The organism is Thioclava sp. GXIMD4215 (genome assembly GCF_045291555.1).
GTDB lineage: Bacteria > Pseudomonadota > Alphaproteobacteria > Rhodobacterales > Rhodobacteraceae > Thioclava > Thioclava litoralis.
Map to the genome: position 1 here is coordinate 1,750,578 of NZ_CP149515.1, position 57,671 is coordinate 1,808,248.

General features: G+C 62.2%; 51 protein-coding genes and 1 riboswitch (2 of these 52 cut by a window edge). Of the genes, 24 read left to right on the forward strand and 27 right to left on the reverse strand.

What is annotated here, in order from left to right:
- A protein-coding gene (locus WDB86_RS08690; RefSeq protein ID WP_406737033.1) for an acyl-CoA dehydrogenase family protein crosses the window boundary here: on the reverse strand, positions 1-1,615 show its 5' portion. It extends 110 nt beyond the left edge of the window; only the first 1,615 of its 1,725 coding nucleotides appear in the window; the start codon lies at positions 1,613-1,615; its stop codon lies off the left edge, out of view.
- Positions 1,616-1,750: 135 nt separating this feature from the next.
- On the opposite strand from WDB86_RS08690, the gene WDB86_RS08695 reads away from it, so the two are divergent.
- A complete protein-coding gene (locus WDB86_RS08695; protein ID WP_406720197.1) occupies positions 1,751-2,713 on the forward strand; it encodes an L-threonylcarbamoyladenylate synthase in 963 nt (320 codons plus the stop codon).
- Positions 2,714-2,752: 39 nt separating this feature from the next.
- Here WDB86_RS08695 and WDB86_RS08700 read toward each other — a convergent pair whose 3' ends face one another.
- Positions 2,753-3,313, reverse strand: coding sequence for a YqgE/AlgH family protein (locus tag WDB86_RS08700; protein WP_339108864.1), 561 nt, complete (start codon positions 3,311-3,313; stop codon positions 2,753-2,755).
- Between the two features lie 190 nt (positions 3,314-3,503).
- On the opposite strand from WDB86_RS08700, the gene WDB86_RS08705 reads away from it, so the two are divergent.
- A complete protein-coding gene (locus WDB86_RS08705; protein ID WP_406735698.1) occupies positions 3,504-4,421 on the forward strand; it encodes a protein-disulfide reductase DsbD domain-containing protein in 918 nt (305 codons plus the stop codon).
- Here WDB86_RS08705 and WDB86_RS08710 read toward each other — a convergent pair whose 3' ends face one another.
- The 3 genes from WDB86_RS08710 to WDB86_RS08720 all read right to left on the reverse strand — a co-directional run bounded on the left by WDB86_RS08710 (position 4,422) and on the right by WDB86_RS08720 (position 10,126).
- Positions 4,422-7,727, reverse strand: coding sequence for an efflux RND transporter permease subunit (locus WDB86_RS08710; RefSeq protein WP_339108862.1), 3,306 nt, complete (start codon positions 7,725-7,727; stop codon positions 4,422-4,424).
- 1 nt (position 7,728) lies between these two features.
- The gene (locus tag WDB86_RS08715; RefSeq protein WP_339108861.1) at positions 7,729-9,171 is read right to left on the reverse strand and encodes an HlyD family efflux transporter periplasmic adaptor subunit; all 1,443 of its coding nucleotides are present in this window, start codon (positions 9,169-9,171) and stop codon (positions 7,729-7,731) included.
- A 100-nt stretch (positions 9,172-9,271) separates the two neighbouring features.
- Entirely contained in the window at positions 9,272-10,126 is an 855-nt protein-coding gene (locus tag WDB86_RS08720; RefSeq protein ID WP_406735699.1) for a uracil-DNA glycosylase family protein, read from the reverse strand.
- A gap of 146 nt (positions 10,127-10,272) precedes the next feature.
- Between WDB86_RS08720 and WDB86_RS08725 the strand changes: the two genes are divergently transcribed.
- A complete protein-coding gene (locus tag WDB86_RS08725) occupies positions 10,273-11,118 on the forward strand; it encodes a prephenate dehydratase (RefSeq protein WP_406735700.1) in 846 nt (281 codons plus the stop codon).
- A gap of 206 nt (positions 11,119-11,324) precedes the next feature.
- On the opposite strand, the gene WDB86_RS08730 is transcribed toward WDB86_RS08725, so the two are convergent.
- Both WDB86_RS08730 and nudC read right to left on the reverse strand, forming a co-directional pair.
- Entirely contained in the window at positions 11,325-11,798 is a 474-nt protein-coding gene (locus WDB86_RS08730; RefSeq protein ID WP_339108858.1) for an SRPBCC family protein, read from the reverse strand.
- A gap of 69 nt (positions 11,799-11,867) precedes the next feature.
- Positions 11,868-12,827 carry an NAD(+) diphosphatase gene (nudC, locus tag WDB86_RS08735; RefSeq protein ID WP_406735701.1) on the reverse strand — a complete coding sequence of 320 codons (960 nt, stop codon included), beginning with the start codon at positions 12,825-12,827 and terminating at the stop codon, positions 11,868-11,870.
- Between the two features lie 196 nt (positions 12,828-13,023).
- Between nudC and WDB86_RS08740 the strand changes: the two genes are divergently transcribed.
- A complete protein-coding gene (locus WDB86_RS08740; RefSeq protein WP_406735702.1) occupies positions 13,024-14,958 on the forward strand; it encodes a bifunctional 2',3'-cyclic-nucleotide 2'-phosphodiesterase/3'-nucleotidase in 1,935 nt (644 codons plus the stop codon).
- A 39-nt stretch (positions 14,959-14,997) separates the two neighbouring features.
- Here WDB86_RS08740 and WDB86_RS08745 read toward each other — a convergent pair whose 3' ends face one another.
- The 4 genes from WDB86_RS08745 to serB form a co-directional block, all read right to left on the reverse strand.
- A complete protein-coding gene (locus tag WDB86_RS08745) occupies positions 14,998-15,354 on the reverse strand; it encodes a hypothetical protein (RefSeq protein WP_339108855.1) in 357 nt (118 codons plus the stop codon).
- A gap of 12 nt (positions 15,355-15,366) precedes the next feature.
- On the reverse strand, positions 15,367-16,143 hold the full coding sequence (locus WDB86_RS08750; RefSeq protein WP_406735703.1) for a DUF6478 family protein: 777 nt from the start codon (positions 16,141-16,143) through the stop codon (positions 15,367-15,369).
- Positions 16,144-16,324: 181 nt separating this feature from the next.
- Positions 16,325-16,975 carry a hypothetical protein gene (locus WDB86_RS08755; protein WP_406720191.1) on the reverse strand — a complete coding sequence of 217 codons (651 nt, stop codon included), beginning with the start codon at positions 16,973-16,975 and terminating at the stop codon, positions 16,325-16,327.
- A gap of 116 nt (positions 16,976-17,091) precedes the next feature.
- Entirely contained in the window at positions 17,092-17,964 is an 873-nt protein-coding gene (serB, locus tag WDB86_RS08760) for a phosphoserine phosphatase SerB (RefSeq protein ID WP_406735704.1), read from the reverse strand.
- 599 nt (positions 17,965-18,563) lie between these two features.
- Between serB and WDB86_RS08765 the strand changes: the two genes are divergently transcribed.
- From WDB86_RS08765 to WDB86_RS08780, 4 genes are all read left to right on the forward strand, one after another.
- Complete coding sequence (locus WDB86_RS08765; protein ID WP_339108851.1) at positions 18,564-19,709, forward strand: phosphoserine transaminase; 1,146 nt, start codon at positions 18,564-18,566, stop codon at positions 19,707-19,709.
- 84 nt (positions 19,710-19,793) lie between these two features.
- A complete protein-coding gene (serA, locus tag WDB86_RS08770) occupies positions 19,794-21,389 on the forward strand; it encodes a phosphoglycerate dehydrogenase (protein WP_339108850.1) in 1,596 nt (531 codons plus the stop codon).
- Positions 21,390-21,461: 72 nt separating this feature from the next.
- Positions 21,462-22,214, forward strand: coding sequence for a metallophosphoesterase (locus WDB86_RS08775; RefSeq protein WP_406735705.1), 753 nt, complete (start codon positions 21,462-21,464; stop codon positions 22,212-22,214).
- A 285-nt stretch (positions 22,215-22,499) separates the two neighbouring features.
- Positions 22,500-24,716 (forward strand): response regulator, encoded by a 2,217-nt coding sequence (locus WDB86_RS08780; protein ID WP_406735706.1) that lies wholly within the window; start codon positions 22,500-22,502, stop codon positions 24,714-24,716.
- Here WDB86_RS08780 and recQ read toward each other — a convergent pair.
- On the reverse strand, positions 24,713-26,770 hold the full coding sequence (gene recQ / locus WDB86_RS08785) for a DNA helicase RecQ (protein WP_406720188.1): 2,058 nt from the start codon (positions 26,768-26,770) through the stop codon (positions 24,713-24,715). The genes WDB86_RS08780 and recQ overlap by 4 nt on opposite strands.
- A 4-nt stretch (positions 26,771-26,774) precedes the next feature.
- A complete protein-coding gene (locus WDB86_RS08790; protein WP_339108846.1) occupies positions 26,775-27,068 on the reverse strand; it encodes a YggT family protein in 294 nt (97 codons plus the stop codon).
- A gap of 173 nt (positions 27,069-27,241) precedes the next feature.
- On the opposite strand from WDB86_RS08790, the gene WDB86_RS08795 reads away from it, so the two are divergent.
- The 7 genes from WDB86_RS08795 to dxs all read left to right on the forward strand — a co-directional run bounded on the left by WDB86_RS08795 (position 27,242) and on the right by dxs (position 34,596).
- Positions 27,242-28,591, forward strand: coding sequence for an MFS transporter (locus WDB86_RS08795; RefSeq protein ID WP_406735707.1), 1,350 nt, complete (start codon positions 27,242-27,244; stop codon positions 28,589-28,591).
- Between the two features lie 41 nt (positions 28,592-28,632).
- A complete protein-coding gene (gene mepA, locus WDB86_RS08800) occupies positions 28,633-29,529 on the forward strand; it encodes a penicillin-insensitive murein endopeptidase (RefSeq protein ID WP_406737034.1) in 897 nt (298 codons plus the stop codon).
- Complete coding sequence (locus WDB86_RS08805; RefSeq protein ID WP_406735708.1) at positions 29,526-30,416, forward strand: esterase-like activity of phytase family protein; 891 nt, start codon at positions 29,526-29,528, stop codon at positions 30,414-30,416. The genes mepA and WDB86_RS08805 overlap by 4 nt, the downstream gene beginning before the upstream one ends.
- A 108-nt stretch (positions 30,417-30,524) precedes the next feature.
- Positions 30,525-31,145: a queuosine precursor transporter gene (locus tag WDB86_RS08810; RefSeq protein WP_406720185.1), complete on the forward strand. Its 621-nt coding sequence runs from the start codon at positions 30,525-30,527 to the stop codon at positions 31,143-31,145.
- A 387-nt stretch (positions 31,146-31,532) separates the two neighbouring features.
- On the forward strand, positions 31,533-31,781 hold the full coding sequence (locus WDB86_RS08815) for an exodeoxyribonuclease VII small subunit (RefSeq protein WP_339108843.1): 249 nt from the start codon (positions 31,533-31,535) through the stop codon (positions 31,779-31,781).
- Entirely contained in the window at positions 31,782-32,648 is an 867-nt protein-coding gene (locus WDB86_RS08820) for a polyprenyl synthetase family protein (protein WP_406735709.1), read from the forward strand.
- Positions 32,649-32,667: 19 nt separating this feature from the next.
- The gene (gene dxs, locus WDB86_RS08825) at positions 32,668-34,596 is read left to right on the forward strand and encodes a 1-deoxy-D-xylulose-5-phosphate synthase (RefSeq protein WP_406735710.1); all 1,929 of its coding nucleotides are present in this window, start codon (positions 32,668-32,670) and stop codon (positions 34,594-34,596) included.
- Between the two features lie 35 nt (positions 34,597-34,631).
- Here the strand turns inward: dxs and WDB86_RS08830 are convergent, their stop codons facing one another.
- From WDB86_RS08830 to mbfA, 4 genes are all read right to left on the reverse strand, one after another.
- Positions 34,632-35,249: an HAD family hydrolase gene (locus tag WDB86_RS08830; RefSeq protein ID WP_406735711.1), complete on the reverse strand. Its 618-nt coding sequence runs from the start codon at positions 35,247-35,249 to the stop codon at positions 34,632-34,634.
- Positions 35,246-36,076 (reverse strand): S-formylglutathione hydrolase, encoded by an 831-nt coding sequence (fghA, locus tag WDB86_RS08835; protein ID WP_406735712.1) that lies wholly within the window; start codon positions 36,074-36,076, stop codon positions 35,246-35,248. The genes WDB86_RS08830 and fghA overlap by 4 nt, the downstream gene beginning before the upstream one ends.
- A gap of 11 nt (positions 36,077-36,087) precedes the next feature.
- Positions 36,088-37,002, reverse strand: a complete 915-nt coding sequence (locus WDB86_RS08840; RefSeq protein WP_406735713.1) for an AEC family transporter — start codon at positions 37,000-37,002, stop codon at positions 36,088-36,090.
- 63 nt (positions 37,003-37,065) lie between these two features.
- Entirely contained in the window at positions 37,066-38,043 is a 978-nt protein-coding gene (gene mbfA / locus WDB86_RS08845) for an iron exporter MbfA (RefSeq protein ID WP_339108837.1), read from the reverse strand.
- A 151-nt stretch (positions 38,044-38,194) separates the two neighbouring features.
- Between mbfA and WDB86_RS08850 the strand changes: the two genes are divergently transcribed.
- The gene (locus WDB86_RS08850; RefSeq protein WP_406735714.1) at positions 38,195-38,863 is read left to right on the forward strand and encodes a hypothetical protein; all 669 of its coding nucleotides are present in this window, start codon (positions 38,195-38,197) and stop codon (positions 38,861-38,863) included.
- 13 nt (positions 38,864-38,876) lie between these two features.
- Here the strand turns inward: WDB86_RS08850 and WDB86_RS08855 are convergent, their stop codons facing one another.
- On the reverse strand, positions 38,877-39,800 hold the full coding sequence (locus WDB86_RS08855; protein ID WP_406735715.1) for a rhodanese-related sulfurtransferase: 924 nt from the start codon (positions 39,798-39,800) through the stop codon (positions 38,877-38,879).
- Positions 39,801-39,935: 135 nt separating this feature from the next.
- On the opposite strand from WDB86_RS08855, the gene pncA reads away from it, so the two are divergent.
- The 3 genes from pncA to WDB86_RS08870 all read left to right on the forward strand — a co-directional run bounded on the left by pncA (position 39,936) and on the right by WDB86_RS08870 (position 42,645).
- On the forward strand, positions 39,936-40,529 hold the full coding sequence (gene pncA, locus WDB86_RS08860; protein WP_406735716.1) for a bifunctional nicotinamidase/pyrazinamidase: 594 nt from the start codon (positions 39,936-39,938) through the stop codon (positions 40,527-40,529).
- A 67-nt stretch (positions 40,530-40,596) separates the two neighbouring features.
- Positions 40,597-41,904, forward strand: a complete 1,308-nt coding sequence (pncB, locus tag WDB86_RS08865) for a nicotinate phosphoribosyltransferase (protein ID WP_339108832.1) — start codon at positions 40,597-40,599, stop codon at positions 41,902-41,904.
- A 76-nt stretch (positions 41,905-41,980) separates the two neighbouring features.
- A riboswitch (FMN riboswitch) is annotated at positions 41,981-42,123 on the forward strand.
- 75 nt (positions 42,124-42,198) lie between these two features.
- The gene (locus WDB86_RS08870) at positions 42,199-42,645 is read left to right on the forward strand and encodes a 6,7-dimethyl-8-ribityllumazine synthase (protein ID WP_339108831.1); all 447 of its coding nucleotides are present in this window, start codon (positions 42,199-42,201) and stop codon (positions 42,643-42,645) included.
- A 110-nt stretch (positions 42,646-42,755) separates the two neighbouring features.
- Here WDB86_RS08870 and WDB86_RS08875 read toward each other — a convergent pair whose 3' ends face one another.
- From WDB86_RS08875 to arfB, 4 genes are read right to left on the reverse strand one after another with little or no spacing between them, the layout of a single operon-like run.
- A complete protein-coding gene (locus WDB86_RS08875; RefSeq protein WP_339108830.1) occupies positions 42,756-44,243 on the reverse strand; it encodes an inorganic phosphate transporter in 1,488 nt (495 codons plus the stop codon).
- Between the two features lie 59 nt (positions 44,244-44,302).
- Positions 44,303-44,764, reverse strand: coding sequence for an NUDIX domain-containing protein (locus WDB86_RS08880; RefSeq protein WP_339108829.1), 462 nt, complete (start codon positions 44,762-44,764; stop codon positions 44,303-44,305).
- Positions 44,765-44,807: 43 nt separating this feature from the next.
- A complete protein-coding gene (locus WDB86_RS08885) occupies positions 44,808-45,236 on the reverse strand; it encodes a hypothetical protein (protein WP_406735717.1) in 429 nt (142 codons plus the stop codon).
- Complete coding sequence (arfB, locus tag WDB86_RS08890) at positions 45,229-45,651, reverse strand: alternative ribosome rescue aminoacyl-tRNA hydrolase ArfB (RefSeq protein ID WP_406737035.1); 423 nt, start codon at positions 45,649-45,651, stop codon at positions 45,229-45,231. Before arfB ends, WDB86_RS08885 begins: the two co-directional genes overlap by 8 nt.
- Before the next feature lie 181 nt (positions 45,652-45,832).
- Between arfB and WDB86_RS08895 the strand changes: the two genes are divergently transcribed.
- The 4 genes from WDB86_RS08895 (at position 45,833) to WDB86_RS08910 (ending at position 50,535) form a co-directional block, all read left to right on the forward strand.
- Entirely contained in the window at positions 45,833-46,543 is a 711-nt protein-coding gene (locus tag WDB86_RS08895; protein WP_339108826.1) for a type 1 glutamine amidotransferase, read from the forward strand.
- Entirely contained in the window at positions 46,540-47,892 is a 1,353-nt protein-coding gene (locus WDB86_RS08900; protein ID WP_339108825.1) for a glutamine synthetase family protein, read from the forward strand. Before WDB86_RS08895 ends, WDB86_RS08900 begins: the two co-directional genes overlap by 4 nt.
- 11 nt (positions 47,893-47,903) lie before the next feature.
- Positions 47,904-49,208, forward strand: coding sequence for an NAD(P)/FAD-dependent oxidoreductase (locus WDB86_RS08905; RefSeq protein ID WP_406735718.1), 1,305 nt, complete (start codon positions 47,904-47,906; stop codon positions 49,206-49,208).
- Positions 49,209-49,350: 142 nt separating this feature from the next.
- Positions 49,351-50,535, forward strand: coding sequence for a DegT/DnrJ/EryC1/StrS family aminotransferase (locus WDB86_RS08910; RefSeq protein WP_406735719.1), 1,185 nt, complete (start codon positions 49,351-49,353; stop codon positions 50,533-50,535).
- Between the two features lie 61 nt (positions 50,536-50,596).
- Here WDB86_RS08910 and WDB86_RS08915 read toward each other — a convergent pair whose 3' ends face one another.
- Complete coding sequence (locus tag WDB86_RS08915; protein WP_406735720.1) at positions 50,597-52,036, reverse strand: aldehyde dehydrogenase family protein; 1,440 nt, start codon at positions 52,034-52,036, stop codon at positions 50,597-50,599.
- Between the two features lie 184 nt (positions 52,037-52,220).
- Between WDB86_RS08915 and WDB86_RS08920 the strand changes: the two genes are divergently transcribed.
- A complete protein-coding gene (locus tag WDB86_RS08920; protein ID WP_406720171.1) occupies positions 52,221-52,877 on the forward strand; it encodes a peroxiredoxin in 657 nt (218 codons plus the stop codon).
- 60 nt (positions 52,878-52,937) lie between these two features.
- Here the strand turns inward: WDB86_RS08920 and WDB86_RS08925 are convergent, their stop codons facing one another.
- From WDB86_RS08925 to pnp, 4 genes are all read right to left on the reverse strand, one after another.
- Positions 52,938-53,774, reverse strand: a complete 837-nt coding sequence (locus WDB86_RS08925; protein ID WP_406735721.1) for a glycosyltransferase family 2 protein — start codon at positions 53,772-53,774, stop codon at positions 52,938-52,940.
- Positions 53,767-54,552 (reverse strand): hypothetical protein, encoded by a 786-nt coding sequence (locus WDB86_RS08930; RefSeq protein WP_406735722.1) that lies wholly within the window; start codon positions 54,550-54,552, stop codon positions 53,767-53,769. Before WDB86_RS08930 ends, WDB86_RS08925 begins: the two co-directional genes overlap by 8 nt.
- Positions 54,553-54,571: 19 nt before the next feature.
- The gene (locus WDB86_RS08935) at positions 54,572-55,573 is read right to left on the reverse strand and encodes a rhamnan synthesis F family protein (protein ID WP_406720170.1); all 1,002 of its coding nucleotides are present in this window, start codon (positions 55,571-55,573) and stop codon (positions 54,572-54,574) included.
- A 228-nt stretch (positions 55,574-55,801) separates the two neighbouring features.
- On the reverse strand, positions 55,802-57,671 hold the 3' portion of the coding sequence (pnp, locus tag WDB86_RS08940) for a polyribonucleotide nucleotidyltransferase (RefSeq protein WP_339108817.1). The gene runs 275 nt beyond the window's last position; only the last 1,870 of its 2,145 coding nucleotides appear in the window; its start codon lies off the right edge, out of view; the stop codon is at positions 55,802-55,804.

Genomic DNA, 57,671 nt, shown 5'->3' on the forward strand with positions numbered 1-57,671 from the left:
GAGCCAGACGGGCCGGATCGGCCAGAACAGCCTCAAGATGCGCCCCCGCCCCCAGCACGAGGGCAAGCGCCTGCAACATATCATGCGCACATGCGGCCCGCATCTCGGGCGGTTGGCCAACCAGCCAGTCGACAGCCTCGGCCACGGCCTCGGCCGCTTCCCAGACCGGCTCGGCCAGATCGGGATGGTCCGGGCGTGCCCGTGCGGCCAGATCCTGCACCTCCTGCAACAGAAGGCCGGCCATCTGCCCCTCATCGCGCATCTTGCGCCCCACCAGATCCAGCGCCTGAATGCCGTTGGTGCCTTCATAGATCGCACTGACCCGCACATCACGGAAAAACTGCGCAGCCCCGGTTTCCTCGACATAGCCCATGCCGCCATGAACCTGTATTCCCGCATCAGCCGCCCGCATGCCGGTTTCAGTGCCATAGGCCTTCACGATCGGGGTCAGGAATGCAGCGCGCGCCATCCAGTCCGCAGGGGCAACGGGCTCTCCCCTAGCCGTCTCACGTGCAAGGGCACCGCTTTCGGACAGGCGCGCCATATCCAGCGCCACCCCCGCCTTCAGGGCCAGCGCCCGTGCGGCAAACAACTCGGCGCGCGCCTCTGCCAGCAGCCTGCGGATATCGGGGAAGGCGATAAGCGGCTGCCCCTGCACCCGCTCGGCAGCAAAGGCCGCCGCTTTCTGCACCGCCGCCTCGGCCACCCCGATCCCCTCGACCCCGACCGACAGGCGGGCATTGTTCATCATGGTAAACATGGCTGCCAGCCCCTGCCCCGCCCCGCCCACGATCCAGCCCTTGGCCGCATCGAAAACCATGACGCAGGTCGGAGACCCGTGCAGCCCCATCTTATGTTCCAGTCCCGCGACATGCAGGCGGTTGGCCTCGCCTGAAGCCCCCTGTTCGGCGGGCAGGTATTTCGGCACCAGAAACAGGCTGATCCCCTTGGTGCCCGCAGGCGCATCGGGCAGGCGGGCCAGAACCAGATGACAGACATTCTCGACCAGATCGCTATCGCCCCAGGAGATAAAGATCTTCTGGCCGGTGATCTCGTAGCTGCCATCGGCGCAGGGCATCGCCCTTGTGCGCATATCGCCCAGATCGGAGCCCGCTTGTGGCTCTGTCAGATTCATCGTCCCCGACCATGTGCCAGACACGAGCTTTGGCAGATACAGCGCCTTCTGGGCCTCGCTGCCATGATGGTGCAGGGCTTCGATCTGGCCCTGTGTCAGCATCAGTTTCAGATGTAGCGCCATATTGGCACCGGCCATCATGTCATTGACCGCCAGTCCCAGCGCATTCGGCAACCCCATACCGCCATACTCCTGCGGGGCCGACAGCGCGATCCAGCCCCCTTCCGCCAAAGCGGCATAGGCTTCGGCAAAACCGCGCGAGGTTTTCACCTGCCCGTCGATAAGATGCGCCGGATCGAGATCTCCGGCGCGGTTGCTGGCCGCAAGCACCGTATCCGACAGCTTCGCTGCCTCGCTCAGGATCGACGTGACAAGATCGCCGGAAAGATCCCCGAAAGGCCCGGCCCCGTAAAGCGCCGGAAAAGATGTCAGGTGATTTAGGATAAAGGCGATATCTCGGGCCGCCGCGCAGTAGGTCATCATTCCTCCCTCTCCTGCAACAAACGCAGCCCGCTTGGCATTTGAGGCGGACCGGCTTATGCACAGGACAACACAAAGCGAAGGTTATCGCCTTCCCCCTCCTCAGCAATCAAGACGCTACGTCAGATACATCCGATGCCCCTCACGACCGAATTGCTTGCCCCAACCACCGAAGGCTATGCCCGCGCCGCCCAATATCTTGGCACCGGCGCGCTTGTGGCCTTTGCCACAGAGACCGTCTACGGGCTGGGCGGCGACGCCCGGAACAGCGCGGCAGTCGCGGCGATCTACACCGCCAAGGGACGGCCAAGGTTCAACCCGCTGATTGTCCATGTGCATTCGGTCGAAATGGCCGAGCGCTATGTCACGATCCCCGATGCCGCGCGCCCGCTGATCGCGCGCTACTGGCCGGGGCCGCTTACGCTGGTCTTGCCGCTGCGCCCCGATGCGGGCATCTCCGATCTGGTAACAGCCGGACTGGAGACACTGGCGATCCGCATGCCCGCCCATCCGGTCGCACGCAAGCTTTTACAAGCATTTGACGGCCCCGTGGCAGCCCCCTCGGCCAATCCGTCAGGCCGAATCAGCCCGACAACCGCCGCCCATGTGATGGACGGGCTGTCCGGCAAAATCGCGGCTGTGCTGGATGGCGGGCCCTGCGATGTGGGAGTGGAATCGACCATTCTCTCGCTCGATCCTCTGGCCCTCCTGCGCCCGGGCGGACTGGCTCTGGAAGAGATCGAGGCCTGTCTTGGCCGTGCCCTTCCCACGGGCGGCGATAGTGACAAACCCAATGCGCCGGGCCAGCTGAAATCGCATTACGCGCCGGGGGCTGCGGTGCGGCTGAATGCCCGTGCGCGCCAGAGCGGGGAAATCTGGATCGGCTTCGGCCCCGATTGTGCGGGGGCCGAGTTCAACCTATCGGAAAAAGGCGATACAACCGAGGCCGCAACCCGCCTGTTCGGCCTGTTACGGCAGGCCGACAGGCTGGCGCAGGAAAAAGGCGCCAACTGCATTGCCGTGGCGCCGGTGCCGGTGACGGGGCTCGGGCTGGCGGTCAATGACCGTCTGGACAGGGCCGCTGCGCCGCGTCCCTGACCTGCGGCCCCAAACCAAACCCCGTGTCAGCTCCCCTTATCAGGCATGCCCCGCGGTTGCGGATAAGGTGCGCGGATCGATCCCCATCGTATTAAGCGCGCGCACCCATTTATTGGCGTAATCGCCCGACAGGGCCAGATCGGCATCGCCATCGGCAATCAACCAGCCGTTATCAAGGATTTCCTGCTCGAGCTGGCCCGGCCCCCAACCGGCATAGCCAAGCGCCAGAACGGCGCGATCCGGCCCGTTTCCGGCGGCGATATCTTCAAGGATATCCCGCGTTGCGGTCATGGCCAGTTCGTCACTGACTTCCATCATCGGACCACCACCATCCCATTCGGTGGAATGCAGCACGAAGCCGCGACCGGTCTCGACCGGCCCGCCGAACAGAATCGGACGATCTCCGCTTTCGTCGGTGGCCGTCATGGTGATGCCAAGCTGTTCCAGCAGATCCGGCAGGTCGGGCTTGGGCAGCGGTTTGTTGACGATCAGCCCCATTGCCCCCTCTTCCGAATGGGCACAGATCATGATCACCGAATGCTCGAAACGCTGATCCCCCATACCGGGCATTGCAATCAAAATCTTGCCGCTCAGATCCATCGGGGCCTCCTCGTGCCATGTCCATCGCTACCGTGACGCCTATCGGATGACAGACCGCCCATGTCTTTTAACCAAACTGGAGTGCAAAAGATCCAGGTTCAAGATGGCAATGTTGCCAAAAGGCCGCCATCGGAGCAGTTGGCGCGTTTGTGACTTCCCGAAAGCGCCTCGGGCGCGATAAGCGAAGATCATGAGCATTCGGTCAAAACTTACCCGTTTGGGGCCTCGTTTCGGGCTGTGTCTGGGCGCGCTCGCGCTGGCTTCCGGCGCGGGAGATCGCACCTTCGCGCAAGATCTCGAACCGATGCCCGCGTCCCTGCCGGCCGATGCGCCAACGGGCCTGCCCATGGGGCTCGACAGGGCCGAGGTGCTTGATGGCTGGCAGACCAGCGACGGCACGCGCATGGCGGCAATCCGCGTGACGCTTGATCCGGGCTGGAAAACCTATTGGCGCCACCCCGGAGATGCGGGAATTCCTCCCAGTTTCAGCTTCCGCGCCTCCAGTAATCTCAAGGATGTGAAAATCTATTGGCCTCGGCCCGAGGTTTTCACCCAAAGCGGCACAAGATCAATCGGTTACAAAGACCAGATGATCCTGCCGATAGAGCTGTCCCCGATTGATCCCACCCAACCGATCCGGCTGGATGCCGATCTGGATCTGGGGATCTGCCACGATATCTGTGTGCCGGTTTCGCTGGAACTTGACGCCGATCTGGCAGGGCCGGGACGCCGCGATCCGGTGATTTCCGCAGCCCTGCAGGCGCAGCCGCAGAAAGTCGCCAGTCGGGCCAGTTGCCAGATAGAGCCGATCCGTGACGGGATGCGGGTCACCGCCCGCCTGCCTGTCAGCAGCCTGCCCTCCAACAACCAGCCCTCCAACAACCAGCCTGCGGGTCAGCCCCCGCATCAGGTGGCCCTGTTCGAACTGCCCTCGCAGCCGGTCTGGGTGTCTGATTCGCGGATGAGCCTCGAAAATGGCGCGTTGGTGGCCACCGCCGATTTCGTCCCCCCCGATGCCGCGCCATTCGATCTTGACCCGAAGGATCTGCGGATCACGGTTCTGGACAAGACCCATGCCATCGAAATGGACGGCTGCGCCAGAATGTGATCAGCGCTGCCGCCGCGTGCGCCATGCCGCCACGGCCAGCGCGCCCAGAATGAAGGGCGTGTAGACCAGCCAGCTTTGCGCCAGGCTCCCGCCCGCCAGAAGCACCGGCCCGAAGGCCAGCCCGAATCCCGCAACGATCAGCCCGACCCCCAGCCAGAGCGCCCCCGCCAGCCGAGGGGCCTTCAGCCCGCGGCGCGTCGATGCGCATAGTCGCGCGATATCGGCCTGAATAGCCAGCACCGCCGGCACCAGAAGCAGCACGATCACCATGCCGAAGCCAAGTCCGTAAACCAGCGTGATCACTGTGGATTTCAGAAACTGCGCCTCGGCGCTGCCTTCATAAAGCAGCGGCGCAAGTCCGAGCACTGTGGTCAGCGTCGTCAGCAGAACAGGCCGCAGCCTGTCGGCCACCGCATCCACGATGGCCGGTCGCAATCCGCGCGTGCGGGCATAATCATCCACCGTCGAAATCAGCACGATGGCATCGTTGATGATAATCCCCACCATCCCCAGCCCGCCGACCACGGCAAACATCGACATCGGGAAATCCCAGATGTAATGGCCCCAGACCGCGCCCACCAGACCGAAGGGGATCACCGACATCACCACCAGCGGACGCGCCCAGCTGGCCAAGATCCATGCCAGCACGACATAGATCCCCAGCAGACACAGAACCAGCCCGACCTTTGCATCCGCCATAAAGGCGCGCTCGTCCGCAGCCTGCCCCGTTTGCAGCCATGTCACTCCCAGCCGCTGCGCGATATCGGGCAGGATACGGGTCTGCATTTCGGTCAGGATGGCATTGGCGCGTTCGGGGTTGTCTTCGGAAATATCGCCCGTCACCTCGACCTGCCGTAGCCCGTCATCGCGGCGGATGGTGGAAAACCCCGCCTCGCGGCGCACCGTGACAATATCGGACAGGGGCACCCACTGTCCGTTCGGGCTTTGCAGCAGCATCCGGTCCACGAAATCGGCGGTCTTCTCGGCATCGGGCAGCTCGACACGGATCGAGGCAGAGCGCACGCCATCGGGATAGGTTGCGGCCTCGGTGCCGTTCAGACGGGCGCGCAATTCCTGCCCCAGCGTCTGGGTATCAAAGCCCAGCGCCTGCCCCTGCGGGGTCAGCGCAAGGATCAGATCCTCTTTGTCATAGGCCAGATTATCCTCCAGCGCCGAGACCTCGGGATAGACGGCAAGGGCGGCTTTCAACGCTTCGGCGGCCTCCTTCAGCACGCGGGTTTCCGCGCCGGTAAACTGCACCGAAAGGCTGTCCCCCGCAGGGCCCGCACGGAAACTGCGGAAGGCCAGCTCTTCCAGCATCGGATCATCGGGAAGGTGTTCCTGAAGGCGGCGGATGAAATCGGCGCTACTATAGGGGCGCAGATCCTGATCGATCAGCTCGATCGAGATCGAGCCCAGCTGGTCGCTATCCTTGGTATCCGCCGAGGCCAGATCCCGCCCCGACGCGCCGCCGATCTGGCCGATCACATAGGTCACCGGATTGCGGCCATATTCGGCCTCGTATCCGGCAGCGACACGGCTGACCAGATCCTGCAATTCCCCCATCACCGCAAATGTGTCCTTTCGCGTGGTGCCGTTGACCATTGCGAAGGCCCCCGACACGCTCGAGCGTTCTGGAGGCGCGAAAAACCGCCATTGCACCTGCCCCGTCCTTAACAGGAACACCTGCACCGCCAGCAGCAGCACCGCAAAGGCCAGCACCGGATAGCGCGCATGGATGATTCCGCGCAGCAAGGGGCGCATCACCTTGCGCCGGAACCAGTCCAGCCCGCGATTGGTCACCCGTGACGGCGCATCATACCAGCGCGGCTGACCCAGATGGGTCAATGCGTGATACATATGGTTGGGCAGGATCAGGAAGCATTCCACCAGTGACGCCGCCAGCACTGCGATCACCGTCAACGGAATATCGACGATCATATCGCCCATCCGCCCGCCAATCACCACCAGCCCCGCAAAGGCGATCACCGTGGTCAGGGTCGAGGCGAAGACCGGCGCAAGCATCCGGCGGGCACCGTTTTCAGCGGCAATCGCGGGGGCCTCCCCCAGATGGCGGGCACGGAAATCGGCATGTTCGCCCACCACGATCGCGTCATCGACGATGATCCCCAAAGTCAGGATCAGCGCAAAGAGCGACATCATGTTCAGCGTCATCCCCGAAACATACATCACCGCCAGCCCCGCCGCGAGCGAGGCCGGAATCCCCATCGCCACCCAGATCGCCGTGCGCGCATTGAGAAAGAGGAACAGCAGCACCAGCACAAGCACCAGCCCGATCACGCCGTTATCGACCAGCAGATCGAGCCGCGCGACGATCTGCTCGGTCCGGCTGCGCACAAGGGCGATGGTTGTGCCTGCGGGCAGGTCGGGGCGCATTTGCGCGACCACCTGTTCGACCTTGCGTTGCAGGGCAATGGCGTCCCCCTGCGCGGAACGGGCGACATTGAGTGTCATGGCGGGGGTCTTGCCCACGTAATAGGCGCGGTCGCGCGCCGCCCCCTCGACGCGGATCTGCGCCACATCCCCCACGGTCAGCACAGCCCCGTCGGCATCGGTGCGGATCACCAGATCGCGGATCTGCCGCGCCTCGCGCCGCTCTTCGCCCGCCCGGACCCGCGAGGCTCCGGAGGCCACATCCCCCGCAGGCGTCGCATCGGCAGCCGCCCCGATAACCGAGATGATCTGCGTCAGGCTGACATTATGCGCCATCAGCGCGGTGGTCGGCACTTCGACCACGGTCTGCGGGGCTGCCATGCCCGATAAGGTGGTGCGCGTCACGCCCTGCGCATAAAGCCGCACCATCATCTCGTCGGCCAGACGGCCCAGCTGTTCGGGCGCCAAGGGGCCGGTGATAACCACATCGGTCACCGTATCCCGCCAGACGCTCTGGCGGATCTCGGGCGTTTCGGCGGCCTCGGGCAGATCGCCTGCCAGCTGGATGGCGTTTTCCACATCATCCATCGCGCGGCCCATATCCCAGCCGGGTTCGAATTCCAGTTCGATTTCGGCACGCCCCTCGCGGGCCGTGCTTTCGCTCGAGGCGACCCCCTCGACCGTCAGCAGCGAGGGTTCCAGCACCTGCACGATCGCGCGGTCCACATCTTCCGGTCCCGCCCCCTCCCATGTGACCGTCACATCAATCTCGTCGGTGACGGTATCGGGAAAGAATTGCGCCCGCAGTTTGGGCGCGGCAAAGACACCGGCACACAGCATGACCACCAGCACGATATTGGCCAGCGTGGCATGGCGGGTAAACAGGCTGATCAGACCACGCGGCGCAGGCATCTTACCCCCCTGCCTGTTCAAGCCGCGCCACCATCGCCGCCGGAACCCGTTCCTGCTGCAACTGCGCCAGCAATCCGGCGCGGTCGGGGCCGCTCAGCGTGGCATCCTTCTGCACCACCGCCACCAATGCCTGACGCCGCGCAGGGGTCAGATCGATCATGCTCTGATCCAGCGATGCTCCCTGATCCAGCGGGCGCAGCTTGATCCCCTGTCCCAGAAGCGGGCTGCGCCGCGCCACCACCTGCGTGCCCTGCGGCAGATCGGAGCGCACCAGAATGGTGTCGCCCTCGCGCCGCAGGATCCGGGCCTGCGCGCTATACAGGCGGTTCTCGTGATCCAGCGCCAGAAGTGCGCCATTGCCATCCACCGCCTGCGCAGGCAAACGCGCGACATGCTCCAGCAGCGGTTCGTCCAGCGTGACGGTCACGAAATCCCCCGGACGGAACCCCCGCGCGCTCTGGAGCTGGGCATAAAGCAGCCGCCCCGCCGTGCCGGTTTCCACCGCCGCCCCGACCCGCAGCAGCTTGGCCGCCGAGCGCACCTGCGCATCCGCAGTCTCCAGCGCCACCTGCGCGGTCAGGGGCAGCACCTCGCCCTGTGCATCGGTCAGACGCAAAAACTGGCTGGTCGATACCCGAAACGAGACTTCCAGCGCCGAGGGGTCGATCAGTTCCCCGAGCATCTCGTTGACCGAGACCAGCCCCCCCTGCACCACGCTGACCGCCGCCAGATTGCCATCAAACCCCGCCCGCAGCGTGGTCAACGACAATTCACGTTCGGCTTCGGCCAGATCGATGCGCGCGCGGCTGAGCGCGGTTCCGGCCTGATCCAGCGTGGCCTGCGCCTGCGACAGCGCCGACCGGCGCGACAGGACGGCCTGATCGGCGGCGGAAGCGGCAAGCTCGGCCTCTTCGGTCACCGCCGCAGAGCCGATGCCGCGCGCATTCAGATCCAGCTGGCGCTGCAAGGCCTTCTGGCGCAATCCCGCCTGCGCGCGGGCGGCTTCCAGATCATCGCCCGCAATCGCCAAGGCCCGTTCGGCCTGCGCCAAGGCGGCTTCGGCCTCGGTACGGCTGGCCACGGCACTGTCGCGCACGGCCTGCGCCTGTGCAGGATCAAGCTGCACCAGAACATCCCCCTTACGCACCATGCCGCCATCTTCGAACGCCGGCGCAAGTGCGAGGATCGTGCCCGCCGCCGAGGCCCGCAATTCCAGCCGCCGGTTCGACCGGATCTCGCCATAGGCGACAAGCTTGGGCTGAAGATCCCGATAATCGAGCGCAACCACATCGGCGGCGAAGATGCGCTCTGCCGCAGGCGGCGGCCTATGGCCCTGCCCCTCGGCGGAAGGCGTGGCCCGCATCAGCGCCACAGCACTTCCCAAAAGACCGAGGGTCAGCGCAAAAAGGAAAATTCCGCCAAGGCTGCGTGAAAGAAAATGCATCTCTATGCGTATCCGGGGCTATGGGCGAGGTGGGCTTATAGTGCCAGCCTTTCGCCTCTAGGGATAGATATATCTGCATGGGAATGCGGGCAAAATTGTCCTAGCCCAGACTGTCCAGCTTGGCCCGCAGCGCCAGAAGATCGGCCCATGTGTCGCGCTTGGCCTCGGCGCTGCGCAGAAGCTGCACCGGCGAGAACATCGCGATGGCGGGCTTGCCGAACGCCTCCGACCACTCGCCGCGCAGGCGGGTAATGCCGCGCCGTGCCAGCCCCGCCGAGCAGGCGGCATTGCCCATCAGCACCACGACATCCGGATCGACCAGCTCGACCATCCGCGCCAGAAACGGACGCATCATCGCGATTTCCGATGCCTCGGGCTCACGCTGCCCCGGCGGACGCCACGGCAGGACGGGAGCCAGAAACAGCGCCGCCGCCCTATCGGGCGTGTCGCGCCGCAACCCGATGGCGGCAAACATCCGGTCCAGCATATGCCCCGAACGGCCAATGAAGGGCCGCCCCGCACGGTCTTCCTCGCGGTCGGGCGCATCCCCGATGATCATGACGCGGGCCGCCTCGGGCCCTTCGGCACGCACGGTGCAGCGCGCGCCCTTGCGCAGATCGCAGGTCTCGAAACCGTCCAGCGCCTCGTGCAGATCGGCCAATGTGCGCGCCTGCCCTGCCGCCTGCCGCGCAAGCCCGACCTGATCGACCTTCGGCGGGGCCTGCCGCTGTGGCAAAGCCGTCGCCTGCGATGCGGCCAGCATGCCCGCCGTAGCTGCCGCACCCGCCGGAACAGGAGCGGGAAGATCGGGCTTTGCCAGACGGTCGGGCAAAGCATAGCAATCCATCGCCAGATCGCCCTGTGCCTCGTCCGCCCCCAGCTCGCACAGCCATTCCAACGCCGCCAAAGCGGCATCATAGCTAAGATCGGAAGGCGAGAGAGCTTCAGGCGTCATGCGGCGCATCTTAATCCTGCTGGCGGGTCCGGTAAATACCCCTCCTGCCGCCCTGCCGCACGCGCCGCGTGCGGGACATGCGCGTTTTCCCTTTTCTTGCGGGCGATCTGGCGCTAGGCACCATGCAAACAGACAGGAAGATCCCGATGACCAAGACCGGAAAAATCGCCTTTCAGGGCGAGTTGGGGGCCTATTCCCATCAGGCCTGCCATGATGCCCTCCCCGAAATGGCCCCCCTGCCCTGCCGGACCTTCGAGGATGCGATCGAGGCCGTGCGCTCGGGCGCGGCGGATCTGGGGATGCTGCCGGTCGAGAACTCGACCTATGGCCGCGTGGCCGATATCCACCAGCTTCTGCCCTCGTCGGGGCTGAAGATCATTGGCGAAGCGTTCGTGCGGGTACATATCAACCTGCTGACCGTGCCCGGCACGAAGCTGGAAGAAGTCACATCGGCCATGTCGCATACCGTGCTTCTGGGGCAGGTGCGCAACTTCCTGACCACCCATAACCTGCATCGCATCGTCGGCGCGGATACCGCAGGCTCTGCCAAGATCGTGGCCGAAAAAGGCGATCCGAGCATCGCCGCGCTGGCGTCGGAACTGGCGGGCGAGATCTACGGGCTGGATGTTCTGGCCCGCCATATCGAGGATGCCTCGAACAACACCACCCGTTTCCTCGTGATGTCGCGCATGCCCGATTTCGAGCGCCGCGCCGAGAAGATGATGACCAGCTTCATCTTCCGTGTCCGCAACATTCCGGCGGCGCTGTATAAAGCCTTGGGCGGCTTTGCCACCAATGGCGTGAACATGACCAAACTGGAAAGCTATATGGTGCGCGGCCAGTTCACCGCGACGCAGTTCTATGCCGATATCGAGGGCCACCCCGAGGACCCCAATGTGAAACTGGCGCTCGAAGAGCTGTCCTATTTCACGGATATGCTAGAGATTCTCGGGGTCTATCCGGCCGCTCCGATCCGTCAGGAAATCGGCTGATCACAGAGCCTATCACATTTTTCGGGGCCTGTTTTTTGGGCCCTGAATTTTTGCCCCTGAACTTTCGGCCTTGAATTTTCGGGGCCGGTTGGTCGGGTCGGCTTCGGGCCGCCTCGGGATAGGCAAAAGCGTGAAACGGGCAAAGGACAGGGCACAAGGAAAGGGCGGGCAAACCTGCCCTCCCCTACGTCGGGTCGCGCTGTTTTTCAGTCCTGATCGGGGGCCTCGTAACGCGCCGCAATCTCGCGGATCTGCTTGCCGACGCGGTCCGCGAATTTGCGGTCAAGGCTCGACCGGCCCAGCTTGGCCGATTGCAGCATGAGCCGCGCCCCCAAAGTGCGCGGACGGATATCCAGACCGACCTGCAAACGGGTCCGGCTGCGCGACAGCGCCGTCAGTAGAATCACGGTTTCGACCTGAAAACTGGATGACTGCCCGGAAAGCGCCACCACCTCGGGGCGCTCGAAACGGGTCACCTCGGCCTCCAGCTTGCGCATTTTGCCTCTGAGCCTGAACTCGATTTCCCAGCTTACCCCTTTGCCCGGAAACTCGAGCTGGTCGGTCCGGCGCAGCTTCACACCCCGCTCGCGCGCCGCCTCTTCCATTGCGTCGAACTGGCTCAACTCGTCGAACACGAACTCGACGGGAACAGAAATATCTTCTCGGGTCGAGAATTTCATCCGACACTCCTGGAAGGCAGCACCAAGCAAAAGGTGACACTGATCATGACGTTAGGGCTGATCTAGCCGTCAATCGAGCCGGTCTGCAAGCCATTCCCGCATTAACCACCCCGCAATCGCACCGGGTCGTGGCGCACGTATCACGCTGTCACCACCCGCCATAATCCGCAGCAGCCTTTCACGGCTGACCCAAAGCGCATCCTCGATTTCCACCGGATCGGTCATGATCTCGCGGCTGGTCGCCTCGGCACGGCACCCCATCATCAACGAGGCCGGAAAGGGCCAGGGCTGCGACGCGACAGGCCGGACCCTGCCGGTGCGGATCGCGGTTTCCTCATAGACCTCGCGACGGACCGCCGCTTCGACGGTCTCTCCGGGCTCCATGAACCCCGCAAGACAGGAATACATGCCCTCGGGCCAGTTGGGATTGCGCCCCAGAAGTGTGTCATTGCCTTGGGTGACCAGCATGATCACGCAAGGATCGGTGCGCGGAAAATGATCCGCCCCACAGCTCGGGCAATGGCGCTGCCACCCCGATTGCACGATCTCGGACGCCGCCCCGCAGGCCGCACAGAACCCATGACTGCGATGCCAGCCCAGAATCCCGCGCGCGGTTGCCGCAAGTTCTGCCTCCAGCGGCGGCAGGCCCAGCATCACATCGCGCAGATCCCGCAAGGCGACCGCGTCGGACAGGACGGGCATGTCCTGTATGTCCTGCGCAAACACGGGCTCTCCCCGTGGCCCGCCCGCCCCGAGAAACACCCGCGCGCCGAGAGCCTCCGACATCAGCGGATGATCCGGCGGAAAAAGCGCCAGACGGGGGGCCGCATCGCCTGCCGTGTCCCCGTCTTGTGTGCACAACACCTGCCCGTTGCACATCAAAACCCCCCGCGCGCCCGTCATATCGGGGCCAGCGCGCCTGTGGGCGGCACGATCCAGACCGCTGCCCGCAAAGGCCAGACCGGGGTGTCTATCGTAGAAAAACGGCCCTTCGGCGACAAGAAAGCGGTCTGGAAACGGGGCTGGCATTGCGAAAATATCTCGATCTTAAGGTTGCTGCTGCATTGGGCTTGCCTAAGGTTAGAAATTTAGTCCTTAATCGTCAAAGAAGTATAGCCGCACCTGACCTAATGACAGCGACGACGCGCATCCCGGTTCAGCAAGTAAACGTGTTTTTTAAGTGACGTAAGGGGCGGCGCAAGATCGCCCGGACGAAAGGAGAGCGATGTCCTCGCACGCCGAAACTCCGTCGCATGCCGAGCGGCCCGCTGCGGTGGTCAGACTGCGTCTGCTGGCGACCACCGACCTGCACGGCCATATCCGTGGCTATGATCTGTTTGCCGACAGGGAAGACACCGGTTGCGGCCTGTCCCGCGTGGCCACCCTGATCGAACGGGCACGCACCGGCTGCCCCAATACGCTGCTCTTCGATAATGGCGACTTTCTACAGGGCACACCGCTGACCGAATATTGGGCGCGCGACCGTCAGAGCCGCGCAGACACCCCGCATCCGGTGATTGATGCCATGAACGCGCTGGCCTATGACGCCGTCGGGCTTGGCAATCACGAATTCAATTACGGGCTGGACTTTCTGACACGCAGCCTGCGCGATGCCCGTTTCCCCTGTCTGTCGGCCAATGCCCTGCGCCTGCGCGCCCCCCGCCCCGAAGAGGACGTGCCCCTGACGCAGGCGCATGTCGTGCTGGAAAAAGACCTGCACGACGAGAACGGAGACCTGCGGCGGGTGCGTATCGGGGTGTTCTCGGTGCTGCCGCCGCAATTCATTCTTTGGGATAGCGCCATTCTGGCAAGCCAGCTGCAAAGCCGTTCCATCATCGAGACGGCCAGGGCGCAGGTGGCCCAATTACGGGCACAGGGCTGCGATCTGGTGATCGCATTGGCCCATACAGGCATTGATCCCCTTGCCAGAGCCGATGATCCCACCTGCGAGCATGCCGCCACCCTGCTGGCACAGATCGACGGGATCGATGCGCTGATCGCAGGGCACGACCATATCGCCTTTCCCGGCCCCGATGTCGCGCCAAGTGCAGATGTGGACCCCGTGGCAGGCCGGCTCTACGGCGTTCCGACGGTAACACCGGGCCGCTTTGCCAGCCATCTGGGCCAGATCGATCTGGATCTGGTGCAAGGGGCGCGGGGGTGGCAGGTTGTTGCCTCTTGCGCAACCCTGATACCGGTGGCGCAAGAGCCCCCCGTGCCCGAAGCCGAGCGGATTGTCACGCGCAATGCCAAGGCCCATGCCGAAGTGCAAAGCTACACATCGCGGCGCGTGGCACGGCTGGACGTGCCGCTGCACAGCTATTTCTCGCTGGTGGGCCCTGATGCCGCACTCAGTTTCGTGGCACAGGCGCAGCGTGACCATGTGCAGAGCCTGCTTGCGGACCGCCCCGAGGGCGAGCTACCGCTGCTATCGGCCGTCGCCCCGTGCAAATCGGGCGGGCGCGCGGGGGCGGACTATTACCTTGATATCCCGCCCGGCCCGCTAAGCATCCGCCATCTCAGCGAGATCTATCTCTTTCCCAATATCGTCACCGCCGTGGTCATTGACGGCAAGGGGCTGAAAAGCTGGCTGGAACGCGCCAGCATCATCTTCAACACCATTGCGGACGGGACACGGGGGCTGCCCCTGATCCGGCCCGAGATCCCCGCCTATAATTTCGACATCATGCTGGGCGTCACCTACGAAATCGACCTGTCCGCCCCGCCCGTCTTCGACCTGCACGGCATGCAGACCACCCAATCGCGCGGCCGCATCCGCAACCTGTGCTATCAGGGGCGGCCCGTCGATGACCGGCAGAGCTTTGTGGTGGCCACCAACAACTACCGCTCGGCCTTTGCGGGACAGTTTGCCGGTCTGGATGGCCTCAGGGTGGATCTGGGCCCCGATATCGCCTCGCGCGATGTGCTGATCCGCGCCGCACGCGCGTGGGACACGCTGCATCCCGCCGCCATCCCCATCTGGCAATTCCGCGACCAGCCCCAGACATCGGTCACGATGGTCACCGGCAAAGGCGCGCTGGCCTATCACCGCCAGATGGAAGATTTGGGGATGAGCCTGCAAGACACCCATGCCGATGGCACAGTCACCCTGTGCAAACAGCTCTTTTACGCGGATGCCTGCACCGGCACTCTGGGCTAGCCTCCCTGCCGCCCACCAGCAGCGCCCATCAGGACGGGATCAGCCCTCGTGGCTTTGGCGGCAATGATCGCGGAAGGCGCGCTTGAGCAGATCCAGTTCGGCCTGCAACCTGTCCACCTGCGCGGCCAGATCCGGCACGAGCATCTCGCCCGCCGCAATGGACAGGCTGGCCACAACACCGCTTTCGGCATCCGACAGCAGCAGGCTTTGCGTACCGTCTTCCAGCAGATCGACCGGAAGCCCCTGACGCAAGCGCCAGCGCCCGTCCCCGAGATCGGTCCAGTCCCCCTCGGCCAACACTGTCGCACGGTAGGACGCGGTCAATGCGGGGCGCATGGCGGATTGCAGCACCACCACCCATTCTCCGGCCTGCAAACGGGAATACTCAACAATCATCAACAGACTCCTTTAGAGATCGGCGCGGGGATGGCGCAGCAAGGTCAGATCCTGCAAGGTGATTTTGTTCATTGCCGGTGCCTCGAAAATCAGGTCGATCCACGCCTTTTCAAGGCGCTTCTCGTTCAATTTGGTATAGGCCAGATCGAACTGCACCACACCGCCGCCAAACGGCATCTGGCTGACAAGCTGGTCACTATTGGGACCATGCTGGATGTTGAAACGGCAATAGACGGGACGCGCCTCTTCCATGCGGACATCAAGGCCCAGTTGCACGAGATGGTGCAAACGGAAGCCCTGCACAGCCTCGGGCGGAAGATCGACCACCAGCGACAGGAAACTGCCCTGAAAGCCGAAAACCTCCAGTTCGGCCCCGAAGGGGGAGGGTCTGCCGCTATTGCGGATCTGCCGCAGGGAAAGCTGCTGCAGCGGGCAGTCGTGAAACAGCGTCAGATCCTCGCCCAGACAGCACCCGGATGCCGCGCCCACATAGGCCTGCGGCGCCACCGGCATTGAAAAGGCCTGCGGTCGCCACGCCCAGTCGCACCCCAAGGGCCGGTCGATGGCACCGGCGGCATTAAAACGCTGCTCTGTCTGGCGGTCGATCCGGCCCAGAAGCCCCGAAGCGGTCGCGGCCATAGACCCGGCCTTCTTGCGCAGCAGCGCCAGATCCTCGCCGGTCATATCCGGTGCTGTTGCCGCACAGTCATGCCAATGCTTCATCACGCGGTTATATGCCAGCCGGTTCAGGAGACCGCCCTGAGCCTGCCCAACCTGCTTCTGCCCCATTTCAAAACCCGTTTTTGTCTCGCCAGACACATAATAGCCGGCGTCATGTCTAAAATCTTTGCGCAGCGTCAAGACTGCGCCCGCAAGACCAAAAGTGCAAGCTGTCTTCTGGCGGATATGCAGGCTCCGTAGGCCCCCATTACCGCATCATATCCCCGTGCGGGAGCGCCCGCAGACCCGCTTATTGCGCCGGTTTGGCCTGCCCTGCACTGGCGGCATGGGCTTTGGTCGCCGCTTCGGACCGGCCGACGAATTCTTTCAGCAATCGCAACTGTGCGGCATCGCTCATGGGTTGCGAGCGCAACGCCATTACCGACAGCGCTGTCAGATGCCCGTCAAGCGAGGTCACGCCGCGCCAATACTCAGCGGTGACAGGAAATTCTTCGGCCAGCGACCTGTCGCGCACCTTCAAAAGCAGAAGATCGCCCGAAACCTGCGATTTCAGGATATCGACATCATCGCTGCGGCCCGAACGCGCAATCGCCGCCTGCCCTGCCGCCGAACGGAAGAAGGCCTCGATCATCGGGAACCGCTTGGTGATCGAGCCGGTCATTTTCGGCCCGACCGTCGCCGATAGCATGGCCGGATGGGGGGCCGAGGCATGGGTCGCGTCATTGGTCACCGCCGCGCAATCACCGAACAGGATGACGTTATTCTCTGCCTGCCCCGGATGCCCCTGCCCCGCCACACAATAGCCCGCCGGTGCACTGAGCACGGTATCTCCGGCGATGACGGTGCCTGTCGCCTGGGGGCCCATTGTGGTCTGGCAACCGGCAAGAGCCGAAGCCACAAGCGTCACACACAAACCGAGCTTCACACGAGACATCGCCATATTGCCACCTTTCCGGAACACAGAGCTTACGCAAGGCTTAGTAACTACCGGCCCAAAGAGCAAGTTCCCCCACAGCCCTGTGACAGCCCCCGCCGGAACGGAGGCGAAAGACCGCCTCAGGCAAACTCCGTCTGTGCATAGCCTTGCAGATACAGCAGCGCCGAAAGGTCACCGTGATTGATGCGGATGTCGCATTGCGCCGCGACCGAGGGTTTTGCATGCAGCGCCACGCCAAACCCTGCCAGTTGCAGCATGCCCAGATCATTGGCCCCATCCCCCACCGCCATCACCTGATCCGCCGACAGCCCGAGCCGCGCGGAAATCTCGTGGAACGCCTGCACCTTGGCTTCACGGCCCAAAATCGGCAGGCCCGGCTTGCCGGTCAGCTTGCCCTCTTCGACCAGCAGCGTATTGGCGCGGTTTTCATCAAAGCCCAAAGTGGCCGCGATACGGCTGGTGAACGCCGTGAACCCGCCAGACACCAGCGCACAATACGCCCCGTCGCGCTTCATCGTCGCCAGCAGGGCCGGACCACCGGGCATCAGGGTGATACGGGTGTCGATGACCTCAGCGATCACCGTCTCGGGCAGGCCAGCCAGCAGCCCCACACGTTCGGTCAGAGCGCCTTCGAAATCCAGCTCGCCATTCATCGCCTTGGCGGTGATCTCTTTCACACGTGCCCCGACACCCGCCACATCGGCCAGTTCGTCAATACATTCCTGCTGGATCATGGTGCTGTCCATATCGGCCAGCAGCATCTTCTTCTTGCGGCCTTCCGCTGGGATCACCACAAGGTCGATCCCCAGCGCCTGCAGGTCCGCCCAGACGGTCCAGCGGTTATCGGGGATCACCTCCATCGGAAATTCGGCAGCGCACCCCTCGGCCAGCCAAGTGACCTCGCCTCCCCCCCACGCATTACGCAGCGCCACAAGCGTGGTTTCGTCAAGCTTGGGCGTTTTCGGGCAGGTCATGAGAAGGGCGACGAACATAGCTAGATCTCCGGATCACAGGGTTGGGGGCGCTATAGCGCAAAAACAACCGCCGTTTCCAGCCCCGCCCGCACCGCAAAAGCCCGATCCGCATGATCCGCGCCAACCGCCCCGCTCCTCGCGGATTTGTCCCTGTTAGAAGCGTTAGGAGCAGATAGCAGATCCGTCCTCTTTTCCGAGGCCGTTTCCGACGCGCGCCCCGAATCGCAGCCCCGGATCGCAGACCCAAGTCGCAGGCCCGAACCCCAGGCCGAGGCGTATAGCCGCCACTCGACCGGTACGCGCGGCACTGCCCGCCGCCTCTCCGAAGGGGTCTTCTCCTTGGATCAGCGCGCTTCCCCTTTGGCAGGCTCGCAGCAGGTTTGCCGGAAGGAATCAGAGAGTATCAGGCCTTCGGTCACGCTCGCGAAGGGCCGCCGCTGCGCCTGTGTCGGTTTTGCGCCACAACGCCTCACATTTTACGGTTTTCTCTTGTCCCGAAGCGACATTTTTTGCGGTCGATACGACTTTGTCACTTGCATGAATCAAGGTGCAGGCGTAAGTCCCAACGCGGGACACCCCTCCCCAACGAGGGGCGTTTATCTGAGAGGATACCAGATATGGCTATTGAAGCACCGGCTACGCGGCCGGCAAATCCGCGTTTTTCTTCGGGCCCTTGCACGAAGATCCCCGGTTTCTCCCTCGACATGCTTGCCGACGCGCCTCTGGGCCGTTCGCACCGCGCAGCTGTTGGCAAAGCCAAGCTGAAAGAGGCGATCGAAACCACCCGTGAAATTCTCGGCGTTCCGGCAGATTACAAGATCGGCATCGTTCCGGCTTCCGATACCGGCGCCGTCGAAATGGCAATGTGGTCGCTTCTGGGCGCACGCAAAGTCACCATGTGCGCATGGGAAAGCTTCGGCTCGGGCTGGGTCACCGATGTCGTGAAACAGCTCAAACTCGATGCGGATACCAAAACCGCCGATTACGGTGATATCGTCGATTTCACGACCGTCGATTTCAACACCGACGTCGTCTTCACCTGGAACGGCACCACCTCGGGTGTGCGCGTGGCCAATGGCGATGCGATCCCCGCCGACCGCGAAGGCCTGACCATCTGCGACGCCACCTCGGCGGCTTTTGCAATGGACCTGCCGTGGGACAAGCTCGATGTCACCACCTTCTCCTGGCAGAAAGTGCTGGGCGGTGAAGGCGGTCATGGCGTTCTGATCCTGTCGCCGCGCGCCGTCGAGCGTCTGGAAAACTACACCCCCGCATGGCCGATGCCGAAGATCTTCCGCATGACCAAAGGCGGCAAGCTGATCGAAGGTATCTTCAAAGGCGAGACGATCAACACGCCCTCCATGCTCTGCGTCGAGGATTACATCGTTGCGCTGAACTGGGCCAAATCCATCGGTGGCCTCGAAGGGCTGATCGCCCGCGCCGATGCCAATGCGAAAGTGGTCTGGGATTTCTGCGCCGCCAAGCCGTGGATCGCAAACCTCGCCAATAACGCGGCAAATGCCTCCACCACCTCGGTCTGCGTGAAATTCACCGATGACCGCATCAAGGATGGGGCAACCTTCGCCAAAGCCGTTGCAAAACGTCTGGACGCCGAAGGCGTGGCACTGGATGCCGGTGCCTATCGCGATGCGCCCGCCGGTCTGCGGATCTGGTGCGGTTCTACGGTCGAGAAAGCCGATCTGGAGGCGTTGATGCCCTGGATCGAATATGCCTTCGAAGCCGAAATCGCAGCGCAAGCCTAAGCGTTCGATCTTTCTCTGAACCTGAGGTGGGCAGTGCTTTGCCCACCCGTTTTCCCAGATTTCAGAAATTCAAGGAGCCCGCACATGGCCCCCAAAGTTCTCGTCTCTGACAGCCTGTCGGAAACCGCCGTCCAGATCTTCCGTGACCGTGGCATCGAAGTCGATTTCGAACCCAAACTCGGCAAGGACAAAGACAAGCTGGCCGAAGTGATCGGCAAATATGACGGCCTTGCGATCCGTTCGGCCACCAAAGTGACCGCGAAACTGCTGGAAAACGCGACCAACCTGAAGGTCGTGGGCCGCGCAGGTATCGGCACCGATAACGTCGATAAGGAAGCCGCTTCGAAAAAAGGCGTGATCGTCATGAACACGCCCTTCGGCAACATGATCACCACCGCCGAGCATGCCATCGCGATGATGTTCGCCGTGGCGCGCCAGATCCCCGAAGCGTCCGCCTCGACCCATGCGGGCAAGTGGGAAAAATCGAAATTCATGGGTGTCGAGCTTTCCGGCAAGACCCTTGGTGTGATCGGTGCCGGTAACATCGGTGGCATCGTCTGCGACCGTGCCCGCGGCCTGAAAATGAAGGTCATCGCATTCGACCCCTTCATGAGCCAGGAAAAAGCCGACAAAATGGGCGTGGAGAAAGTCGAGCTTGAGGATCTGCTCAAGCGCGCCGATTTCATCACCCTGCACGTGCCGCTGACCGAGCAGACCAAGAACATCCTGTCGCGCGAGAACCTCGAGAAGACCAAGAAAGGCGTGCGTATCATCAACTGCGCCCGTGGTGGTCTGGTCGATGAGGAAGCGCTGGCCGATCTGCTGAAATCGGGCCATGTTGCCGGTGCCGCGCTGGACGTGTTTGCCGAAGAGCCCGCGACCAATAACGTGCTGTTCAACCTGCCCAACGTCGTCTGCACGCCCCACCTTGGCGCGTCCACGACCGAAGCGCAGGAAAACGTGGCGCTGCAAGTCGCAGAGCAGATGTCGAACTACCTGCTGGACGGCGCTGTCGAGAACGCGCTGAACATGCCGTCGATGACCGCCGAAGAAGCCAAGGTCATGGGCCCGTGGGTCAAGCTGGCACAACATCTGGGTGGCTTCATCGGTCAGATGACCGAAGATGCGATCAAGGCGATCAACATCACCTATGACGGGTCGGCCGCCGAGCTGAACCTCAAGGCGCTGGATGCGGCCGTTGTGGCCGGCATCATGAAAGCCAGCCAACCGGAAGTGAACATGGTCTCGGCCCCCGCTCTGGCGAAAGAGCGCGGCATCCAGATCTCGACCACGTCGCAGACCCAATCGGGCGCCTATGATGGTTACATCAAGGTCACCGTCGTGTCGGAAACCAAAGAGCGTTCGATCGCGGGCACCGTGTTCTCGGATGCCAAGCCGCGCTTCATCCAGATCAAGGGCATCAATATCGATGCCGAAGTGGGCGAGCATATGCTCTATACCACCAATGAGGATGTCCCCGGCGTGATCGGCAAGCTGGGCACGCTGCTGGGCGAACATGGGGCAAACCTTGCCAACTTCACCCTTGGCCGCGCGAAAGCCGGCGGGGAAGCCATCGCCATTGCCTATCTCGACGAAGCCCTGAAACCGGAAACGGTCGAGGCCATGAAAGCCACCGGTATCTTCAAGCAAGTAAAACCGCTGGAATTCATTCTCGGCTGAGCCATAATAGGTTCATGAACGCCAAGGCCCCTGCGACCCGCGGGGGCCTTTTTCATTTGTAAGGAAAGAACTATGCGCGCCTATGCCATCGGAGACATTCACGGACATCTCGACAAGCTGAAGATTGCGCACGATCTGATCGAGCAGGACCGTGCGGCCTTTGGCGACCAGTCCGCCCCTGTGATCCATGTCGGAGATGTTGCCGACCGTGGCCTCGAGAGTGCCGGCGTCATCGATTACCTGCTCAACGCGATGCGGGCGGGGAAAAACTGGGTGGTACTGAAAGGCAATCACGACAGGATGTTCTCGATTTTCATGAACGACCCTTTCGACGCCGATCCGATGCTGCGCAAGGATCTGACATGGCTGAACCCACGATTGGGCGGCAATACCACACTGGCCTCCTATGGCGTGCCCAATGCCGATGAACGCCCCGCCGATATCGTCCATGCCGAGGCGCTCCGGATGGTTCCCGAATCGCACCGGCTCTGGCTGGCCAGCCGCCCCAACCACTTCATCTTCGGTGAATTGCTTTTTGTGCATGCCGGTATCCGTCCGGGGGTCAGCATCGGCAACCAGACCGAAGACGATCTGTGCTGGATCCGCAAAGGCTGGCTGGAAGATACCAGCGATCACGGCATGCTGGTGGTGCATGGCCATACCGCAATCGATCAGGTGACGCATTATGGCAACCGCCTCAACCTCGATAGCAGTGCGGGCTATGGCGGCCCTGTCTCGGCAGTGGTGATCGAAGGCCGCGACGCATGGCTGCTGACCGAAAACGGGCGCCAACCGCTTGTTCCGGTTGCCACTATCGCCGCCTGACCGCGGTATATCGCGCGCAGCGGCCCCGAAGGCGGGCAGGATACAGAATCGCCCGGGGCCGAAACCGGGGCCTGTCCTGACGCGGCGATACTGCCGCAGCGTCAATATGCCAACAGTCATGTTGAGCCCGTTATACGCAGGCTGTAAAATCGCAGGAATTTCTCCTTAAGGTAGAAATTTGTGAGGGATTTTCTATAGCTGGCCCGCGATCAGCCTTAAGGATTAAGCCTAAATTTACTGGACGTCACCAAGATGCTGGTCGAACGGAATGGGGACTGAACCAGCATGCCGACAGGCACCAGAAACACGATCGCTGACAAGCTGGCTCAGGAGCGTCGCGCCCGTCTGGCGGCGGAACGGCTGCTTGACCAGAAGAAGCGTGAACTGTTTACGGCCAATCAGAAACTGGCATTGCATGCCCGCGCCCTGTCCGACCAGATCGTGGAGCAGCGCCACGGCCTGACCCGCGCCCTGACGGAAGCCGCCTCTTTGAAGGGCGAGAACCATCGCGTGATGGATGATCTCGCACGGGCCAATTCCGTTGCCATGATAGCCCAACGCAGGCTGTGGGACGCGCTTGAGACGATTCCCGACGGGTTTGCCGTCTATGACGCCGATCTGCGGCTGGTGGCCGCCAATAAGGTCTATCTGGATTTCTTCGAGGGCGAAGTGGCCATCGCTGCGGGCGTGACCTACGATTCGGTGCTCAATATCGTGGCCAAGCACCGGATGGTGGATCTGGACGGGCGCGACCCTGCCGACTGGCATCATGACATGATCGCGCGCATCCGCCGCAATCCGATCGAACCGATCACGATCATCACCCGTAAAGGGGCCCATATCCGGCTGATCGACCGGTGGGGCGAAGGCGGCGATCTGGTCTGCATCGCGCAGGATATCTCGACCCATGTCAGCCGCGAAGCGGAACTGGAAGAGGCACGCGAAAAGGCCGAATCCGCCAATCGCGCGAAATCGGCCTTCCTTGCCAATATGAGCCACGAGATCCGGACGCCGATGAATGGCGTGGTGGGCATGGCCGAACTGCTGACCGAGACAGAGCTGACAGAGGATCAGCGTCTTTATGCGGAAACCATCCGCTCTTCCGGCGAGGCGCTGCTGACGATCATCAACGATGTGCTCGACTATTCCAAGATCGAGGCGGAGCGCCTGAAGCTCTATCCCGAGATTTTCGATCTGGAGCGGTGTGTGCACGAGGTGACCATGCTGCTGCAACCTTCCGCACGCGACAAGAAGCTGAGGCTTCTGGTCGATTACGACATGTTCCTGCCGACACGATTCGTGGCCGATCCGGGGCGTATCCGCCAGATTCTGACCAATCTTCTGGGCAATGCGGTGAAATTCACGCTTAGCGGCCATGTGCTGACGCGCGTGGTCGGGATAGAGCGGAAGCAGAATAATTACGAGCTGCATATCACCGTCGAGGATACCGGCATCGGCATCAATCCCGAACAGATCGACCATGTTTTCGGCGAGTTCAATCAGGTCGAAAGCGAAACCAACCGCAAGTTCGAGGGCACGGGGCTTGGCCTTGCCATCACCAAGCAGTTGATCGAGATGATGGGCGGCGAAATCTGGGTCGATAGCGAGCTGGGGCGCGGTTCGTGTTTCGGGTTCAAGATTCTGGTGCCCGCCGCCGAACCCGCGCCGCATGTCTCGACCCCCGGTCCGCCGATCACGCTGCGGGCCGCGCTTGTGGTCGATGATCTAATGGTCAACCGTGTCATTCTCGAACGGCAGCTGGAAACCTACGGGCTGAAGGTGACATTGTGCCGGAACGCACAGGAAGCGCTGACCGCTTTCGACAGGGGCGCGACATTCGACATTATGCTCAGCGATTTCCGGATGCCGGATATGGATGGCCTGCATCTGTGCCAGACCTTGCGGCAACGCGGCGTGAAGATTCCCGTGGTGCTGCTGAGTTCGGACCCCGATGCGATCACCCCCGAAGAGGCCCGCGCGGCCCAGATCGAATGTCTGGAAAAGCCGGTGCTGCGGTCGCATCTGTTCCGCACCTTGCAAAACCTGTCGTATCCGGTTGCAAGAACGGTGCCACCGCCCGCGCCGCCGCCCCCTGTTGGCCAACGCAAGATGCGCATCCTCGCCGCCGAGGATAATCGCACCAACCAGCTCGTTTTTGGCAAGATGGTGAAAGATCTGCCCATTGATCTGGTCTTCGCCAATAACGGTCTGGAAGCGGTCGAGAAATGGCAAAGCTTCCAGCCCGACCTGATCTTCATGGATATTTCCATGCCCGAGATGGATGGCAAGGAAGCCACCCGCCGCATCCGGTCTCTGGAAAGCGGCAGCCACGTGCCGATCTGCGCCCTGACGGCCCATGCGATGGACGGCGATAGCGAGGGCATACTGGCCTCGGGTATGGATTACTATCTGACCAAACCATTGCGCAAAACGGCGATCATCGACCATATCGTGGCAAATTGTCCCCCGACCGCACAGTCGCTACAGGACGGGGCTGCCTAGGTCTCGGAAATAAGCTGCAGGAAGGCGGCACCGAAACGGTCGAGCTTGGCGTCTTCCAGACCAAGCCGTTCCAGCCCCTTCAGGTCGCCTGGCCGCATCTCGGCAATCTTGCGCAGCAACGACGAAGACACGCTCAGCATCCGCCCTGTCCCGTCCTCGCCACGCTCCAAACGGAGTTGCTCTGCCAGCAGCGCATCAAACAGAGGTCCGGCCTGACGCCCCGCCAAAGCACGGCGCGCGGGATGCATTTTCTGCATCTCCTCACCCACCAGAACCTCAAGGAATGCCGTGCCATAGCTTTCCAGCTTTTTGGCCCCCACCCCGTTGATCCGCGCCATCTGGTCCAGCGTTTGCGGACGGGCCTCGACCATCTCGATCAGGGTGCGGTCGGGGAAGATCATATAGGCCGGAAGCCCCGCCGCCTCGGAAAGCGCCCGCCGCTTGGCCTTCAGGGCCGACAGCAGCGGCGCGTCCTCCTCGGACACAAGCGCCTTGACCACCGTCTGCTTTTTCGCCCCGCGCACAGGGTCACGCCGGAAGGTGATCTGTTCCTCGCCGCGCAGGATCGGATGCGCGGCCTTGGTCACGAATAACGCGCCGTGACGTTCGGCATCGGGGCGGATCAGGTCATGCCCCATCATCTGCCGGAAGATCGCCTGCCACTGCGGGCGCGTCCAGGCCTTACCCACCCCGAAGGTCGGCAGGCGGTCATGCCCGCGCGAGGAAATGCGCTCGTTCGACTGGCCCAGCAGCACCTCGATCAGATACTGGCTGCCATAGCTCTGGTCGCAGCGCAGACAGGCCGACAGCGCCATACGCACCGGTTCGGTCGCGTCAAACAGATCGGGCGGAGTGTCGCAGATATCGCAGTTGCCACAAGGGCTTGCCTCTTCACCGAAATAGGCCAGCAGCCGCTGGCGGCGGCAGGCCGTGGCCTCGGCCAGACCCAGCAGCGCATTCAGCCGCCCGTGATCGGCGTCCTTGCGTTCGGGCGGCGCAAGCCCCTCGTCGATCTGGGCGCGGCGGATGCGGATATCGTCGGGGCCAAAGAGGGTCAGCGTCTCGGCAGGGGCACCATCACGGCCCGCGCGACCGATCTCCTGATAATAGGCCTCGATGGATTTCGACAGATCGGCATGGGCCACCCAGCGGATATCGGGCTTGTCGATCCCCATGCCGAAGGCCACGGTCGCCACCACGATCAGCCCGTCTTCCTGCTGAAAGCGCGTCTCGACCGCGCGACGGTCATCGGGGTCCATGCCGCCGTGATAATAGCAGGCCGTATGCCCCGCCTCATTCAGCGCCTGCGCAAGGCTCTCGGTCTTTTTGCGGGTGGCGCAATAAACGATACCCGACTGGCCCTTGCGCGCGGCGGCAAACTGCAGGATCTGCCCGCGCGGCTGGTTCTTGGGCTCGAACGCCAGATGGATATTGGGGCGGTCAAAGCCACGCAGGAAAGTCTCGGGCGCCTCGCCGTCAAACAGCCGCGTGACCATCTCGGCACGGGTTTCTTCATCGGCGGTGGCGGTAAAGGCGGCCAGCGGCACCTTCAGGTCGCGGCGCAACTCCCCGATGCGCAGGTAATCGGGGCGGAAGTCATGGCCCCACTGGCTGACGCAATGCGCCTCGTCCACGGCAATCAGCCCGACCCGCGCACGGCGCAGCAGATGCACCGCCCCGCCCGAGGCCAGCCGTTCCGGCGCCATATAGAGGATCTTCAACCGGCCTTCGTCGATAGCACGAAAGACCTCTTCGGTCTCGTCCTCGGTATTGCCCGAGGTCAGAGCACCGGCCTCGACCCCCGCCTCGCGCAGCGCCCGCACCTGATCGCGCATCAGGGCAATCAGCGGCGAGATCACCACCGTCAGCCCCTCGCGGCACAGCGCGGGGATCTGGAAACACAGCGATTTGCCACCGCCCGTCGGCATGATGGCCAAAGTATTGCGCCCCGCCATGACGGAGCGCACGATTTCTTCCTGTCCGGGACGGAATTCGCGGAACCCGAAGATATCGGTCAGGACTGCATGACAGTCGGGCAGCGTGGCCTCGACCATCGGATCAATACCCGTAGAAGAAGCCCGCGTTATTGATCAGCGCGCGCTGCAGGATCATCAGGATCACGAAAGCCACCAGCGGCGCCAGATCAAGACCGGGGGTATTGGGCAGAATGCGGCGGATCGGCGCATAGATCGGCTCCAAGAGCGAATTCAGGCCGTACCAGATCTGGCGGACCATCTGCTGGTTCAGGTTCAGGACATTGAAATTGATCAACCAGCTCATGATGATGTGGACAATCATCACAAACCACACAATATCCAGTATAAGATTGAGCGCCTGAAACAGCGTGACCATATGCAAAAGACCTCCGGCTGGGTGAGTAACTACCTATGCGAGCCGCAGTCATCTTGCAACCTTGCAACGCATGCCCGTGATATCGATTTTCGGTAAATTCTTCCGGGCAGAATGCTTGCATCGCCGGTATCATGACGCTTTACGCAGTCCCGTTACCATTCAAGAGGTCTCTCATGCAGCGCGACAGGAAAGCTCTCTGGGGCTGGTTTTTCTTCGACTGGGCCAGCCAGCCCTATAACACGCTTCTGCTGACCTTCACCTTCGGCCCCTATATGAAGACGCTTCTGGGCGATGGCAGTGTGGCGCAGGCCGTCTGGGGCTATGGCATTGGCGCGGCAGGGGTGGTGATTGCACTGGCCTCCCCCTTTCTGGGGGCGGTCGCCGATAGAAGCGGGGCCAAACGCCGGTTCCTGTGGCTGTTTTCCGCGATGTATGTGCTGGGAGCTTCCGGCCTGTGGTGGGCCATTCCGCAGGATTACAGCCTGCTCTTTATCCTGACGAGCTTTGCGATCGGGCTGATCGGCATGGAATTCGCGACCACCTTCACCAATGCCTACCTGCCCGAGCTTGGCCCCCGCAGCACATTGGGCCGGATCTCGGGGGCGGGCTGGGCCTTCGGCTATGTCGGCGGGCTGATCCTGCTGATCCTGATGCTGACCCTGTTTCAGGCCAGCCCCGAAACCGGCCATACCCTGATCGGGCGCGCCCCGATCTTCGGGCTGGATGTCGGCAGCCGCGAGGATACGCGCATCGTAGGCCCCCTGACGGCGCTATGGTATGCGGTCTTCATGATCCCGTTTTTCCTCTGGGTGAAAGACCGCCCGAAGCCGGATGCCCTGACGATCAGGGCAGCCGTGGCGCAAGGCTGGCCCAACCTGCGTATGACGCTCGGGTCGCTGCCCAAGCGCCCGAGCCTGATGGCATGGCTGGCGGCGTCGATGCTCTATCGCGACGCGCTCAACGGGGTCTATGTCTTTGGCGGGCTTTATGCGGCGGGCGTGCTGGGCTGGTCGATCACGCAGATCGGCATCTTCGGCATTCTCTCGATTATCGCAGGTGCGATCTTCGCATGGCTCGGCGGGCGCGCGGATGACGGGTTCGGCTCCAAACCGGTTATCATCGCCTGCCTGCTGATGCTGATCGCGGCGGTGCTGGGCATCATCTCGATTACCCCCGATCATGTTTTCGGCCTGCCCGTCACAGCGGAGTCCGCAGCCCCCGATATCGCCTTTTTCGTTCTGGGCTGCGTCATCGGCGGGGCAGGCGGTGCCCTGCAATCGGCCAGCCGTGTGATGATGGTGCACCAGTCCCCGCCCGAGCGGATGACCGAATATTTCGGCATCTATGCGCTGTCGGGCAAGGCCACCGCATTTATCGCGCCGCTGTCCATCGGAATCGTGACCTCGGTGACGGGGCAGCAATCTCTGGGCATCACCCCGGTTTTGGCACTTTTCGTGGCGGGGCTTGTGCTGTTAAGCTGGGTCAGACCGACGGCCACCGCCTCTGCCCCCTCTCGTTCGTAAAACAGGACATTCCGCCCGTGCAACTGTCTCGTCTTCTTCCACTGGTTCTGGTTCTTCCACTGGTTCTGGGGATCTCTCTGGCCTCCGGCGAGATGGCGCAGGCCGAACCGCTTGCACGGCAGCTGTTCGGTGCCAAATCCACCCCCACCACCCAAGCTCCCGCCGCTGTGGGGTTCTATTCCAAGGGCTGTGCTGCGGGTCTGGCCACTATGCCCGAAAGCGGCCCGACATGGCAGATGATGCGCCTGTCGCGCAACCGCTATTATGGCCAGCCCGAAACACTGGCCTTCCTACAGGATCTGTCGCGCTATGCGGCCACCCTGCCCGGCTGGTCGGGGCTTTATATCGGCGATATCGCACAGCCTCGCGGTGGCCCGATGACCGGCGGCCATGCCAGCCACCAGACAGGGCTGGATGCCGATATCTGGATGCTGCCGCCCAAACGGCTGACCCTCAGCCGTGCCGAGCGCGAGAAAATCTCGTCGATCTCCATCCGCACCGCTGACCAGACGCGGACCAATGGCAACTGGACCCCCGCCCATATGGCATTGCTGAAGGCCGCCGCCTCCGACCCGCGGGTGGACCGGATCTTCGTGGCCGCCGCAGCCAAGATCGCCATGTGCAATGCGGCGCCGCGTGGGGACCGCGCGTGGTTGCAGAAAATCCGCCCCTATTGGGGTCATAACACCCATTTCCACGTGCGGCTGAAATGCCCGCCCGGTGCGAAATATTGCGAAGCCCAGACGCCGACCGTGACCCAGCTGTCCAAAGGCGGCGACGGCTGTGACGAGACGCTGAACTGGTGGGTGACCGAAGCCCTGCACCCGACCAAACCCGCCGCCCCGCAAAAGCCGAAAGGCCCTGCACCGCGCACGGCGAAAACCTATACGATGGCGGATCTTCCCGCCCAATGCCGGACGATCCTATCTGCGCAATGAAACCTTTCCTTTTCACCCTGATCGCGCTTTGCCTCGCCTTGCCGGCAAAAGCGCAAACCGCAGGGCCCGCCGAATTCCTGCAGACCTATGTCTGGAAAGTCGACCACCCGCAATTCGGCGGGTTCTCCGGGCTGGAACTGACCGAAGACGGGCGCGAACTGATCACGCTGTCGGACCGGACAAGCCTCTGGCGTGCCACGATCACCCGAGACGCATCAGGCAAGATCACAGCGGTCAGCCCCAGTGCCAATCCGCTTACCCTGCATGACAATCACGACCGCCCGATGACCGTCTCGCGCGGTGATTCCGAGGGGTTGGCCCTTGCCCCCGATGGCGGCGTCTATGTCTCCTTCGAGGGCGACCTGCCGCGTATCGATTATTATGCAAAAGGCTCCAGCAAGGCGGTGCCGCTGCCACGGGCGGCCGAGTTCCGGCATCTTCAGGCCAATGCCTCGCTGGAGGCGCTCGCGATCGACGGACGCGGCGCGCTTTACACCCTGCCCGAACGGTCGGGGCGCTCGGGGCGGCCCTTTCCGGTGTTCAAACTGGCCGATAACCGCTGGTCGCGCCCCTTCTCCATCGCCCGCGAGGGGGAATGGCAGGCCGTGGGCGCAGATTTCGGACCGGACGGGCGCTTCTATCTGCTCGAACGCGATTTCTGGGGGCTTCTGGGCTTCCTGACACGGGTCGAGGTATTCGAGGTCAGGGATGGCAAACTGGGCCAAGGACAGGTTCTGCTGCAGACCACAGCGGGCCATCACGACAATCTCGAAGGGCTTTCCGTCTGGCGCGATACAGAAGGGTTCATCCGGCTGACAATGATTTCGGATGATAATTTCCGCATGCTCCAGCGCACGGAAATCGTCGAATACCGTCTTCCCAAATAAGCATGACCCACGTTTTTTCTTGACCGCAAGGACGGCGAGGCGGTATGCGCGCCTATCGTCCGGCACATCGGACCATGTCTCCGCTACCATGTAAAAACGGTCAAAATCATGAAACACTTCCTCCCTGGCGTTCTCGCTATGGCCATCATTGTCGTGGCCTCCAACATTCTGGTGCAGTTCCTGTTGGGCGACTGGCTCACTTGGGGCGCGGTCACCTATCCTTTCGCCTTTCTCGTCACCGATCTGATGAACCGCTTCTACGGCCCCCGACAGGCGCGCCGCGTCGTTCTGGCGGGGTTTGTCACTGGCGTCCTGTGCTCGCTGATCGGCAGCCAGATCGAAGGCCAGTTCGGCCCGCTCGTTTCGGTGCGCGTCGCCATCGGGTCGGGGTCGGCCTTCCTGCTGGCGCAGATGGTGGATGTCGCCATTTTCGACCGGCTCCGCAGCGGCAGCTGGTGGCGCGCGCCGCTTGTCTCCTCGCTGATCGGATCCTGTCTGGATTCCACGATCTTTTTCTCGATGGCCTTCGCGACCCAGCTCGCCTTCATCTGGCCTGCCGATGATGTCTCATGGGCCAATGAGACCCTGCCGGTTTTGGGCGTCGGACCGATGGCACCGCTTTGGGTTTCGCTTGCGATTGCAGATAGTTCGCTCAAGTTTGCCTTATCTTTGATCGCCTTGCTGCCTTTTAAGGCAGCTGTCACGAAACTATCACCCAAAACAGCATGAATTAACTTGTCATAAACCAAATCTGTGCCACCTTTGAGTTATCGGTAACGCAATGAAAGGAGGTGATCCAGTGTCTAGAGTGATATTGGAGAGAGGTGTCGGGACATTCAGGGGGGCCGAGGCCTGAGGGCAATCCCTAAGGCAATTTGAACCCTGGGTGGGCTCCGTTTCGGATCGTCTTCAGACCCCTAACCGGACCATCTCCTTAGAACTCGGGGGCCGTCTTTCTCAAGACGGCCCTTCAAGTTGCTTCCCCGCCAGGCTTTGCTTTGGGCGGGGTTTTGCTTTTTAGCGCCCTCGCCTTCCCTCATCGCACCGCTTTCCCCTTATGGGGGCTGGACCCGCGCGGCATTTGGTGGCATCCCAAGCCCAACGAAGGAGTGGGCGATGACCGACGTGACACGCGATGTTTCCGCAATGAGCTTCGAAGAAGCGATGAAGGAATTCGAGCAGGTCGTGAACCAGCTTGATCGGGGCGATGTGCCTCTTGACCAGTCGATTGCACTATACGAACGCGGTGCCGCGCTGAAAGAGCGCTGCGCTACCCTTCTCAAGACGGCGGAAGAGCGCGTCGAGAAAATCACGCTGGCCGCCGATGGCACCCCCGCTGGCACGGTGCCGACCGAAGGGCTGTAAATGTTCACCGACCGTCTGACAAATATCCAAACCGCCGTGCAAGCGGCGCTTGACGCGCATGTGGCGCAATATCCGGCAGGCCAGCTGCGTGATGCGATGCATTACGCGCTGCAGGGCGGCAAGCGGCTGCGGGCGTTTCTGGTGCTGGAAGGGGCTGCCATTTTCGACATCCCGACCGAGAAAGCCATGCCTGCGGCCTGCGCGGTCGAGGCGCTGCACGCCTATAGCCTTGTCCATGACGACATGCCCTGCATGGATAACGACGACCTGCGCCGCGGCATGCCGACGGTGCATGTGCAATGGGACGAGGCCACCGCCGCTCTGGCAGGCGATGCGCTCCAGACAATGGCCTTCGAACTGCTGACCAGCCCTGCGCTTGGCACGGCAGAGACCCGTATCAGGCTGGTGGCCGATCTGGCGCAGGCATCTGGTGCGGAGGGCATGGTGTATGGTCAGGCGCTGGATATTGCCGCCGAGACCGCCCCGACCCCGCTGACCATCGAACAGATCATAGAGCTGCAGGAAGGCAAGACCGGCGCGCTGATCGGCTTTGCCGCGAAGGCCGGTGCCGTGCTTGCCGAAAAGGACCCTGCGCCTTTTGCGGCCTATGCCAAGGCTCTGGGCCTTGCTTTCCAGATTGCCGATGACATCTTGGATATCGAGGGCAATGAGGATCTGACCGGCAAGCGCCTGCATAAGGATGCCGAGGCCGGTAAAGCGACCTTTGTGTCGTTGCTGGGGCTTGCGGGCGCAAAGACCCGCGCCACAGAGCTTTGTGACCTCGCCATTGCCGCCCTTGCCCCCTATGCGCAAGGTGCCGATAGCCTACGCGATCTCGCGCGCTTCACCATCGCGCGCAAACACTGACGAAAGCGGATAGCCACAGATGAGCGACCTCCCGCAAAACCAAGCCTCGACCACGCCCGTTCTGGACCGTGTGCGCCTGCCTGCCGATATGAAGGGCCTCAGCGACCGCGAGCTGATCCAGCTGGCCGGAGAGCTGCGCCGTGAAACCGTTGCGGCCGTGTCGGAAACCGGCGGCCATCTGGGCGCGGGTCTGGGGGTGGTCGAATTGACCGTGGCGCTGCATGCGGTCTTTGACGCCCCGCGCGACAAGATCATCTGGGATGTGGGCCACCAGTGCTACCCTCATAAGATCCTGACCGGACGCCGCGACCGTATCCGCACCCTGCGGATGGAGGACGGGCTGTCGGGCTTTACCAAACGCTCGGAAAGCGCCTATGACCCCTTCGGCGCGGGCCATAGTTCGACCTCGATTTCGGCGGCTGTGGGTTTTTCCACCGCGCGCGAACTCGGGGCCGAGACGGGCGATGCGATTGCGGTGATCGGTGACGGCGCCCTGACCGGAGGCATGGCCTTCGAGGCGCTCAACCACGGTGGCCATCTGAAAAACCGCATGTTTGTGGTGCTGAATGACAACGAGATGTCGATTGCGCCGCCTGTCGGGGCTTTGTCGACCTATCTGACGCGGCTCTATTCGGAATCGCCCCTGCAGGACCTCAAGGAGGTCGCCAAGGGTGCCGCCCGCGCCTTCCTGCCCGAGCCCTTCAAGGAAGGGGCGAAACGCGCCAAGGAGATGCTCAAGGGCATGGCCATGGGCGGGACGCTGTTTGAAGAGCTGGGCTTTACCTATATCGGCCCTGTGGACGGGCATGATCTGGAAAGCCTGCTGCCGCTGTTGCGCACGCTGAAGGCGCGCGCCCGTGGGCCGGTGCTGATCCATGCGCTGACCAAGAAGGGCAAGGGCTATGCGCCTGCCGAAAGCCGCCCCGATGGTGGCCATGCGACCGCGAAGTTCAACCTTGCGACCGGCGAGCAGAAGAAAGCGCCGTCGAATGCGCCCTCTTACACCAAGGTCTTTGCCGAGGCGCTGATTTCCGAGGCCGAGCGCGACGAGAAAATCGTCGGCGTGACGGCGGCCATGCCCGATGGCACGGGGCTGAAGGAATTCGGAGCGCATTTCCCGCGCCGGATGTTTGACGTGGGCATTGCCGAGCAGCATGCGGTGACGTTCTCGGCGGGGCTTGCGGCCTCGGGGATCAAGCCCTTCTGCGCGATCTATTCGACCTTCCTGCAACGCGGTTATGACCAGATCGTGCATGACGTGGCGATCCAGAAGCTGCCGGTGCGTTTCGCAATTGACCGCGCGGGGCTGGTGGGGGCTGATGGCGCGACCCATGCGGGCGCCTTCGACACGGCCTTTCTGGCGAACCTGCCCGATTTCGTGGTGATGGCGGCAGGCGACGAGGCCGAGCTGGTGCATATGGTGGCGACCGCCGCGGCCATTGACGACCGTCCCTCGGCCTTCCGCTATCCGCGTGGCGAGGGCATGGGCGTGGATATGCCCCAGCGGGGCGTGCCCTTGGAGATCGGGAAAGGGCGCATCATTCAGGAGGGCGTGAAGCTGGCCATCCTCAGCTATGGCGCGCGCCTGTCGGAAGTGCTGAAGGCCAGCGAGGCACTGCGCGCGCGCGGCATCGTTGTGACCGTGGCCGATGCGCGCTTCTGCAAGCCTTTGGACAAGGATATGATCTTGCAGCTTGTGGCCGAGCATGAGGCCATTCTAACCATCGAGGAAGGCGCGATTGGCGGCTTCGCCAGCCATGTGCAGAACTTCCTGATGGAAGAAGGCGTGTTTGATCGCGGGTTCCGTCTGCGGTCGATGGTGCTGCCTGATGATTTCATCAACCATGCCTCGCCCGAGAAGATGTATCAGGTGGCGGGTATGAATGCCGCGCAGATTGAGGCGAAGGTCTTGGAGATGATGGATATTTCCGTGGCCAAGCGGGCCTGAGGAAAGAAAACGGCCCCTTTGCGGGGCCGTTTGTTTTACTGCGCCTCTTCAGGCGTCAAAAGCCCTTCTGCCACCAGCCTGTCAGCCCATCCCTGAGGTGTGGTAAAAAGATGGGTTTGCCAGCCGCGTGCCTTGGCCGCCGTGATATTGTCGGAGCGGTCATCGGCAAAGAGAAGCGCCTCTGGGGCCACTCCGCAATCCTCTTCCAGCATCTGGTAGATTTTCGGATCGGGTTTGATGACCCCCATATGCCCCGAGATATAGCGGCGGTCAAACTCCTGCAGGAAGTCGTATTTCTCTTCCGCCATAGCGAAGGTACCGATGCCGAAATTCGACAGCGCAAAGACGGGGATGCCCTTGGACCGCAGCGCTCGCAACAGGCGGACCGACTGCGGGATCGCGGGGCTGGCCATTTGCAGCCAGTCGGCGTTCCAGCGCAGGATCTGCTCGCGCCATTCGGGATGGCGCTCGGCCAGTGCCGTGCAAAGCTCGGGAAGGTTGCCGCCCTTGTCGACGGCATCATTCATCGCATGCAGGTCGACCTCGGCAAAGAGGCGCTTGCGGTCTTCGGGGTCCATGAAGCTGTCGAAATGGCGCTCGGGTTGCCATTCGATCAGCACGTTGCCGATATCGAATACGACGGCCTTGATCATTTCCACAGAGCCTCGGCATGGAAGGCCAGATGGTCGGCCATGAAGCTTTGCACGAAGAAATAGCTATGGTCATAGCCCTTCTGCATGCGGAAGGTGCCCTCTTGGCGGCGCGCCATCATGGCCCCGGCCAGCGCTTCGGGGCGCAGCAGGTCAAGGAACTGGTCAGACGCGCCCTGATCCACCAGAACGGGGCCGTCAAAGCCGAGTTCGGTCATCAGATGGGTGCTGTCGTGGTCAAGCCACGCGGCCTCATCGGTGCCCAGATAGGCGCCCAGCTGCTTGCGGCCCCAATCGCTTTGCGTGGGTTGCGCGATGGGCGCAAAGGCCGAGACCGACCGGAACCGCCCCGGCAGGCGCATCGCTAGGGTCAGCGCGCCATGCCCGCCCATCGAATGGCCGGTGATCGACTGGCGATCGGGGTCGATGGCGAATTCCGACAGCAGGAGCGCGGGCAGCTCTTCGGCCACATAGTCCCACATGCGGAAATGCTTGGCCCAGGGGTCCTGCGTGGCATTGACGTAAAAGCCCGCGCCTTGGCCCAGATCATAGGCCTCGTCATTGGCAACGCCTTCGCCACGCGGCGAGGTATCGGGGAAAACCAGCCCCACACCATGTTCCGCCGCCCAAGCCTGAGCGCCCGCTTTGGTCATCGCGTTCTCATGGGTGCAGGTCAGCCCCGACAGATACCACAAAAGCGGCACGGGGCCGTCTTCGGCCTCTTCGGGCAGGAACAGACCAAAGGTCATCTCGGTGCCGGTGGCCTTGGAGTCATGCGCATAGACGCCTTGGACGCCCTCGAAGCAGCGGTTTTCGGAAATAATGCGCATGGCACCCTCTCTTATTGGACCCAGTGCAGAATGACTGGCAGCGTTAGAATACTGGCGGCCGTTGACACGAAGATGGCAGCAGAGACCCGCGGCGCGCCGATGTTATAGTTTTGCGCCAGCATGTAGACATTTCCCGCGACAGGCAAGGAGGCGGTGGCCACCATCACCCCCGCATCGAAACGGTCCACGCCAAAGACAAAAAACGCCGAAAGCGCGATCACGCAGGGATGTAGTGCCAGCTTGCAGACCGACAGCCACGACGCGGGGCCAAGCCGGTTCAGCGTCAGCGCCGCAAGGCTGGCGCCTATGGCGAAAAGCGCACCTGGGGTGGCGGCGGCACCCAGCATGGTCACGGTATGGGACAGCCACTCGGGGATCGGCAGGCCGGAGGCCGACCAGATAAGCCCCGCCGCCATCGAGACCACCATCGGGTTTTTCACCACTCCCAAGGCAAGGGGCCACATAGCGACCCGCCCTGTGCGGGCCGCGCTGATCACCACGGTAAACAGCACCGAGAATACGATCAGATCGACGCAGAGCACCATGATGATGGCGGGCACCGCCTCCGGCCCCAGCACGGCAGCCAGCATCGGCACGCCCAGAAAGCCGGTATTGCCGATCATCGCGGTCTGCGCTTCGATGGTGGACATATCGGTGGCCTCGCCGCGCAGCTTTGCCACCGCGAAAGCCATCAGCCAGATACAAAGCGATCCCGCAAGATAGGCGCCCATAAAGCGCGCCTGAAACACATGGCTGATCTCCAGCCCCGAAGTGAAGTCGAACAGCATTGCCGACAGCGGGAAGAAGAAGATGAATTTCGTCAGATAGGCCGTCGCAGCGGGCGGGAAAAAACCGATGCGTCCGGCAGACCAGCCAAGCCCGATCAGGGCGAAAAACGGAAGCAGCTGCAGGAATATCGCGAACATAGGATGTCGCTAGCACGGCTCTTGCAAAAGCGCCAGCCTGTCCATGATAAGCCTGCTTGGCGCTTAGCCGCCGCCGATCAGCACACCTGCGGCAAAGACCAGCGCGCCGCCCAGCACCACTTGGAAGACCGCGCGCAGGAAGGGCGTCTCCATATAGCGGTTCTGGATCCAGGCAATCGCCCAGAGTTCGACAAAGACCACCATCATCGCGATGATGGTGGCGGTCCAGAAATCGGGGATCAGATAGGGCAGCGCATGGCCCAACCCTCCCAAAGCCGTCATCACCCCCGAGGCCAGACCGCGCTTGAGCGGCGAGCCACGGCCCGAGATAACCCCGTCGTCATGGGCGGCCTCGGTGAAGCCCATCGAGATCCCCGCCCCGACCGAAGCCGCAAGCCCGACCAGCAGCGTGGTCTTCGGGTCCTGCGTGGCGAAAGCGGTGGCAAAGATCGGCGCCAGAGTCGAGACCGACCCGTCCATCAGCCCCGCCAGACCGGGTTGCACCCAGGTCAGCACGAATTGACGATGCGCCGCGCGGTCTTCCTCGGCACGGGCGTCGGGGGTCAGATGTTCTTCCACAAGATGCTCGGCCGTGGCTTCATGCCCCGCCTCGGCAGCGGCAAGATCGCCCAGCAGCTTACGGGTCGTGGCATCGGTGGCACGTCCGGCAGCAGCGGTATAGAAACGCTCGGCCTCGCGTTCCATCGCGGCCGCTTCCCCGCGCATGGCGTCCAGCGACATGGTCTCGGCCATCCAGACCGGCTTGCGCGAATAGAACCCCGCGATATGTTCGCGCCGGATCAGCGGGATCACCTGACCGAACCGCGCCTGATGTGTTTCAATCAAACGGCGGCGGTGTTCGTCTTCCTCCAGTGCCATCCCGTCGAACACCTTGGCCGAGGCGGGAAATTCCGCCCGTAGATGCTCGGCAAACTGACGGTAGATGCGGGCGTCATCCTCTTCCGACGAAATCGCCAGCGCGAGGATCTCCTGCTCGTTCAGGTCCGAAAAGCGGCGACGGTTACCGAGGAAGGAAAACATGGATGCGGCCCTCAACTTTAGAACAGTTCTAAGGTAGGCGAGGCGCGGTTCTTTGCCAAGACCGAAAACCTCACAGGCCCTATTTTACCTTCTCTGCCCCTCTGTCGAGTGCTAAAGACGCCATGCTTCATAACAAACCACGGATTTTAAGATGAAATCTTTGACACTCGGCCTTGGCGTCTGGTTGCTGGTCGCCAGTGCGACCACCATCGGGATAGGCCTGCTACCGGTCGATTTCACGCATCACTTCGATTATTTCAATAGCCCTGGCGAGGCCGTCGTTGCGATCTTGGGCGTTGTCGCCTTGCCCGGTGTGATCGCTGCGGGGATAACGTTTACGCTTGCCGCAAACCGCCGCCCCGATGTCGCCTGTATCTTGGGGACATGCGGCGTGAGCATCTGCCTAGCCAGCATATCGCTCGGCATAGGTTATAGCGCCTATTACCATCTTACGGGAGACATCCCGACCCCTATCGCCATCATCCTGTTTCTGACATTCTGGCTATGCCTCTATGCAGGCTTTTTCTTCAGCCCGATCATGCGGCTTGACGATCCGGCGATCAGCGCTGCCAACTGGCGCAGGCTAATAAGCTTTGTAGCAATCTGTGTCGTGTTTTTCGTTCTCGGCCTCGTCAGCAAAGACACGCCCTTCGAACTTATTCACAGAGCAATCGCCGCATTGGGCGTCAACAGCCTCCAACCCGTGGAAAAATCCTCGATCGATATCGGGGCGGCGCTGACCATTGCCTTTGGCGTGGAAACAGGGCTGGCTTGGGCGCGGCGTTACGAGGCGGAGCAAGGGGCGGCCAAGGCCGCCTGAGGCCGGAAGGGGATCAGACCTCCGAGGCCTCTTCCCGACCGATATGGCGTTCGCCGCGGGCCTTCGCCAGCTGGATCTGATGCTCGCGCTCGCGGAAACGGGCGCGGTCTTCCGGCCCGTATTCATCCACGCAATGGTGACATTGCACGCCCTGCTCGAATTCGGGGCGGGCGCGGTCTTCGGGGGCAAGCGGGCGGCGGCAGGCATGGCAGACCTCGCGGTGCTTGCCCTGCTCCAGCCCGTGGGTCAGCGCCACACGCCCGTCAAACACGAAGCAATCGCCTTCCCAGAGGCTGTTTTCCTTGGGCATCTCTTCAAGATATTTCAGGATGCCGCCCTTCAGGTGGTAGACATCCTCGACACCCTGCCCGATCAGATAGTTGGTCGATTTCTCGCAGCGGATACCGCCGGTGCAGAACATCGCCACGCGCTTGTTATGGAAACGCTCGCGGTTCTCTTCCCACCATTTCGGGAAATCGCGGAAGGTCTTGGTTTTGGGGTCCACAGCGCCTTTGAAGGTGCCGATATCGACCTCGTAATCATTGCGCGTATCGATCACCACAACATCAGGCGCCTGAATGAGTTCGTTCCACTCTTCCGGCGTGCAGTAATTGCCGACCGAGGCCGTCGGATCCACATCCGGCTGGCCCATCGTCACGATCTCTTTCTTCAGCTTCACCTTCATCCGCAGGAAGGGTTCTTCCTCGGCGGTGCTTTCCTTCCAGTCCAGATCGGCACAGCCCGGAAGCGCGCGCACATGGGCGAGCACGGCATCGATCCCTTCGCGCGGGCCGGCGATGGTGCCATTGATCCCCTCATGGGCCAGCAGAAGCGTGCCCTTGACGCCCTGCGCCTGTGCCAGCGCCAAGAGCGGGCCACGGATGGCGGCCAGATCATCGAATCGGGTGAAGTGATAGAGTGCGGCTACGATATACATGCGCCTGCGTTTACTGCCTTGAGCCCGCTTCAGGCAAGCCTGATATAATCTGTATTACAACCACAGCTTTTCCGTGCCAGTTGACCCTTGGCCCAGCGCCGCCTAGCCTGCCTGACACAACAGCGGAGCCCTCTCTTGACCACAGCCCTGATCGTCATCGATATGCAGAACGACTTCTGTCCGGGCGGCAAACTTGCCGTTACTGCAGGCGACGAGATTGTCACAGAAATCAATGCGCTGATGGGCGAGCATGACGTGACCGTACTGACGCAGGACTGGCATCCCGCCGACCACCAATCCTTTGCCTCGAACCACGGGGCCGATCCCTATTCGGTGGCGCACATGCCTTATGGTCCGCAGGTCCTGTGGCCGGATCATTGCGTGCAGGGCACGCAAGGCGCGGCGTTTCACCCCGATCTGGCCACGGATGCCGCCGATCTGGTGCTGCGCAAGGGCTTTCGCCCCGCGATCGACAGCTATTCGGCCTTTTTCGAGAATGACCGGACCACGCCCACCGGCCTGCATGGCTATCTGCAAGAGCGCGGTGTGACGGACCTGACCTTCTGCGGGCTGGCCCTGGATTTCTGCGTCGCTTGGTCCGCGCTGGATGCGGCAAAGCTGGGCTATGGGGTCCGCGTCCGGCATTCGGCCTGCCGTGGCATCGATCTGGACGGCTCACAGGCGGCGGCGCTGGGCAGGATGGAGGCGGCGGGCATTCGGCTTGCCTGACCCCCGGCTCTTGCCAAGTGCCTGATTTATCGGTTTAGTCCCTGCCATAACGAGGGAGGGGCCGAGTATGGTCGATATCGCGACGCGCGTTTATAACCACAAGTGGAAGATCGACCCGATCATCCGCTCCCTGATCGACACCGATTTCTACAAGCTGCTGATGTGCCAGTCGATCTTCCGCAACAGCCCCGATACGGTGGTGCGGTTCTCGCTGATCAACCGCTCGAAAGACATCAAGCTGGCCGAGCTGATCGACGAGAATGTCCTGCGCATGCAACTGGATTACGCCCGCTCGCTGAAACTGTCGCGCGGGGAAAGCACATGGCTGCGCGGCAATATGTTCTATGGCAAGCGCCAGATGTTCCGCCCCGACTTCATGGAGTGGTTCGACAACTACCAGCTGCCGGAATATGACCTACAGGTCAAAGACGGCCAGTACGAGCTGACCTTCGAAGGCCGCTGGCATGAGGTCATGCTTTGGGAAATTCCCGCGCTGGCAATCCTGATGGAGCTGCGCTCGCGCGCGATTGTCAACCAGATGCGCCGTTTCGAGCTGCAGGTGCTCTATGCCCGCGCGATGACCCGCATCTGGGAAAAGATCAATGCGCTCAAGGATCTCGAAGGGCTGAAAATCGCGGATTTCGGCACGCGCCGCCGCCATAGCCATCTTTGGCAGGACTGGTGCGTGCAGGCGATGCTGGAAGGTCTGGGCGACAGTGCGGCGGGCGGGGCCTTTACCGGCACCTCGAACTGCCTGATCGCCATGCGCCGCGACATCGAGGCGGTGGGCACCAATGCCCATGAATTGCCAATGGTCTATGCCGCCTTGGCCGATACCGACGAAGCGCTCAAGCAGGCCCCGTACAAGGTGCTTGCGGACTGGCACGAAGAGCATGACGGCAACCTGCGCATCATCCTGCCCGACACTTACGGCACCGAAGGCTTCCTGCGCGATGCACCAAGCTGGCTGGCAGGCTGGACCGGCATCCGTATCGATAGCGGCGATCCGGCCCCTCTGGCCGAGGCCGCGATCCGCTGGTGGGAGTCGAAAGGGGAAGACCCGCGCAAGAAGCTGGTGATCTTCTCTGACGGGCTGGATGTCGAGGAGATCCGCAAGCTGCATGGCCAGTTCCACGGGCGGGTCAAATGCAGCTTTGGCTGGGGCACGCTGCTGACCAATGACTTCCGCGGCTTCGTGCCGGATGACGGGCTGGCTCCGTTCAGCCTTGTCTGCAAGGCGATCTCGGCCAATGGCAAACCGACGGTGAAACTGTCGGACAATCCCAATAAGGCGATGGGCCCGCTCTCCGAGATCGACCGCTACCGCCGCGTGTTCGGCATCGGCCAGCAAATCGCGCGCGATGTGATTGTCTGACCGTAAATGCATGACAGGCTGTGCAATTCAGCCACAAGCTGCCTCTTGCACCCGCCCGTGAAACGCGCCACTTTCGCGCTGTTCTCAGGGCGGGGCGAAATTCCCCACCGGCGGTAAGCAGCAGGTCTGCAAGCCCGCGAGCGCCCTCACCAAGAGGGGTCAGCAGATCGGGTGCAATTCCCGAGCCGACGGTCATAGTCCGGATGGAAGAGAATGTGTCAGGCGCGCGCCCTTCGCGAAGCGTTCTGGCATGTGATCGCCTTGGGTGACGTGTTGTTGCGAAAGGAGATCCAGATGACACCCACCCGTTATGCTTTCGTCAAAGCGCAGTGGCATGCCGATATTGTCGATCAGGCACTGAAAGGATTTTACGAACTGATCCCTGCCGATCAGGTTGACGTGTTCGATGCGCCGGGGGCGTTCGAACTGCCCTTGGCCGCCAAGAAACTGGCCCAAACGGGGCGCTATGCCGCCATCGCCTGTGCGGCCTTCGTGGTGGATGGCGGGATCTACCGTCATGATTTCGTGGCCCAGACCGTGGTCGACGGCCTGATGCGCACCGGCCTTGAAACCGGTGTTCCGGTCCTGTCGGTCTCGCTGACCCCGCATCACTATCAGGAAACCGACCACCACAACCGGATCTACAAAGACCATTTCGTGCAGAAAGGCCGCGAGGCGGCGCAGGCCGCTCTGGGTGTCACGACGCTGCATGACCAGCTTGCGGCGCTTGCAAAGGCCTGAGCGGCCTGCGCCACACGCCCCAGCAGGGTCTGGCCGTAATACTCTGGCCCCGCACATGGAAAAGACGCAAGCGGGGCTTGCGTCTTTTGCGTTTCAGGCTGTGGCCGCGCTCAGGCGACCAGCGTCAGCAGCAGATAGATGCCGATGGCAAGGACCGCCGAGAAGGGCACGGTCACCACCCAAGCTGCGGCCACCTGCAGGATATGCGCGCGGCGCACCAGAAGGCGGCGCTTGCGTTCTTCGGGCGGCACAGGCTTGCCCTTTTGCAGCGCACCGGGACGGGCGGCCCGACGCTGAGCGTGGAACTCACGGTAAAAGCCCACGCCGAAGATCCCGCCGACAGCGATATGGGTCGAGCTGACCGGCAGCCCCAGCCAGCTTGCAACGATGACGGTGATCGCCGCCGACAGCGCCACACAGAAGGCCCTGACCGTGTTGAGCTTGGTAATCTCGGAGCCGACCAGCTTGATCAGGCGCGGCCCGAACAGCAGCAGACCGAAGGAGATCCCCATTGCGCCCACCAGCAGAACCCAAAGCGGCAGACCGACCGAAGACGAGATAGACCCCACCTCGACGGTATGCACGATGGCCGCCAGCGGCCCGACCGCATTGGCCACATCATTGGCCCCATGCGCAAAGGACAGCAGCGCCGCCGCCGCGATCAGCGGGAAGGAGAACAGCGTCTTGACCGACTTCTTGCGGTTTTCCAGCCCTTCGGACTGGCGCCGGATCAGCGGGATCGAAATCAGCCAGCAGGCCACGCCAAACCCGACCCCCAGCAAGCAGGAGACGTTGAGCGGGATCGGAAACACATGCTTGAGGCCCTTATACAGGATATAGGCCCCGAAAGCGCCCGCCATGATCCCGTTCCAGACCGGCACCCAGCGCCGCGCGGCCTGAATGCGCTCTTCGACATCCAGCATCTGGCGGCGGATCACCGCAAGAAAGGCCGCCGCAATCACCCCGCCCAGCACAGGCGCAATCACCCAGCTGGCCGCGATCCGGAAGATCATCGTCCAGTCGATCGCATGGAACCCTGCCGCCATCGCCCCTGCCCCGACGACACCGCCCACGATCGAGTGGGTGGTCGAGACCGGAGCCCCGATCCATGTCGCAAGGTTCAGCCACAGCGCCGCTGCCAGCGATGCGGCCATCATCACCCAGATATATTTTGTGGGATCTTGCAGCGCGAGCGGGTCCACAATGCCTGTGGCCACGGTTTTCACCACATCGCCGCCCGCCAGAAGCGCCCCGCTGGTCTCGAACACGGCGGCAATCACCAGCGCGCCCAGCATCGGCAATGCTTTGGAACCGACCGCCGGCCCCATGTTGTTGGCAACGTCATTAGCCCCGATATTCAGCGCCATATACGCACCGATCGCGGCCCCGACAACCACAACCCCCTGCCCCGGCCCGGCCCCCATCAGCAGCGCGGCCACAAGCCCCGCCAGACCGATAAAGGCCAGCGCAATTCCCGGTGCAACCAGACTGCGCGACACATGCTGTGCGCCATGCTCAAGACGCCCGAGGCGCTTCAAATCGCGGTCAAGCGTCTTCCACTGGTTTACACCCTTGCCGTCTTGTTCGTTCAAAGACATGAATCCGCCACAAAACTGTTACATTCAGGGGCGGGCCATAAAAGGGACGCGGCTAGAAATCAACGTTTGATACTGGTCAATGACAGAATTATGTCAGACAGCCCCTCTTCGGCAACGGCCTGTGCCGCAGCTTCCGGTGCAAACCAGCGCCGTTCGCGCTCTCCGGCTTCGGGGAAATCCGGCGACAGTTCTGCCTGCGACAGATGGAACACGGCCACCTCCACAGCAATATCCAGCCCGCTATCCAGCCCCTTGTCATAGGTGAAATGGCCAACCGCCCGCTCGGTGATGCGCCCGCGGGCCCCTGCCTCTTCCCATGCCTCCTGTGCCGCCGCCCCCGAAAGCGACCGGCCACGCATCGGCCACCCTTTCGGGGTCACCCAGCGCCCCGTCCCGCGCGAGGTAATCAGCAGGACTTCGGTTTTTTCGCCGCGCCCGCGCGTGCACAGCGCCGCCACCTGCAAGGCGGCAGGGCGACGGCCCAGAAGACTGCCCAGCACATCCATCAGGCGGCGGATCATGACCTTTCCCTTTCCGCTTGCGTCGGTTCCTGCCAGAGCCGCCCTACCATGCGGCCCCCGCAGGCGCGATGTCCAGCAGCACCTCGGAGATCATCTCGACCAGCAACGCCGCATTCTGCAGGGAAAACCCTGCGCTGGGGCGCAAGGACAACCGCGCCCCCTCCGGTACAGGCAGCACCAACAGGTGTTCCAGCAAGCCTGCCCGCAGCTGTCGGGCCTTCTCCGCCCCGTCCGGCGGTGCGAAAACAAGGCCGATCTCTGCCGGTGCAGGGTCAATCGTGATCCCCCGAAACGGCAGCGCCGCCAGCCGGACGGCCAGAAAGGCCAGAACCTGCGGGTCCACCGCAACCGCTCCGTCCCCCTTACGGTCCAGCTCCTCACCATAAAGCCCGTCACAACAGAGATAACGGGTCTGCGCCGCATCCCAGCCCCAAGGGCCATCACGCCGGATCAGAGAGACCGCCTCACTCATCGCCACCCACCTTTCCTCGTAGGGCCTTCACCTCGCCACGGATCGTTTTGGCCTTCAGCCGCCGCCGCTGACTGCCCTTGGTGGGCTTGGTTGCGATGCGGCGCTTCGGACGATGGGTGGCCGCCAGCACCAGCTCGGCCAGCCGTTCGCGCGCCAATTCGCGGTTGCGCGACTGCGAGCGGGTTTCCTCACAGCGGATCAGCACCGCCCCGTCCTGTGTCCAGCGCCGCCCTGCAAGCGTTTTCAGCCGCGCCTTCACCATCGCGGGCAGGTGCGGCGAGCGCTCCGCCTCGAAGCGCAATTCGACCGCCGTCGAGACCTTGTTCACATTCTGCCCGCCCGGCCCTTGGGAACGGGTGAAGCTTTCGGTGATCTCCCAGTCGGCAATCGAAATCGTATCGGTGATTCTCAACATGGCGCGAAGGTAACGCGCCTGACGGCAATAGAAAGGCCCAAGCCGCGAAAACTGCGGATATCGCGGGCGGACCACCTGCCCCGCCAATTATCAGAACGATGCCCGAGACACGCCCCCCGCGACAGCCCTTGCCGCCACCGTCTTGCAGCACTAGGCTCGGGATACCGGCGATATCGCCTCAATGAATGGTTTCTACATGCTGATCGGCATTCTCAAGCTCGGGCCTATGGCCGAGCCGCTTCGCGAAAAACATGGCCAGTATTCTGACATGTTCCAGCGCCTCTTCTCCCGCTACGATTTCACCTATCGCATCTATGATGTGGACGAAAAAGGCGAACTGCCCGCCCGTCCCGATGAATGCGATGGCTGGATTCTCAGCGGCTCGAAATACGGTGCCTATGAAGACCACGCCTTTATCCCGCCGCTCGAAGCGTTCATCCGCAAGGTCGCGGCCTCGGGCGTGCCGATGGCGGGGATCTGCTTCGGGCACCAGATCATCGCACAGGCACTGGGAGGCAAGGTCGAGAAATTTGCAGGCGGCTGGGCCGTGGGCGCACAGCATTACCTGATCGACGGCACCCCCGTCACGCTGAACGCATGGCATCAGGATCAGGTGACGCAGATGCCGGAAGGCTTCGACTGTGTGGGCAGCAATGACTTCTGCCGCTATGCCGCAATGGTCAAGGGCAACCAGATTTTCACCATCCAGCCGCATCCCGAATTCGACGATGCGCTGATCGGCGATATGCTGGCCACCCGCCGCGACGGACCGATCCCGAATGCGCTGATTGACGCCGCCGAAACAAAACTGGACGAAAGCAAGAATTCGTCGGCCATCGCCGACCGCATCGCACAGATGTTCCTTGCCGCAGAAAAAAGGAAAACCGCATGAGCGACTGGATCAAGAAATGCCCGCAGGCCGCGCAGGACTATCTGGAAGGCCGGCGGCTGGACGAGGTCGAATGTATCGTCCCCGACATCGCGGGGGTTGCGCGCGGCAAGGCGATGCCTGCCTCGAAATTCGCGCATCAGAAACATTTCTACCTGCCGAACTCGATCTTCCTGCAAACCATCACCGGCGAGTGGACGGATAACCCCTCGGGGGCCTTTACCGAACCGGATATGATCCTGGAACCCGACTTCTCGACCGCCACGGCCGCGCCCTGGACCGCCGACTGGACGCTACAGGTGATCCATGACGTCAAAGATCAGGCCGGTAATCTGGTACCCATCGCGCCGCGCAATGTGCTCAAACGGGTGGTCGATCTGTATAAGGCCGAAGGCTGGACGCCGATTGTCGCGCCCGAGATGGAATTCTTCCTTGTGGCGCGCAATACTGACCCCAACCAGCCGATCATCCCGCCGATGGGCCGCACGGGGCGGCGCGCTGCGGCCAAACAGGCCTATTCGATGTCGGCGGTGGATGAATATGGCAAGGTGATCGACGATATCTATGACTTTGCCGAGATGCAGGGGTTCGAGATTGACGGCATCCTGCAGGAAGGCGGCGCGGGCCAGATCGAGATCAACCTCGCGCATGGCGACCCGATCGAGCTGGCCGACCAGATCTTCTTCTTCAAACGGATGATCCGCGAGGCGGCGCTGCGTCACGACTGTTTCGCCACCTTCATGGCCAAGCCCATCGAGGGCGAGCCGGGGTCGGCCATGCATATCCACCAGTCGGTGATCGACACCAATGGCAACAACATCTTCTCGGACGAGAAGGGCAACGAGACGGAAACCTTCCTGCATTGCATCGGCGGGCTGCAACGCCACCTGCCTGCGGTCATCGGGTTGCTGGCGCCCTATGTGAACAGCTACCGCCGCTACATTCCGGATTTTGCCGCCCCCATCAACCTTGAATGGGGCCGCGACAACCGCACCACGGGCCTGCGCGTACCGATCTCCAGCCCCGCTGCGCGGCGGATCGAGAACCGGCTGGCAGGGATGGATTGCAACCCCTATCTGGGGCTCGCGGCGACGCTGGCCTGCGCCTATCTGGGCATGAAGGAAAAACAGCTGCCCCGCCCCGAATATCTGGGGGACGCCTATTCCGGCACCGACGAGCTGCCTGCCAACCTCGGCGATGCGCTGGACCTTCTGGCCGGTCACGACCCGATCCGCGATGTGCTGGGCGAAGAGTTCTGCATTGTCTACGAGGCCGTAAAGCGCAATGAATACAAAGAGTTCCTTCAGGTCATCAGCCCGTGGGAACGCGAACACCTGCTGCTGAACGTCTGACAAGGCCCCCGATGAACCTGCTTTTTGTCAATGATACCACGGGCGAACATGCGCCCAGCTATTACGCCGCCACCGCTTTTTCAGACAAACGCCGCCCCAAGCTGCGCGGTGCGGAAAAAGCGGATGTCGCGATCATCGGTGGCGGGTTCACGGGGCTGTCGGCGGCCCTGCATCTGGCCGAACGCGGCTATTCGGTGCGCCTTGTCGAGGCGCATCGGGTGGGCTTCGGAGCCTCGGGGCGCAATGGCGGGCAGGTCGGCTCCGGCCAGCGGCTGGAACAGGACGATCTCGAGGCCGCCTATGGCCGCGAGATGGCGCATCGGCTGTGGGAATTCGGTCAGGAAGCCAAAGGCTTGGTCAAATGCCTGATTGCCGCGCATGATATTCCGGTGACCTTCCACGAGGGCATCGTGCATGCCTGCCTGCACAAGCACGAGGTCCGCCATTCCCACCATATGGCCGAGAAACTCTCCCGCGATTACGGCTATGATCTGGTCGAACCGCTGACCAAGAGCGAGTTGCAGGAAATCCTGCCCTCCGACCGCTATAAAGGCGGCGATATCGACCGCGGTGCCGGACATCTACATCCGTTGAACTTTGCCCAAGGGATTGCCCTTGCCGCCGAAAAGGCGGGGGCGGTGCTTTACGAGGAAAGCCATGTTCAATCGGTGGAAACGGGGCCAGAGGTCACCATCACCACCGATGACGGCGTGCTGCGGGCGGAGTATCTGGTGCTGGCCTGCAACGGCTATCTGGGCGATCTCAAGCCCAAGGTCGCGGCCCGCGTCATGCCGATCAACAATTTCATCGTCGCGACCGAGCCATTGGGCGCGCGGGCTTCGGAGGTGCTGCGCGAGCATGTCGCCGTGGCCGATACGAAATTCGTGGTCAATTACTGGCGGCTTTCGGAAGATAACCGGCTGCTGTTCGGGGGCGGCGAAAGCTATGGCTACCGTTTTCCCGACATCGTGAAAACCGTGCGCAAACCGATGCTTGAGGTCTATCCCGGCCTCAAGGATATCCGGATCGACTATGCATGGGGCGGGACTTTGGCAATTACCATGAACCGCATGCCCGCCTTCATCCGCCCTGCAGGCGATAACATCCTGTCGGCCTCGGGGTTTTCGGGGCATGGGGTCGCAATGGGGGTGCTGGCGGGGCGGATCATGGCCGAAGCGATCAGCGGTCAGGCCGAGAAATTCGACATCTTCGCATCCCTGAATGTTCCGAAATTCCCCGGTGGCGCGATGCTGCGCAGTCCGCTTCTGGCAGCCGCGATGACATGGTATGCGATGCGCGACCGGCTGGGCCTGTAACGGCCCCACCAGCAACGCCCCCGGCCAGAAGGGGAATTTGCTGCGGCTCTTGTAAGCCTGCACACGGGTTGACACATTAGTTTCACTTGGCCTTAGCATACTGCTCGGGCAATGAAGCTGCAAATTGTGTCAGGAGACCCTCATGCCACGCGATGCACAGATCGCCCCCAACTGCTATGACGCCGAGCCGATCCCCGAAGCCGCCCGCGCCGAGATCGACCGCCTGCTGACCACGGGAGACCTGTTCCGCTATACCTCCGAAGGCTCGACTGTCGCGCGGCTCGAAGAGGCCTTTGCCGCCCATATGGGGGTCCGCTATGCGGTGGCTGTGTCCAGCTGTTCGCAGGCGCTGTTTCTGGCGATGAAGGCGCTGGATCTGCCTTTGGGCGCGCGGGTTCTGGTGCCGGCCTTCACCTTTGCCGCCGTGCCCTCGGCCATCGTTCATGCGGGCTGCGTGCCGGTTCTGGTCGAAGTGGGCGAGGATTTCCGCATCGACCTTGAGGATTTCGCCGCCAAGATCGCCAGCGCCGATGCCGTGTTGATCAGCCATATGCGGGGCCATACCTCGGATATGGATGCCATCATGGAACAGGCCGAGGCGCATGGCCTGCCGGTGATCGAGGATGCCGCCCATAGTCTTGGCACCCGCTGGCACAACCGCAAGATCGGCACGATCGGGCGCATTGGCTGTTTCTCTTTCCAAAGCTACAAGCTGTTGAACGCGGGCGAAGGTGGGGTGATGATCACCGATGACCCCGATCTGGCCGCACGCGCCATCATCATGTCGGGCGCCTATGAGCATAACTGGAAAAAGCACTCGGGCCTGATGACGCGCTGCGAGGCGTGGCAGAACAAGCTGCCGCTCTATAACTGCCGGATGCAGAACCTGTCGGCGGCGATCCTGCTGCCGCAGATCGGGGAGATCCCCCGCCGCGCGCGCGATGGGCTGCGCAACCATGACCATGTGGCCGCCCGTCTGGGAGAAAGCCGCTGGCTGAAGGTGCCGCCTGCTCTGCCGCCTGAAACCCGCGCGCCGGATTCGCTGCAATTCCTGCTGGCAGGGGAATGGAGCGACGACGAGGCCCGCGCTTTTCAGGCCGAGGCAAAAGCACGGGGGGTCTCGGTGTCGGTCTTCGGGCTATCGAGCGATAACGCCCGCGCCTTCTGGAACTGGCAGTTTTTGGGCGATCTGCCCGAGCTGCCCAAGACCCGCGCCATGCTGATGCGCGCCTGTGACATCCGCCTGCCGGCGCGGCTGACGCAGCCCGATCTGGAGTTCATCTCGGAGGCTCTGCTAGAGGCCGTGGCCCAAATCAAACCCGCCTGAAGAAAAAGCCGGAGCGTGAGGCTCCGGCTTTCCACTTTTTCAGACCAAATATTCGGACAGATTATTCGGCAGCATAGCCCGAGATCGCGATCACATCGCAGAACTCTTCGATGCCCCAGCGCCCGCCTTCGCGCGCACGACCCGAGGCCTTGATCCCGCCGAAGGGCGAACCCGCCCCGCGTGACTGGCCGTTCAGTTCGATCATGCCCGCCTGAAGCTGCATGGCCATGCGGCGCAGACGCTCAGGGTCTTGGGTCTGTGCATAGTTGGTCAGCCCGTATTCGGTGTCATTGGCCACTTTCACAGCCTCTTCTTCCGTATCGAAGGGCATGATCGACAGCACCGGTCCGAAGATCTCTTCGTTCATGATGCTCATATCCGGCGTACAATCGGCAAAGACCGTCGGGCGGACGTAATAGCCGCGGTTCACACCCTCGGGCAGACCCGGACCACCGGCCAGAAGGGTCGCGCCCTCGGCAATGCCCTTCTCGATCAACCCTTGGATCTTGTCGTATTGCGACTTGTTGATCACCGGACCGATATGTTTGCCATGCTCGCGCGGGTTGCCGACCTTGGTTTCCTCGGCGACTTTCTTCGCGATTTCCAGCGCTTGCGGATAGATCGCGCGCTCGACCAGCATACGCGAGGGCGCATTGCAGCTTTGGCCGGAGTTGTTGAACATATGCTTCACGCCACGTTCAACGGCCTTGTCATCGGCATCGGCAAACACAAGGTTCGCGCCCTTGCCACCCAGCTCAAGCGCGACGCGCTTCAGCGTCTCGGCGGCGTTTTTCGAGATCGCACGGCCTGCGCGGGTGGAACCCGTGAAGGAGATCATCTCGATATCCACATGGCCCGAAAGCGCGGTGCCCACGCCCATGCCATCGCCGTTCACAAGGTTGAACACGCCTGCGGGGATGCCCGCCTCATGCACGAATTCGGCGAAGAGCATCGAGCTGAGCGGCGCCTCTTCCGAAGGCTTCAGCACCATGGTGCAGCCCGCCACAAGCGCCGGCGCCACCTTCAGCGTGACCTGATTCATCGGCCAGTTCCACGGGGTGATCAGACCCACAACGCCAATCGGCTGATAGCCGATCATCGCGCCCGGAGTGCCATCGCCCAGCGGGTGCAGCCACTCGAAGGATTTCGCCGCGGTCAGGCAGTTGGTGATATGGCTGATACCGGCACCGGCCTGCGCGGCGAAGGCCAGATCGATCGGCGCGCCCATTTCAAGGCTGATCGCCTCGGCCATCTCCTGCTGGCGGGCCTTATAGACCTCGAGCAGACGCTCGACATAGGCGATACGCTCGGCGGGGGGCGTCGCGCGCCATGCAGGCAGCGCGTCCTTGGCGGCCTTGACGGCGACATCGACATCGGCACTGGTGCCAAGGCTGATAATGGCGCAGGCTTCTTCGGTGGACGGATCAATGACGTCGTGGTCGCGCGGGGCCAGCGGCGCAACCCATTCACCATTGATGTAAAACTGACGTTTCTCGATCATGAGCAGACTCCTATTTCGCGCGCAGCCTGTCTGAAAGCGGCCAGAGACGCAAGGGACCGAAAGCGCATTCCGCCATGCAAAGCGGGAATAGAGCCGTGCAAATTTGCGCAATTCAATGGCACAGGCTGGGCAAAGCCGGAGGCTGCGCCTATATCTGGGGCAGAGATTTCAGATGGAGGACTCTATGGGACTGCGCATCAACGATATCGCCCCCGATTTCACCGCGCCTTCGACCGAAGGCGAGATCAAGTTTCACGATTACATCGGCGATGGCTATGTCGTGCTGTTCTCGCATCCGCGTGACTTCACCCCTGTTTGCACCACCGAATTCGGCGCTGTCGCACAGTTGGCCGATGAATGGGCCAAGCGGAACACCAAGGTTATCGGTGTGTCGGTGGACACGGTCGAAGAGCATGTGAAATGGAAAAACGACATCGAGTCCTTCTCGGGCGCGAAAGCCGGTTTCCCGATCATCGACGACACCTCGCTCAATGTGTCGAAAGCCTATGACATGCTGCCCGCAGATTTCTATCTGCCCGAAGCCAACCGCACCCCCGCCAATACCGCGACCGTGCGTACCGTCTATATCATCGGGCCGGACAAGAAGGTCCGCCTGACGATGACCTACCCGATGTCGGTGGGCCGCAACTTCGCCGAGATCCTGCGCGCGCTGGATGCTGTTCGGGCAACCGATGGCGTGCCGTTTGCCACCCCCGCAAACTGGGTGCCGGGGCAGGACGTGATCGTGGCGCTTTCGGTGTCGGATGACGATGCCAAGGCGAAATACGGCGATCTGGATATCAAGCTGCCCTATCTGCGTTTCGCAAAACAGCAGAACTGAAACACGGCACATGATTTAAAAAAGCCCGCATCGATATGCGGGCTTTTTTATGGTCTTGGCTCAACTGCGCGGCTCGGGCAGGCCGTAATGGCCCATCATGCCCGCGATTGCCTGATCATTGCCCCGCGTCTCTTCGTTGATATTGAAGGACTTCAGGCTGACCTCCTGCGAGCCCGGCCATTCGATGATCCGCGTCCGCCCCCCGACATGCCGGATCAGCGTGCCCTGCATCCGTGCCATCCAGTAAAGCCAGACATCATCGGCCATCGGCGCGAGCGTCATGAACAGCTCTTTGCGCGTCACATCCTTATACAGGCTATGGGGCGGGTAAAGCACCCCATGCACCCCCGTCAGAAACACATCCGCGGCGCTTTCCGTTTCCGAGATATTCTTTTGCCACGCGCCATAGGGCAGAGGCTGCCCGTCCCTAACCGTAAACCGATGGGCGCGGTGCACCATAATCTGGCGCGGAGACGCCTTGGCGGCCTCGACCAGCCGCTCCAGCCAGTCGCGAGGGTAATAGACATCGTCATCGAAGGTCACGATGGTCGCCTCCGGATAGGCCAGAAGCGTCGGGATGATCTTCATATACGAGCGCAGGAACTCATGGCTGCGGATACTCAGTCCCGGCAAGGCACGGATGGCAGGCGGCAGTTGTTCTTCATGGCCGGGTTCCAGCCACAAGATAACCTCGTCAGGAGCAACGCTCTGCGTCAGGATCGAGCGCAGCGTGATCTCCAGCGAGCCGAAACGTGGCGGATAGCTGGTCAGCGACACGATCAGGCGCCCCGCCAGCCCATGCGGCATGCCCTGCCCCTTGCGAGACAGAACCTCGCGCCGTGCCTTGGCCACGCGCCTGCGCCATTTCAGATAGCGAAACCAGTTCGGCTCAGCCATTCGGGGCCTCCCATGCCTGTTTCAGCCAAGAGACATCCCCGATCCGGCGATACCATTTCCCGCCCCGCCCGTTCAGCGCATCGGTCATTTTGGGATTGCCCGCGAAACAGACGATCTTGGCGCCCTCCGGCAGCGTGGGATCGGCCAGATAGCTTTTCAGCCCGCGCGGCACGCAATCATTCTTGAAACTCACGCACCAGCCCTTGGGCCAATAGGCCAGATGACCATGCTTTGCCAGTTGCGCCGACTGGAACTGCTGGCTGATCTCGTAATCACGGGTCGCGGCCTCGGGATCGGCCAGATAGGCGTCAAGGATATAGCCATGCGCGCCGATTTCGTAACGGAAGACCGAGCTGTTGCCGACCGAATGCAGGAAGGCATCGCGTTCGGCATTCACCTTGCGCAGGGGCTTGTGCCGGAAAAGATCATCGTCGCGGATGATGCGGAAGGGGCCGTCCAGCTCGAAAAACGCATCGAGCGGCCCCACGATCACCTGATCAAGGTCGAGAAACAGCGCCGTCCCCGATAGCCCCGCCAGATCCTCGCGAAACAGCGCCAGCTTGCGCCAACGGGTGTCGGTCTTGCCCTTCGCCAAGCCCAACTCGGGCAAAGGCAACGCCTCGATCCGGCTGTCCAGCCCCGAGGCATCATCGGTAAAGCAGATGAACCGGTGCGGGCGGCCCAGATGCTGCCGCACCCCCGCCGCCAGCCGGTTGACATATTCGGGACCATAGAGCGTGCCCCATTTCATGGTGAGGATCAGCACCGGATCGGTCATCCCGCTCTCCCTAGAGATTTCAGTTCTTGTCCCAGACCGCGACCTCATCGCGGATTGCGGGCGGAAACTCGGCTTCCAGCCCCAGTTCAAGGATCTTGGCCCGTGCCCCGATCATTTCAGCCACCCGCTGTTTTTTCAGGAAAGGAAAGCCCAGAGACCGCATCACATAGGGATGCAGCGCCGTAGAAAAGACAAAAAGATTGGTTGCCTCGATCTTGTCGCTCAGCGCATCACGGATCTGAAGCGCGGTCATATCCCCCCGCTCGAGAAGCGGCTGGATAATCCGCGCATCATGGCGCTTCACGCTGCATTGCAGGCGCAAGATCGCGTCCATCATCTCTTCATCGTCGAGATTGATCAGGAAATCGCGCACCTCTGCCCAGCTATGCAACCCGCCAACGCTGAAACCGAGATCCGCAAAATGGTTGGCAAGTTTCAACTCGCGCATCTTGATCACAAGGCGCTTGTCATTAACGATCGACATCTTGCGCCAATACCGGTCAAATCGCGGGTCCTGCACAACCTTCTGCGAGAAGCGGAAGAAATAGGACTGCACATGGGTCCGGTGATGGTTTCCCGCCTTCCGGTGCCGCCAGTCCAGATCGACAAACAACCCCCAGACATCTTCGGGCGCAGCACGGCTTTGGTCGATCACATCGGAGTCTTCCGAAAGCGGGAACCACATACTGTCATTCATGACATAGAGGTTGCGCGGGGCCATCTTGCGGTCGAGAACCTGCAAGACGCCCTCGCGATAGCCACCAAAATCATAGCCGATATTCGGGCGCTCCACGATGAGACGGGTCAGCGGGGAAAGCTTTGCCTTATCGGCATCGGAGATCTTGGTATTCGAGACCAGAACCACCGACAGCCCCTGCTTGGCCAGCCAGTCGAGTTGCCAATAGGTCGACGCCAGAATGCCTTTAGGCTGATAGACCAGCAAAACGACCACATCCTGCGTTGCGACCTGCTGCCCTTCGATCACATGAACCTTACGACTGCGCTGCAAATCACAGATCATGCGCGTCACATGCCCCCAGTAGGGCATGAACTTGAAATAAATCTGACGCCCGAGCCGTTTTATTTCACGAACAAATTTTTCCGAGGGGGTTTTCTTGGGCGGCAAATAGGATGTCTGCGTCACTGTCCTGCTCCACAGGCCATTGCACGAAAGCGCGCGGGGCAAAGGGCCTGAAATAGTAAATGAGGGGCATGAACCACGCCCCTCACAATCATCGAAAAGCGCAGATCAGTCTGCTTTTTCTTCTTTTTTCTCCGGCGCGATTTCTTCGCCGGTTTCTTGGTCGACCATCTTCATGCCAAGGCGCACCTTGCCGCGATCGTCGAAGCCCAGCAGTTTGACCTTCACCTCTTGACCCTCTTTGAGGATATCCGAGGGGTGGTTCAGGCGCTTGTTGGCGATCTGCGACACGTGGACGAGGCCGTCACGCTTGCCGAAGAAGTTCACGAAGGCGCCGAAATCGACGAGCTTCACGACTTTACCGGTGTAGATCTTGCCTTCTTCCGGCTCTGCCACGATCGAATAGATCATGTCATAGGCCTTCTTGATGGCTTCACCATTGGCCGAGGCGATCTTGATGATGCCGTCGTCATTGATGTCGACCTTCGCGCCCGAGGTTTCCACGATCTCGCGGATGACCTTACCGCCCGAGCCGATCACTTCACGGATCTTGTCGGTCGGGATCTGCATCGTTTCGATGCGCGGTGCGTGCTCGGAGAACTCGGTGCGGCCCGCGGACAGCGCCTTGTTCATCTCGCCCAGAATGGTCATACGGCCGTCTTTGGCCTGCGCCAGAGCCTGCTCCATGATCGCGGGGGTGATGCCTGCAACCTTGATGTCCATCTGCAGCGAGGTGATGCCGTTCTCGGTACCCGCCACTTTGAAGTCCATATCGCCAAGGTGGTCTTCGTCACCCAAGATGTCGGTGAGCACCGCATAGCGACCGTCGTCTTCAAGGATCAGACCCATCGCAACGCCTGCCACCGGAGCTTTCAGCGGAACGCCCGCATCCATCATCGACAGCGAGCCGCCGCAGACCGAAGCCATCGAGGAAGACCCGTTCGATTCGGTGATCTCGGAGACAACGCGGATGGTATAGGGGAAGTCGGTTGCTGCCGGCAGCACCGCTTGCAGCGCGCGCCATGCCAGCTTGCCGTGACCGATTTCACGACGGCCCGGCGAGCCCACACGGCCAACTTCGCCCACCGAATAGGGAGGGAAGTTATAGTGCAGCAGGAAGTTCGAGCGGTAGTTGCCTTCCAGCGCGTCGATGATCTGCTCGTCATCGCCGGTGCCCAGCGTGGTCACGACCAGACCTTGGGTCTCGCCACGGGTGAACAGAGCCGAACCGTGGGTGCGCGGCAGGATGCCCACTTCCGAGGTGATCGGACGCACGGTGGTTTTGTCACGACCGTCGATACGGGCGCCACCATTGATGATGTCACCGCGCAGGATGCCCGATTCCAGCTTCTTGATCGCCGAACCGAGATTCGCGTCTTCGCGATCTTCTTCCGACAGCGCTTCTTTAATTGCGGTCACGGCAGCAGAGATCGCATTCGAACGCTCTTGCTTGTCCTTGATCGCGAAGGCGGCGCGCATCTGGGTCTCGCCAGCCGCTTTGACCTTGCCATAAAGCTCGTCATAATTCGGCGGAACGAAGTCGAAGGGCTCTTTCGCGCAGGCTTCGGCCAGATCGATGATCAGGTCCAGAACCGGCTGCATCGCGTCATGGCCAAACTTGACCGCGCCGAGCATTTCTTCTTCCGACAGCTCGTAAGCTTCGGATTCCACCATCATAACGGCGTCTTTGGTGCCTGCGACAACCAGATCGAGGCGCTGCTCGGGGTTGTTGCGCAGTTGGGTCATGTCCTCGCATTCGGGGTTGAGGATATATTCCCCATCCACGAAGCCAACACGGGCCGCTGCGATCGGGCCCATGAAGGGCACGCCCGAGATGGTCAGAGCCGCCGAGGCCGCGATCATCGCGACGATATCGGGCTCGTTGACCAGATCGTGGCTGAGCACGGTGCACATGACCAGAACTTCATGCTTGAAGCCCGGAACGAACAGCGGGCGGCAGGGACGGTCGATCAGACGC

Bases quoted from the DNA above. Each gene is read 5' to 3' on its own strand.
- WDB86_RS08705 (WP_406735698.1), top strand. From the start codon at position 3,504: ATGAGCATTCGGTCAAAACTTACCCGTTTGGGGCCTCGTTTCGGGCTG.
- WDB86_RS08900 (WP_339108825.1), top strand. From the start codon at position 46,540: ATGAGCGACTGGATCAAGAAATGCCCGCAGGCCGCGCAGGACTATCTG.
- WDB86_RS08790 (WP_339108846.1), bottom strand. From the start codon at position 27,068: ATGGTCACGCTGTTTCAGGCGCTCAATCTTATACTGGATATTGTGTGG.
- serB (WP_406735704.1), bottom strand. From the start codon at position 17,964: ATGTTCGTCGCCCTTCTCATGACCTGCCCGAAAACGCCCAAGCTTGAC.
- WDB86_RS08830 (WP_406735711.1), bottom strand. From the start codon at position 35,249: ATGATCAAGGCCGTCGTATTCGATATCGGCAACGTGCTGATCGAATGG.
- WDB86_RS08695 (WP_406720197.1), top strand. From the start codon at position 1,751: ATGCCCCTCACGACCGAATTGCTTGCCCCAACCACCGAAGGCTATGCC.
- WDB86_RS08795 (WP_406735707.1), top strand. From the start codon at position 27,242: ATGCAGCGCGACAGGAAAGCTCTCTGGGGCTGGTTTTTCTTCGACTGG.
- WDB86_RS08730 (WP_339108858.1), bottom strand. From the start codon at position 11,798: ATGAAATTCTCGACCCGAGAAGATATTTCTGTTCCCGTCGAGTTCGTG.
- WDB86_RS08755 (WP_406720191.1), bottom strand. From the start codon at position 16,975: ATGGCGATGTCTCGTGTGAAGCTCGGTTTGTGTGTGACGCTTGTGGCT.
- WDB86_RS08750 (WP_406735703.1), bottom strand. From the start codon at position 16,143: ATGGGGCAGAAGCAGGTTGGGCAGGCTCAGGGCGGTCTCCTGAACCGG.
- WDB86_RS08780 (WP_406735706.1), top strand. From the start codon at position 22,500: ATGCCGACAGGCACCAGAAACACGATCGCTGACAAGCTGGCTCAGGAG.
- WDB86_RS08725 (WP_406735700.1), top strand. From the start codon at position 10,273: ATGACCAAGACCGGAAAAATCGCCTTTCAGGGCGAGTTGGGGGCCTAT.
- WDB86_RS08870 (WP_339108831.1), top strand. From the start codon at position 42,199: ATGACACCCACCCGTTATGCTTTCGTCAAAGCGCAGTGGCATGCCGAT.
- WDB86_RS08765 (WP_339108851.1), top strand. From the start codon at position 18,564: ATGGCTATTGAAGCACCGGCTACGCGGCCGGCAAATCCGCGTTTTTCT.
- WDB86_RS08700 (WP_339108864.1), bottom strand. From the start codon at position 3,313: ATGGATCTGAGCGGCAAGATTTTGATTGCAATGCCCGGTATGGGGGAT.
- WDB86_RS08805 (WP_406735708.1), top strand. From the start codon at position 29,526: ATGAAACCTTTCCTTTTCACCCTGATCGCGCTTTGCCTCGCCTTGCCG.
- WDB86_RS08840 (WP_406735713.1), bottom strand. From the start codon at position 37,002: ATGTTCGCGATATTCCTGCAGCTGCTTCCGTTTTTCGCCCTGATCGGG.
- WDB86_RS08820 (WP_406735709.1), top strand. From the start codon at position 31,782: ATGTTCACCGACCGTCTGACAAATATCCAAACCGCCGTGCAAGCGGCG.
- dxs (WP_406735710.1), top strand. From the start codon at position 32,668: ATGAGCGACCTCCCGCAAAACCAAGCCTCGACCACGCCCGTTCTGGAC.
- WDB86_RS08810 (WP_406720185.1), top strand. From the start codon at position 30,525: ATGAAACACTTCCTCCCTGGCGTTCTCGCTATGGCCATCATTGTCGTG.
- WDB86_RS08875 (WP_339108830.1), bottom strand. From the start codon at position 44,243: ATGTCTTTGAACGAACAAGACGGCAAGGGTGTAAACCAGTGGAAGACG.
- WDB86_RS08920 (WP_406720171.1), top strand. From the start codon at position 52,221: ATGGGACTGCGCATCAACGATATCGCCCCCGATTTCACCGCGCCTTCG.
- WDB86_RS08815 (WP_339108843.1), top strand. From the start codon at position 31,533: ATGACCGACGTGACACGCGATGTTTCCGCAATGAGCTTCGAAGAAGCG.
- WDB86_RS08710 (WP_339108862.1), bottom strand. From the start codon at position 7,727: ATGCCTGCGCCGCGTGGTCTGATCAGCCTGTTTACCCGCCATGCCACG.
- WDB86_RS08935 (WP_406720170.1), bottom strand. From the start codon at position 55,573: ATGATCTGTGATTTGCAGCGCAGTCGTAAGGTTCATGTGATCGAAGGG.
- fghA (WP_406735712.1), bottom strand. From the start codon at position 36,076: ATGCGCATTATTTCCGAAAACCGCTGCTTCGAGGGCGTCCAAGGCGTC.
- WDB86_RS08925 (WP_406735721.1), bottom strand. From the start codon at position 53,774: ATGGCTGAGCCGAACTGGTTTCGCTATCTGAAATGGCGCAGGCGCGTG.
- nudC (WP_406735701.1), bottom strand. From the start codon at position 12,827: ATGCCAGCCCCGTTTCCAGACCGCTTTCTTGTCGCCGAAGGGCCGTTT.
- WDB86_RS08915 (WP_406735720.1), bottom strand. From the start codon at position 52,036: ATGATCGAGAAACGTCAGTTTTACATCAATGGTGAATGGGTTGCGCCG.
- WDB86_RS08930 (WP_406735722.1), bottom strand. From the start codon at position 54,552: ATGACCGATCCGGTGCTGATCCTCACCATGAAATGGGGCACGCTCTAT.
- WDB86_RS08885 (WP_406735717.1), bottom strand. From the start codon at position 45,236: ATGAGTGAGGCGGTCTCTCTGATCCGGCGTGATGGCCCTTGGGGCTGG.
- WDB86_RS08855 (WP_406735715.1), bottom strand. From the start codon at position 39,800: ATGTATATCGTAGCCGCACTCTATCACTTCACCCGATTCGATGATCTG.
- WDB86_RS08720 (WP_406735699.1), bottom strand. From the start codon at position 10,126: ATGACGCCTGAAGCTCTCTCGCCTTCCGATCTTAGCTATGATGCCGCT.
- WDB86_RS08740 (WP_406735702.1), top strand. From the start codon at position 13,024: ATGTCCTCGCACGCCGAAACTCCGTCGCATGCCGAGCGGCCCGCTGCG.
- WDB86_RS08905 (WP_406735718.1), top strand. From the start codon at position 47,904: ATGAACCTGCTTTTTGTCAATGATACCACGGGCGAACATGCGCCCAGC.
- WDB86_RS08850 (WP_406735714.1), top strand. From the start codon at position 38,195: ATGAAATCTTTGACACTCGGCCTTGGCGTCTGGTTGCTGGTCGCCAGT.
- serA (WP_339108850.1), top strand. From the start codon at position 19,794: ATGGCCCCCAAAGTTCTCGTCTCTGACAGCCTGTCGGAAACCGCCGTC.
- WDB86_RS08895 (WP_339108826.1), top strand. From the start codon at position 45,833: ATGAATGGTTTCTACATGCTGATCGGCATTCTCAAGCTCGGGCCTATG.
- WDB86_RS08910 (WP_406735719.1), top strand. From the start codon at position 49,351: ATGCCACGCGATGCACAGATCGCCCCCAACTGCTATGACGCCGAGCCG.
- pncB (WP_339108832.1), top strand. From the start codon at position 40,597: ATGGTCGATATCGCGACGCGCGTTTATAACCACAAGTGGAAGATCGAC.
- arfB (WP_406737035.1), bottom strand. From the start codon at position 45,651: ATGTTGAGAATCACCGATACGATTTCGATTGCCGACTGGGAGATCACC.
- WDB86_RS08745 (WP_339108855.1), bottom strand. From the start codon at position 15,354: ATGATTGTTGAGTATTCCCGTTTGCAGGCCGGAGAATGGGTGGTGGTG.
- WDB86_RS08775 (WP_406735705.1), top strand. From the start codon at position 21,462: ATGCGCGCCTATGCCATCGGAGACATTCACGGACATCTCGACAAGCTG.
- WDB86_RS08715 (WP_339108861.1), bottom strand. From the start codon at position 9,171: ATGCATTTTCTTTCACGCAGCCTTGGCGGAATTTTCCTTTTTGCGCTG.
- recQ (WP_406720188.1), bottom strand. From the start codon at position 26,770: ATGGTCGAGGCCACGCTGCCCGACTGTCATGCAGTCCTGACCGATATC.
- WDB86_RS08880 (WP_339108829.1), bottom strand. From the start codon at position 44,764: ATGATCCGCCGCCTGATGGATGTGCTGGGCAGTCTTCTGGGCCGTCGC.
- mbfA (WP_339108837.1), bottom strand. From the start codon at position 38,043: ATGTTTTCCTTCCTCGGTAACCGTCGCCGCTTTTCGGACCTGAACGAG.